This window comes from Lewinella sp. JB7 (genome assembly GCF_024297185.1).
Taxonomy (GTDB): domain Bacteria; phylum Bacteroidota; class Bacteroidia; order Chitinophagales; family Saprospiraceae; genus Neolewinella.
The window spans coordinates 511,236-568,906 of sequence record NZ_JANCTD010000001.1; the positions used below are offsets into that span (position 1 = coordinate 511,236).

The following is a 57,671-nucleotide window of genomic DNA, read 5'->3' on the forward strand; positions in this document are numbered from 1 at the left end:
CGCGTCCGTCCGGGGCGCGAATTTTTTCTCCCCCCACCGGTACTCCACATGGAGGTGGTAGCGCTCGTATTCCGCGTCCGTCACCAGGGCGGCGAAGGGTTGCCGCGATCCATCGGGCGCGTGAGCCATCACGTGGAGGGAGCCGCCCTCGTAGGCGAACAAGTCCTGCTCCGCTACGGGCACGGCACCCCGCTCCTGCACGATCACCTGCCAGCCGGTCAGACCGCTATCCGTCAGCAGGTAAGTAGTATCCTGGGCGGATGCGGAAGCGGTGATCGTGGCGGTCAGGAACAGAATGGTGGATAGGCGCATACGTATATAGGTCTGGCGAAAAGTATCTTCCACACAAGTTAAGCCCCTACTACCTATGCGCCTTCTGATCCTTCTTTGTTGTTGTTCCATCCTGCACGGGCAGTCGGATTCCGTACGCCTCGTCCGGGTACTGGAGGACTACGCCGGCTACGGACGATCCGACTCCACTAATCTCTGGGGCTTAGCGACCGACGCTACGGTTGCCGCCGACATTGCTTTTCTGGACGATCTCCGCTCCCGCGTCCCCGCCCCGGAAAGCCTCTCCTCCGCCCAGCGAATCGACCGGGCGCTGCTCGCCTTCGTCCTGGACGACCGCCTCTACCGCCTGCGCTTCGGGCATCACCTATTTCCGCTGGACGCCGAGGGGGGATTTCTCGCCTCCGTGATCTACCGGGTCAGCGGGCGCCGAATCCGGACGGAGGAAGACTACGCCGATTACCTGACCCGCCTGCGCGCGCTGCCGCAATTTTTCGCCGGACAGCAGGTCAATATGGAGCGGGGGCTGGCCGCGGGGAAGACCAACCCCCGCCTCGTGGTCGAGCGCAATATCGAACTCATCGACCGCACGCTGGCGACCGGGGCTGAGCAGAGCATGTTCGTAAATCCGGTGGCCGACCACGAAGCCCGCACGGCCGAAGTGCATAAGCTGGTGCGCGACACGCTCTACCCCGCCTACGCCCGGCTGGGTAACTTTTTGCGCGACGATTACCTCCCCGCCCTGCCCGCGGGCATCGGCATTTCCGGAATTACCGACGGAAAGGAGTTTTACCGCCAGCGCGTCCGCTTCTACACCACGACCGAACTGACGCCCGAGGAAGTCTTCGCTACGGGGGAGGCGGAGGTGGCCCGCATCCGGACGGAGATGGACGAAATTATTGCGCGCACGGGGTTTTCCGGCACCTACGCCGAGTTCCTTGAATTCTTGCGTACGGATCCGCAGTTTTATGCCGATACCCCGCAGGCGCTGTTGGACCGGGCCGCCTGGATCACGAACCGTATTCAGACCGAGATGCCGCGGTACTTCACGAAACTCCCGCGCATGCCGCTGGTGGTTGCTCCGGTACCCGCGGCGCTGGCTCCTAACTATACGGGCGGGCGGTACAGTCCGGGCTCCTCCGACAACCGCCGCGCCGGACAATTCTGGGTGAATACCTACGACCTGCCTAGTCGACCGCTCTATACGCTGCCCGCCCTGGCGCTGCACGAGGGGGTACCCGGCCACCATACGCAGATGATGCTGGCCGCGGAACTGGAAGCCGTATCGGATTTTCGCCGCGACCTCTACCTCTCCGCCTTCGGGGAGGGGTGGGCGCTGTACGGCGAGTATCTGGGGGAGGAGATGGGCGTTTACGCGACGGACTACGAGAAGTTCGGCCGTCTGACCTACGAGATGTGGCGGGCGTGCCGCCTGGTGGTCGATCCGGGGATGCACTACTTCGGCTGGTCGCGGGAACGGGCGGTGGCCTACATGGCCGACCATACGGCCCTGTCGCTGCGGGAAGTGAATTCCGAGATCGACCGCTACATCGGTTGGCCCGGGCAGGCCGTATCCTACAAGATGGGGGAGCTTACGATCCGGCGCCTACGCAAAGAGGCCGAAGCCGCCCTGGGGGACAACTTCGACCTCGCTGAATTTCATAACCTTATCCTGGCCGACGGCGCCGTCACTATGTCCCTACTGGAACGAAGGGTGCGGGCGTACATCGACCGGGGCGGGCGGAATTAGTCTTCCATTACTTCGCCGGTAGCGGTGTACTCGACTTCCATTTCTTCGCCGTTCATTTCGAATTCGACTTCGTAGTGGTCGTCGTCCTGTGACCATTCTACATCGGTGGCTCCGGGGTAAGCGGCCTGAAAAGCGCTCTGAACGGCGGCGGGTACTTCGACGGCTTCGGCGGTTTCGGCACAACCGAGGAAGGCGAAAGCAAGCAGGGCGGTAGTGGTAAGTTTGATCATAATGCGGGTAGTTGGTTGATGTAATGCGATACGGCAGCGGGGCCATAGGGGCGGGTCCGCGGGTGCCGTGTTCTCTGGTTCAACAGCTAAGGTATGGGAATGTGCGCGGTTTACCGCCGGTGGAAGACCGGGCTGGTGTATCATCCGCCGCAAAGGAGTGTAACACTTTTACGGGCGGCCGCATAAAGGCGTACTATGCGACACACTTACCTTCCACTTCTCCTCCTTTTCATTCTTTGTTCCACCCTCGCGCACGCCCAGATCAGGCGCAAGGGCCAGCTGATTCGTCTGGAATCTACCCACACGGTGATCTCCCCCCAGGATATCGCTCCGCCGGCGTCGGTGAGTTCCATCTACCGCAACCTGCCCGGGGACGGGACCGTCATTCGATTGCGCGGGAACTACGGGGTAGCCGTCCGCGACCGACTGGTGGTCGGCGGGACGGGAGCCTTCAATACTAGTCTGGGCAACGGCGGCGGCGGATCGGACGTTCGCGTGGCGCCTTACGTGCGGTATTACCCCGTAGAATCCGACCAACTGCAGGGGTTCGGCCAAGTCAGTACTGACATAGCGTACGATGCGGCGCAATTCACCGCACTGGAAACCGTCACCGCGACGGTGGGCATTCAGTACGATCTGGGAAACAATCAGTTGCTGACGCCCACGCTGAATTATCGGGTGGGGGAGGGGCCGAACACTTTTGGCTTTGGCGTAGGCATCGAGACCTACCTCACTCCCCCGGGCATCGTTGTTTCCCCCATCGATACGCTGGAGCCGGGTGATTGGATGCTCGGCGGACAGGTTGCCAGCTTCCGCTCTTCGGAATTTCGCAATGACGTCAATGTCCAGTTGGGCGGTCACTATTTCACCAGCTCCCGCTTTGCCGTAGCGGGCCAGGCGGGCATCGCCCGGCAGTCCTACGACCTGGGCGGGGGGAACTACGTCTGGCGGGACCTCAATCTGGCTGTCGGAGGGCGGTACTACCTGAACGAGGGCCAGCAGCGCCTTTGGTTCGTCGATGCCGGCGTCGGTAGGGTGTGGACCGGCGACGGCAGTAGCGGAGATGGGGGCGACGACCGCAACTTTTCCTACCTCACGGGGGGTGCCGGCGTGCAGTGCTTCGCGGCCGGTAATCTGGCGGTCGAGGCCGGTCCGCAGCTGCGCTTCCGACTTGACGACAACACCTTGGTGCCCGGTCTCAATTTCGGCGTCCGGGGCATACGGTGACGAACGCACTACGTGTAGCGACGACTTTAGTCGTGCGGCTGTACGTGCCGACCATTATTATTTCCTATTCGTACGTGTAGGGACGACTTTGGTCGTCCGGCTGTGCCGCGCACCTACCCCATAGTCGTCCATACGAGCGTGTAGCGACGACTTTAGTCGTGCGGCTGTACGTACCGACATAATTATATCCCAAATGAACATGTAGCGACGACTTCGGTCATCCGGCTGTACCGAGCACCTACCCTACAGTCGTCACGTGTAGCGACGACTTTAGTCGTCCGGCTGTACGTGCCGTACCATTATTCTTTCCTATTCGCACATGTAGGGACGACTTCGGTCGCCCAGCTGTGCCGCGCACAAATCACATCCATCTTCCTGGTCAAAAATCTCCCTGTTTAGTCTTCGTACGGCCAGGTAGGTCAGACAGCATGACGGCTCAAGCCGTCGCTACACGTAGAACTGTATGGGTGGAAAGCAGCGTGACGGCTCAAGCCGTCGCTACACGCAGAACCGCATGGGTGGAAAGCAGCATGACGGCTCAAGCCGTCGCTACACGTAGAACTGTATGGGTGGAAAGCAGCGTGACGGCTCAAGCCGTCGCTACACGTAGAACTGCACGGGTGGAAAGCAGCGTGACGGCTCAAGCCGTCGCTACGCGTAAAACCGCATGGATGGAAAGCAGCGTGACGGCTCAAGCCGTCGCTACACGTAGAACTTGCGGTAGTCCGTACCTCTTGATACCTTTTCCCCCTGATCCTATCCCATGAACGATTCTCTCGACCTACTCGCTCGCCTCATCGAAACTCCATCCCTCAGCCGACAGGAAGACCGGACGGCCGACCTGATCGAGCACTACCTAGGTGATCTGGGCCTCATCCCCCACCGCCACGGCAACAACGTATGGATCAGGAGCCGGCAGTGGCGCGACGATCGTCCGACCATCCTGCTCAATAGTCACCACGATACGGTGAAACCGGCGGCCGGCTATACCCGCGACCCCCACCGGGCGGAGGTGGTCGACGGCAAACTCTACGGGCTGGGCAGCAACGATGCCGGCGGTGCCCTGGTCAGCCTCATCGCTGCCTTCGTAGCCTTGGAAAACGACACGACCCTGAACGGCAACCTCATACTCGCCGCCACCGCGGAAGAAGAGATCAGTGGACCCAACGGTATTGCGGCCCTGCTGCCCCTGCTGCCGCCCATCGACGCCGGCATCGTGGGTGAGCCGACCCTACTGGACCTGGCCGTCGCCGAGCGCGGCCTCGTCGTCATCGACGGAGAGACCCGGGGAAAGAGCGGTCACGCCGCCCGGAAGGAAGGAATAAATGCCCTGTACTTGGCCCTTGACGACATCGCCGCCATCCGCGATTACGCCTTCGTGCGCCCGGGCGAGCAACTGGGCCCGACCGGCGCTGCCGTCACCGTCATCGCTTCCGGCACCCAGCACAACGTAGTCCCCGATCGCTGCACTTTCGTCGTAGACTTGCGTGTCAATGAAGCCTACACCAACGAGGAGGCGGTGGCCGAATTACAATCGGTATGCAAGAGCGCGAAATTGACCCCGCGGAGCCTACGGCTGCAGTCGAGCTACATCCGCCCGGACCACCCCCTGCTGCGGGCGGCCATGCGCGCGCGTCCGGAAGCCAGAACGTACGGATCACCCACGCTCAGCGACCAGGCCCTAATGCCCTTCACGACGCTGAAGGTCGGCCCCGGCGATAGTGCTCGCAGCCATACGGCGGATGAGTTCATCTACGTCCGCGAGATCGAGGAAGCCACGGACTTCTACGTGGCCCTGTTACGAAACCTTTAAAATAAATTTACCGGGCAGGCAGCGCATCACCACGGACCGCCGTTCTAGGGTCAGTTTTGATGATGGTAACAGCAGCCTCACTTTATTCTCACTAGATCAACATTGGCTGTAACGTAAAGAGGGGAAAACGGACGTACCGTTTTCCCCTCTCGTTTTTTATGCCCGGTCGCGCTTAGTCGCGGTTCATCACCGACAGCAGGCGCAGCACCTCGATGTAAAGCCAGACCAGGGTCACTATCAGACCCATGGCGCAAAACCACTCCATATACTTGGGCGACCGCATGGCCGCTCCCCGCTCGATGTTGTCGAAGTCGAGCAGCAGGTTCAGGGTAGCGATCAGAATGATGAAGAGACTGATGCCGATGCCGATCAGACCACCCTCGTGCAAAAAGGGTACGCTCATGCCGAAGAAACTTAACCCAATGCTGATCAGGTAGACCAGGGCAATACCGCCCGTAGCCATCACGATGCCGGTGCGGAACTTATCCGTCACCTTGATCAGACCCGCCTTGTAGGTAAAGAGCATGGCAAAGAGCAGCGCTATGGTGATCATAACCGCGTTGAAGGCAATACCCACCCCGAAGCCGGCCACGTAGATGGACGTTACCGAACCCACGAAGAGACCCTCCAGGAGGGCGTAGATGGGTGCCAGGGTGCCGGACAGTTTCGGCTTAGCGGCCATAATGAACACGAGTACGAGTCCGCCGATGGCACCGCCCCACATGAAGAGGCTGCTGGGGTAAAAGAAGGAATACAGCGCCGTGGCCAGTACGAGCAGGCCGAGGAGCAGAGTCTTGTTGACGGCACCGGAGACGGTCATGACGTTGTCTTCCGCGCGCGTAATGAAACCGCCGTCGAGCGGTCGCTGGGCCGATTTAGCCAGTCGCTCCTCACTCAGGATGGGGTTACTGGATTGTTTGAAACGATCGGATAAGGACATGTAGATAAGATTAGTTAATCAATAAAACGCCTGACGGCAAAAGTCGTTCTACCTCACACGAAATACTGCACCGCCAACTCGTACCCCCGCAGGCCGAATCCCACGATCACGCCCTCGCATACCGGCGACAAAAAGGAATGGTGGCGAAAGGCCTCCCGCTTGTGGACGTTACTGATGTGCACCTCGATCACCGGGGTCTCGATGGCCGCCACGGCATCCGCCAGGGCAACGCTGGTGTGAGTATAAGCGCCCGCGTTCAGTACGATACCGTCGTAACTCCAGCCAATCTCGTGCAGCTTGTCCAGCAGTTCACCTTCGTGGTTGCTCTGGAAGTAGCTGAGTTCCACGTCCGAGTCCACGAACTTACCCTTCAGGTGGATCATAAAGTCGTCGAAGGTATCTTCTCCGTAGATCTCCGGCTGGCGCCGTCCGAGCAGGTTGAGGTTGGGACCGTTGATGATCATGACTTGGAGCATGGGGTAGGAGTTTGGTGGTTTGGTAGTTTGGTACGGTGGTACGGTGGTACGGTGGGGATTAGTAAGTGGCAGTGACGATGATGGGAAGGTAGAAAACTTTAAGGTTGCCGTTATGGGGGATAACACGGTTCACTAACCCACCACCATAGTACTATTGTACCACGCTACCACCTTACCACCCTCCTAAAAATGCTCGCCACCTTCTTCCGCAACGCCGTCCTCGTCCTCCTGCTGAACCTCACGGTCAAGGGCGTCTACCTGTTCGCGATCGAACGTACGGTGCAGAATCGGCTGCCGGAGGCGGACTACGGGCTCTACTTTTCCCTGCTCGGACTCGGTATGCTGCTACAGGTCATCGCCGATTTCGGATTGCAACTGTACAACAGCCGGACCATCAGTGGGCACCGGCAATTACTGGCGAAGTACTTTCCGCACTTCATTTTGCTGAAAACCCTCCTGGGCGGGGTGTTCTTCGCGGCACTCCTGCTGGCCGGCTGGGGACTCGGCTACCGGGGCGCGGAGATCGGACTTCTACTGCTCATCGGTACCGGTCAGCTCCTCAATAGCCTGGTACTTTATCTGCGTTCGAGCCTGGCGGGTTTGGGGCGCTACGCGTTGGACAGCTGGTTCAGCATTCTGGATAAAGTGTGCATGATCGCGCTGATCGGCACGGTACTGCTGTTCTTTCCGGCGCGACTGAGCATCCACTTTTTTGCGGGGGCGCAGGTGCTGTGTTGGCTAATCACGGCTGCGTCACTTGGCATACTGCTCCGGGGAAAACTGGTGCGCCGCTGGCCCCAGTTCAGACCGGCCACCTTATGGATGCTACTGCGGGGCGGAGCTCCTTTTGCGATTGCCATACTGTTGCAGACCGCCTACAGCAGAGCCGACGCGATCATGATCGAGCGACTGCTCGTCGGCGGAGCCGAAGCGGCCGGCCACTACGCCGCGGGCTACCGACTGCTGGACGCGGTGAATACGGTCGGCTGGTTGCTCGCCGGGCTGCTGCTACCCATGTACGCCCGGCTCCACGCGCGGCGGGAAGGAGTCACGGAGTTGTTGCGCTTCAGCGTCCACCTGCTGGTCGGGGGCGCTTTGGTGGTCAGTATCGCGGTGGCCGCCTACGCCGGGCCCATCGTCGGGGTGCTGTACGACTTCGCCGAGCCGCGAACGGCAACCATCCTGCTTTTCCTGGCACTCACCTTCGTCGCCCAGTGCCTCAATTACGCCTACGGCGCCTTACTGGGAGCCACGGGCCTGATCGGACGCATGAACTACGTATTTGCCGTGGGGATCCTGCTCAACGTAGCGGGTAACCTGTGGGTGCTGCCCCGCTACGGCGCGCCGGGGGCCGCGGCGGTCACCCTGCTGACCCAGTCCTTCGTGGCGGTGGTACAGGCGGGTCTGGCCCACCGGTGGCTGCACCTGCCCGTCGGCGTAGTGGGCTGGGGCAGGCTCGGGCTGCTGGCGGTATTGCTTACCGGGGCGGCCATCCTGCTCACTAGCTTTGGAGATCTGGGCTGGCTGACGGGTTTCGTGCTCCTGGGTGTCGGCGGGCTCGGACTGGCACTACTGTTGCGGTTGATCAGCGTACGGGAGCTTACCGGATTCCTCCGCTTCCGTTGACGTGCGCTGCTCCCGCGTCCCCGCCCCTCCGAATGCGGGAGCGGATCGCCTACCTTTACGGCAGTGGCGATCTATAACAGGCACAGGTTCGTTCTTTGGTTGCAGCTGGTCGTGATCTGGACGGCAGCCGTCTCTCTATTCGGGTACATCCGTCACTACGGCTGGACGGGCCAGCTCGGAGTGTCGCCGGAAGACCTGATCGAACCCTGGTTTGACGTCTCCGTAGGTCTGATTCTCGGGACCGGATACTTCCTCATCGAGATGCTCATGGACCGACCGTTCTTCGAGCGGTTGTCTTTTTTGCGGTGGGCCGCGGTGAAGCTGCTGCTAATCCTGGTGACGATGCTGGTCTTTTTCGCGATAGCCGTGTACCTGTATCCATTCATGAACCCGAGCGTCAACGACTTGACGCTGCGGGAGTTCCTGTTCAGTAAGCTGATGTACCTGGTGCTGGTGTACGTGAGTCTGATCAGTCTGCTGATCACCCTCTTCCAACGCATGCAGCGCAAACTGGGGCCGGGGATCCTGGGCAATATGCTGCTGGGCCGCTACCACCACCCCCGCGAGGAGGAGCGGATCTTTCTGTTCATCGATCTGCGCTCCTCGACCACTATCGCCGAACGACTGGGACACGTGGCCTTCAGCCGGCTGATTCAGGACTGCTTCGCCGACATCACCGAGGCGGTCGAGCGCCACCAGGCGGAAATCTACCAGTACGTGGGCGACGAGGTGATCCTGTGCTGGAAACCGCCACCGGGGAGGCGAAACAACAACTGCGTCGCCGCATTCTTTCAGTTCGTGGATACCCTGGCCGGGCGGGCGGATTACTACCAGGCCACCTACGGACTGCAACCCTTCTTCAAGGCCGGCGGCCACCTGGGACGCACTACCGTCGCCGAGGTGGGCATCCTGAAACGCGATCTGGCGTACCACGGCGATGTACTGAACACGACGGCCCGCATTCAGGGCAAGTGCAACGAACTCGAAGAGCAGTTACTGATCTCAGCCGTCCTGGCCGATCACCTGCAACTGGAAAAGGAGTATACCCTGCGTGAGTACCCCCCGGTGGAACTGACCGGCAAGCAGGAGAACCTGACCGTGATCGGCGTACAACGGCCGACCCCCCTCCGCTCGGGGTGAATCGACTAGGTCAGGGTGCCGAGGCGGTTAATGTCCGCGCTCTCCACGATCTTTTCTTCCCGTGGATGGAGGACGACGTTGATCATGGCCCGACCGAGCTTTTTGTCGGTGGTGGCCCAGCTGAAGCGGCGCAGCAGGGGAGCCAGGGGTTTGAATATCCGGTACATGGCGGCGACCCAGACGGTCTTCATGGGCAGGTCGCGTTCGGGCAGCAGCATGCCGAGGCGGAACATGTAGGCGTCGCGGAAGCCGACGTTGAGTAGCTTGACCTCGGTACGTCCCTTGACCCGGGCCCACATCTGCCGGCCGTTGACGTCGGTGCCCACGCCGGAGACGTAGTTCAGCACCAGATTCGGGTTGACGTCGTGAAGCGTGCGGGCGAAGGAGACCACCAGCTCGTAAGTCAGGCGGGTGTATTCCTCTTCCGACTTACCTACGACCGAAACGCCGGCACAGTAGAAGCAGGCATCGTAGCCGCGCAGTTGCTCCCGGATGGGCCCGATGTCGGAAAAATCGGCGTGGATGATCTCCGTCAGTTTGGGGTGGTGCACGTCGACCGGCCGGCGGTTGATCATGACGACGCGCTCGACGTGGGGATTGTCGAGGCACTCCAATAATACGGCGCGGCCGACCATGCCGCTGGCGCCGGTGATGATGGGGGAGAGGGGCATGGGTTCGATTTTTTGCGGGTGAGGATTTGGTTCGGTTGCTTAGTCGTCGGATCCCTCGCGCTCGTTCCACTTGGCCTGGACGCGCGGAAGCTCTTCCTTCAGAAAGAGAAAGTAGTCCTTAATGCGGTGCAGATCCCGGTTGAATTCAGGGCTGCTGGTGTCCTTGCGCAGCGTGATGACTTTATCGAGCGTCGAGACGAAAGGGCCTACCGAGGCCAGGGCTTGCTGTATATGCTCCAACCACTTGATGATACTGACGCGAAAGTATCGCTTGCGGTCGCCGGGTTTAGTGATGTACTCGACACGCCCTTCGGCCATCAGCCGTTTAAGCGCGTTGCTGATCGTGCTCTTGCTGGCCTGGAGGAAATCCTGAATGGCGTAAAAGTCCATTTCCGGCGGATCGGAGAGGAGCAGCAGGGCGAACACCCGCGCTTCCATGGGCGTAAGCTTGGTCTGCTCGAAGAAGACCCCGAGTTCCTCGACCCGTTGCTTGATGTCCGGAATTGGTTGACGGGCGGGAGGATCGGTGTTTTGATGATGCATGACTGACGGTTTGTTGGTGTGTGGGGGTGGAAGATATCAAACGAAGTCCGCGCTCGGATCGACCGACCGGCGCTCCCGGATGCGGAAAAGAAGTTTGTAGGTGACGGGCACGAACAGCAGGGTGATCACCGTGCCGAAGAACAGGCCGACCATGATGGCCACGGCCATGGGTTCCCACATGATCCCGCCGCCGAGGTAGAGGGGGATGAGGCCGAGGGCCGTCGTGAAGGTGGTCAGCAGTATGGGCCGGAAGCGCTGCTTGCAGGCATCGACGATGGCCCGGAACTCGGTCTTACCCTCCCGCTCTTCGATCTCGATGCGGTCGATGAGTACGATGGCATTGTTGATCAGAATACCCGCCAGGGAGATCATACCCATGAAGGCCATGAAGCCGAAGTAACTGCGGAAGAGCAACAACCCCAGAATCACTCCGATGAGTCCCAGCGGGATGGTCAGCAGTACGATGGTCGTCTTACGGAAACTGTTGAACTGTAGCATCAGTAGGATCAGGATGATGAAGCCGGCCAGGGGCAGCTTATCGCCGACGGCACCCATGGCCTCGCGGCTGCGCTCGGATTCCCCGCCGAGGTCGTAGCTGTACCCCACCGGCCAGCTGCGGGCCAGCTCGTCGAGTTGGGGCGTGAGGGCGGAAGTGATGTCGGTAGCTGTTTTGCCGCTCGTAGCGTCGGCCTGTACGGTGAGGGTACGGAACAAGTCGCGGCGCTTGATCTTGGCGTACTGCCATTCCACGCTTACGTCGGCTACCTGGGCCAGGGGGACGTTGTTACCGGTACCCTGGGCGTACACGTTGAGGCCCGCCAGGTCCTGTACCTCGTAGGATTCGGCTCCCGTGCCGCGCATCACGATGGGTAGCGACTCGTCGTCCTCCCGGAAACTGCCGGCGGTATAGCCGCTTACGTTGGTGCGGAGGGATACGGCAATGTCCTGGTTGGTGACGCCGGCGAGGTTGGCCTTGTCCTGGTCGATGTCGATTACGACCTTCTTACTCTTCGGTCCCCAGTCGTCGCTGATGTTGGTGGCGATTGGCATACCGGCAAGCAGGGCCTTCACCCCGTCGGAGATGCGGTAAAGCTGGTCGGCGTCCGGACCACTAATCCGTACGGCCACGTCGGCACCGCCCCCGCCCCCGCCGGAGAGGGAACTGACCGTGATGTCGGCGTCGGGAAAGTTGGCGTCTCCGAAGGCTTCCAGCCGCTGAATGATGGCGGGGTTGGCCTCGAAGCGGCTGGTGTTCAGCAAGAGGTGAGCGTAACCGCTGTTCGCCTCTCCGGGCTGGTAGCCGAGATCGTAGCTCTTGGGACCCTCCCCGACGAAGCTGGTAAAGTCCGTAATACCGTAATCCTCGGCGTTGTCGACGAGCAGTTCCTCGTTGATGAAAGCCTCGATGCGGGCGACCACCTCCGCGGTGCGGTCGATGTCGGTGCCCTGGGGCAGTTCCACGTCAACGGTGAGGAGGTTGCGGTCGCTGTCCGGAAAGAAGATGAAGGGCAGGCGACCGAAGAGGGACAGGCTGAAGATAAAGAGCACCACCACCGCCCCGACCGTGAGCCAGGGCCGTTTGAGGGCCCGGTAGATTAGATTGCCGTAGTGATCGTTGAGCCGCTCGAAGCCCCCGCGTCTGGCTGCTTCCGGTTGGTCCTCCGCTCCCGCGTCCCCGCCGTCCTTGTTCTTCACCCGGATCAACGCGACGCCGAGCATCGTGACGACGGTCATGGCCATGATCCAGCTGCTGAGCAGGGCGAAGGAAATGACGACGAAGAGTGGGCCCATGATCTCGCCCATCGTGTTCTCGGCCAGGAAGAAGGCGAGGAAGGCCGCCGAGGTAGTGAGAGAGGAGATCAGGAGCGGCAGGGCGAGTTCGCGCGTCGCGCGGTAGGCGGCCTTGTGGGGCGAGAGGCCGGATTCGATGCCGACCATCATCGCCTCGGAGATTACGATGGCGTTGTCGACCAGCATGCCGAGCGCCATGATCAGGGCGGCCAGCGAAACTTTGTTGAGGCCCACGTCAAAGATGTTCATAAGCAAGAGCGTCATGACGATAGCCAGGGGGATAAGGCTGGCAACCACCAGCCCGGTCCGCCAACCGAGAAAGAGAAACATGACGGCCAGCACGATGGCGATCGACTGCAGGACGTTGGACAGAAAGCCGTCGACGCTCGCCTGTACGTAATCGTCCTGGCTCGCGATGCGGCGGACCTCCATGCCGAGGGGGAGAGATTGATTGAAGTAGGAGAGGCGGGCGTCAATTTCTTCCCCGAGTTGAACCAGGTTGGCGCCCTCCTTCACTGCGACGCCCACTACGATGCCCGGTTGTCCGCCCAGGCGGACCAGTCGTTCGGCCGGCGAGGCGTACCCCCGGCTGATGGTCGCGATCTCTCCGAGTTTGGCCGTCTGGTTACCGGTGAGGCGTACAACGGTGCTGGCCAAATCGTCGAGATTTTCGAAGTTGCCCGTAGGCTCGAGCACGACGCGCTGGTCGCCGAGGCCGACGTCGCCGCCCGCGAAGACGATGTTGGTGGCGGAAATGGTCTGCTGGAGTTCATTGGCCGAGAGTCCGTAACGGGCCAGGCGGGCGTTGTCGAACTCCACGAAGATCTGTTCCTGGCGCGTACCGCTGATCTCTACTTCGGCGGCATCGGCGAGCTTGACGAGGTCGTCGCGGATGTCTTCGGCGGCATCTTCCAGTTCGCTCAGGCTGTAGCCGGGGCCGGTGAGCCCTACCTGGATGCCATACACTACGCCGATGTCATCGTCCTTTACCTCGATGCTGCGCAGGCCGTCGGGCAGGTCGGGGCGGAGCTGGTCGATCTTGCGGCGCAGGCGGTCCCAGACGGGCTGCATGTCTTCGGCGCGTACGCCGGGGTCCAGCTCGACGCTCACGATGCTCAGGCCGGTGCGGCTTTCGCTGGTGATCTCGTCGACTTCGGCGAGTTCCTGGGCTACCTGTTCGATGCGCTCGGTGATGAGCTCCTCGACGCGTTCGGCGCTGGCCCCGGGAAAGCTGGACACCACCGTGGCCACGCGGATGGTGAAGGGCGGCATGGCGTCGCGGCTCAGCTGATTGTAGCCGAGCACGCCCATTAGGGCGATCACCAGCACGAAGAGGATGGTGACCCGGTTGTTTTCAATAGCGACTTTGGCAATATTCATGGGGCGGCGGTTGGGGGCGCGGGGAAAGGAGGGGGGTGTTACTGGGGAAGGAGGCGGACGCGCATGCCGTCGAGCAGCTGCTTCAGGCCGGCGGTAGCGACCAGGTCATCGGGATCCAAGCCCTCGCGTACGACGAATCCGCGGGCGTAGTATTTCCCAATGGTGACGGGGGTGCGGCGGGCGATGTACTGGTCGGCACTGTCGGTGGGTTCCAGGCGAAAGACGAATTTGCCATCGGGACCTTCGGCCACCGACGCGATGGGGGCGAGTAGAAGGCTGTCGCCAGCCGAGCCCTCCGTCGTGAACGAGAACCGGACGTTGGCGGCCATACCGGGCCGGATCGCCTCGTCCTCGTCCGCTACGGTAATGGTGATGGGGTAGCTGGGCGAGCCGGCGGCGGCGTAGGCGACTTCGGAAACCGTGCCCGGGAAGTGGCGGTCGGGAATGGAAGAGAAGCTGACTTCGACGGACTGGCCGGCGGAAAGGCGACCGATCACGTCCTCCGGCACGTTCACCTTCACTTCGGGGTCGTGATCGGTGCTCAGGGTAACGATCGCCGTCCCCGAAGGGGCGAATTCATTGGCTTCGACGTGCTTTTCGGTGATTACCCCGGCAAAGGGGGCCGTCAGGCGGGTATAGGCCACCTGGTTGCTGGCCGCGTTCACCTGGGCGCCGCTGGCCTCCAGTTGGCTGCGGGCGGCTTCGACCTGGGCACGGGACGTCTGGTACTGACTGCGCGCCTGCTCGAACTGGCTCAGGGACACGCTGTTGCTTTCGTACAATTTGGCGGTCCGCTCGTAGGCGGCCTGGGCGGCGATGAGCTGGGTTTCCGCGCTTTCCAACTGCGCCTGGCTGGCCTGCCGCTGGGCGGTGGCCTGGGAGCGCTGCACCACCAGGTCGGCGGGATCGAGGGTGGCGATCAACTGGCCCCGGCTCACCCGCTGGCCGAGCGCTACGGGTAACTGACGGACGGTGCCCCCGACCCGGAAGGACAGGGGCGTGCGTCCCGCTGCTTCGGCCACCCCGCTGAAGACGAGGCTGCTACTGCCGTCGTCGAACACCACGGGCGCGGCGCGGATCGCGCGGACCGGCGCTTCGGTGACGGTTTCGTCCGTCCCGCCGCCGCAGGCGGTCAGTACGAGGAGAAGGGCAAAGAGGGGTAACAATTTCATGGAAAAGCGATTATGGGGAGGGGGTTACCGGGAACGGAAGGAGAGGAAGCGCTGAAGAAAGGCCGTCTGCTCACTGGGGGCATCGAGGAAGTGGTAGCTGCCGGTAGCGCGCTGCACGGTCAGGAAGTCGGCGACGAACTGGTAGCCCAGATTGGTGGCGTTAACGCGCGATTGAAGGACGACGTTCTGGGCGTCGATCAGGGAGGTGACATTGGCCGCACCGCTGCGGTAGAGGTCCTCGATGAGGGCGAAGTTGCGCTCGGAGGTGGCGGCGGCCGTCCGGGCGAGGTTGAGGTTGCGGTAGCTGGCCACCAGGGTTTCCACGCTGGAGTATAGCCGCTGAACGAGCTGGTTCTCGGTGTTCTCGCGCTGGGCGGCGGTTTGGAGGGTGGTAACCCGGGCCTGCTGTAGCTGCGCCTTGCGCAGGCCGCCCTGAAAGATGGGAAGGCTTACGCCCACCGCGGCGGAGTAGCTGCCCCGGGGGCGGTCGGCGGCCGCGAAGTCAAAGTTGAATTCCGGCGGCAGGCCTACGGTCTGGTAGTTCCCGATGCGGTAGCCGAACTGCCCGTTCACGGCAATTTCGGGCAGGTAAAAAGACCGTTGCCGGGATAGTTGCTGCCGCTCCTGCGCCGCGATGGCCAGGTCGAGTTGTCGGAGGGTGGGTAGATTATTGCGGGCCTCCTCGGCGAGGAAATCGGCCAGGCGGTCGATGTCTTGGGGAGTATTGAGGAGGGGCAGAAAGGTTTTTCCGATGAGGCCGATGAGGGAATCCTGTCCGGTAAAGACCGGCAGCTGAAATTCAGCGTCAATGTCGTGGTCAAGCAGCTGGTTCAGCTGGTAGCGGGCCTGGGCGAACCGCGCCTCGGCGTCGTTGACGTTGATCGCGCCGAGGGAGAGCTCACTCTCCCAGCGGTACACGTCGGTAGCGGCCGCGGCCCCCTCCTCCCGCTGGTCCACCGCCAGATTATAGTTGGTGCGGGTCACGTTGAGGTTCTCGTTCTGGAGGCGCAGGAATTCCCGGGCCTGCAGGACGTTGAGGTAAGCCGTGCCCACGTCCAGGATGACGTCGAGCTGACTGGATTCCAGGGCGGCGGTTTGTCCTTCGGCCAGCAACCGCCGGATGGCTACGTTGGCGAAGGCGGGTTCCGACAGGATCACCTGACTGAGGGTGGCCGCGGCCGTCCAGTTGTACCGCCCCTGGAGTCCGAAGCTCGAGGCGACGGACTGGGGGTCGAGAAAATTCAGCGTCGTACTGGCACTCAGCTGGGGGAGTAGGTTCGCGCGGGCCACATCCACATCCGTGCCCGCTAGCGCCAGCTCGTATTCGTCGATCCGGTACCCGAGGTTGCGGGCGAGGCCCTCCAGGACGGCACCCTCGAGGGTAAGTACGGGACCGGTTTCGATCGCGATGGGATTGAGCAGCACCGCCCGTCGCATCAGGTCGAAGTCCGGATACACTCCGGAGGCCCGGGCCGCCGCCATGTTAATGATGAGGCTGGGTCGCGAGCCGTCGATCTCGGTCGAAAATTCGGCCGGGTCGAGTCCGTCGGTAATGCGCAGGACGTCCAGGGCGATCCGGCGGGGCAGTCGGCGCAGTACGTCGGCGGAGCTGAAGGCCAGTAGAGCTCCGAGATCAAGCAGGGGGTCGTCCATGAGGGCCATGGTGGGGATGCCCCGTCCGTGCAGTTCGCTCAGCACCGTACGGGCATCCGCCGGGGAAAGCTCCGGTTCGATGGGCGTGAAGTATACCGCATCGGTAGCGGCGGGTAGCCGGGACAGGGTCGATGCGGCCGTGGGACCGACGGTGATCACGGTCACTTCGGCGTCGGTATATGCGGGCACCGTGCGGGTGAGCAAGTCCCGGAATTTTTCGGTCGTCACGACCGTCAGCCGCTCGTAGGGTTGCAGACGCGCCAGGGTATCCAGGTCGCGTTGTATGTCAAATGGGGAGCGGACGAAGGTGAAGTTCGGTATCCCCGTGCCGTCAGGTCCACCCGCCACCTTCGGCTCGATGGCCACGGCGGCGATGGTTGGCTTGGGATAAACCTCCCGGTCCATCAGCAACTGGGTGCTGGCGAGCCCAACCCCAATCACGACGTCGGTAGTGGGGTAGAGGGTATCCAGGTCCAGTTCCTCGATCGGACGGGTATCCAGCTCCAGGGCGAAGCGGGTGCCGAGCAGCGCCCGGAGTTCGGTGCGGATCAGACTGTCCAGGGTAGGTTCCGTGACCGCGGTGCTGTCGGTGAGGAGGGAAACCCGCAGCGATTCCTGTCCCCGGGCGAGCACGCTCACCAATAGACACGCGGTGACGAGAAGGGCTACGCGCAGGGAACGAAGTGTAGTGGAAAGCGGGGTGATCCCCCGGAAGTCAGCAGCTTGCATAGGTTGGCAGTGAGCAAACCAAACGAAGCAACAGTATTTTTAGTTCTGTAAGTTGCGAACCAATTAGTTTTCGTTACACCCGCGTGACAAACTACGCTTCAAAACTTTCGTACCTCCACTCCTCCAGCTCCCAGCCCGCCCGCCGCGCCCCGGCCGTGTAGGTACTCTCCAGGAAATCGAGCAGGTCCTGTCGGGGGTTCGGTGCGCCGACCAGCACGGCCCAGGGTAGGAAAGCTAGCGGACTGCCGTTGCTGTCTACCCAGTCCGCCCCGGCGGGCAGCAGGGGTTCGTCGGCGATGCCCTCCGGTAGGGGGTAGGTATAGCTATAAAAGGCGGCTTCCCGCACCTTATCGTCGCCGGGCCAGAAGCCGAAGCTGATCACCTCGTGGCTGTAAGCATCCCGTTCCACCGCGCTCGCCGAGGGCGGCATGGGAGGAGCCAGCTTGCCGGAGAAGCGGGTGATGACCAGGTCGAAGTGGTGCCAGTAGAGGTGGGCCGGACAGGTCTTCCCGTAAAACCTGCCGGCGAATTCCTTCAGTACGCCATCCACCCACAGCAGGGCACGCCAGAATTTACTGACGGCTTCGGGCTCGTAGTCGGCCACGTCGGTCAGTTCCGCGAAGGGCCGGTCGGTTTCCAGATCATAGGGTCTGGCGAGGATCGGGGTAGCGGCGTCGATCTTTGCGAGCAGGCCGTTGACCTGGCGATAAAAGTCCGCCACGCTCAGTCCGCGCGCGAGTGGAAACCCGACTTCTTCCCCCCGGCTCGTCACGACTTCGCAGCGGTGGCCGATCAGGTCGAGCCGGATCTCGAACTGGTTGCCGATATCATCGAGGGGCATGCCGCGGGTACTCACGCCACGGGGGTCGACGTACAGCGTCAAATTCCACCAGTGGTTGCGCACGGGCATGCGGGCTTTGCGCACCTTCCCGATAATTTGGAGAAAATGATGGAGGGTCCGCTTCGCGGGTTCCCAGGGCGGCAGGGGCAGGGGGGATATCTTCATAGGGCGGGTGCGCGGGTCCTACGTAAATTAGGGGAAAGCGGGCTAAATTGGTCGAGGCGTTTTATGCCGAGACATTACCCGCGAGCGGAACACCAAAATTTCAAGCATCCGGCACCGTTATAACGTCAACCGGTCGTCATTAATAAGCGATATTCCAAATAGCATTAAGCGAAGGAGGGGAGGGTGAATCAAAAAAGCTTTCTAAGGACATGATCAGACTACTGCCGTTATTGCTGATACTTGGTTGCGGGCTTAGTCGAAATCGGGATGTGGATAATGATATCGAGTATCCATTATTGATGGGTGAAGATGCTGATGTTACGGTAATGATTGATGTCTATAGCCCCAAATCATATAATCTGTATTTTGATAACTCAGGAAGACTTCGTTCAGTGATTTTCGTCACTCATCGCTATGGTCGCCGGCGCCCGTCAGTTACCAGCAAGGTTTCTTTTGAAGAAACGAATATAACTTTTGCTCTCCCGGAGCTCGGGGAATGTTCCGTATATGTCGATTATAACAGTGATGGACTCGACGGAAGTTCTTTGTGGATCCAATACGGTGATTCAGATTTACGCAAGTATTGGAATCCGGCATCCCAGAAGAATACCGCCGTAGGGTCTTTCTATTTTCAATTATCTAACTCCCTTAGTGAAACAATCGGCATTGATAGTTTAAAAGAGGAATTTTTGATAAGTCTACCACCAGGTCGTTACTGGAACTTTGGCGAAGGCGTAATCAAATTATAAGGATATCCGATCACGGTGCTTTGCTGTCGACTGCAACTAAGCGCTCCCTCGTTCTAATTTTGCAAGGTTGCGGGCCTATGAGCCGATCCTGCACTGCTCGGCTATCACGGTCACCCTAGAAGGGTTCACCTCAGGCTACTCCAAGGTTAAAGCTTTTTAAGCCGACCCAGCGCTGCCCGCTTTATAGGGTCGCCCTGGAAGGACTCATCCTTTCCCTACTCTGAGGTTGAGGCTTTTTAAGCCGACCCTGTATTGCACGTCTTTCAGGGTCGCCCTAGAAGGGCTCAACCTTGGGCTACTCTGAGGTTGAGGCTTTTTAAGCCGACCCAGGGTTGCCCGTCTTTCAGGGTCGCCCTGGAAGGGCTCATCCTTAGACTACTCTTAGGTTGAGGCTTTTCAAGCCGACCCTGCACTGCTCGGCTTTCACGGTCACCCTAGAAGGGTTCAACCTCAGGCTACTCCAAGGTTGAGACTTTGTAAGCCGGTCCTGCGCTGCCCGCTTTACAGGGTCGCCCTAGAAGGGCTCAACCTTAGGTTACTGTGAGGTTGAGGCTTTTTAAGCCGGTCCTGCGCTGCCCGCTTTACAGGGTCGCTCTGGAAGGGCTCAACCTTAGGTTAGTGTGAGGTTGAGGCTTTTTAAGCCGACCCCGTGCTGCCCGTCTTTCAGGGTCGCCCTAGAAGGGCTCATCCTCAGGCTACTTCAAGGTTGAGGCTTTTTAAGCCGACCCTGCACTGCTCGGTTTTCGGGGTCGCCCTAGAAGGGCTCATCCTCAGGCTACTCTTAAGTTGAGGCTTTTCAGGCCGACCCTGCACTACCCGCCGTTCAGGGTCGCCCTGGAAGGGCTCATCCTTAGGCTACTCTTAGGTTGAGGTTTTTCAAGCCGGTCCTGCACTGCCCGCTTTTCGGAGTCGCCCTAGACCCGACTCCGCACCGCCGGTATGCAAGCATACACATTCAACATCTCCCCTTTTATATATTCAAGTCTAAATTCAGTCATTCTGCCCCGTCGAAAACCCATCGCTCATTTCCCAATTGGTCGGTCTCCAGTCCACATCAATTATCGACTGCACGGAAGTATACCAGTTGCCGAACGAAACCGCATTTTTCAGGAGCGTACAGCAGCGGTAAGGGAGGTGAAGGCGACGCTAAGTGATTTGCCTGATCCGCTATACGAAGCAAGCCTTGCCATGGAGATGGATCGCATAAATCAACAGTTTGAATCCGCCGTTGAACAAGCGTTGCATTGCGCACGCACCGGTCCGATGCACTTACAACAACCAGAAATCCGTGAGACGGTAATCGACTCTTGGAAGTATCTACATGCCCGAAAGGAGATTGAACTGCATGCCGTTTGCGCGATGTCAAACCACGTTCACCTCATCGTCAGCAGTACTTCTGCGGAAGAGTCACTCGATATCGGGTGGCTGATGAATCGCCATAAAACATATACCGGCAAGCGGTGCAATCAACTGTTGAGTCGCACGGGGCAGGCCTTCTGGGCGCCCAAGTACTTCGATCGGACGATCCGTGACGGAAAATTCCTGATCGCGATGTGGTATGTTTTAAACAATCCGGTCAAAGCGGGTTTGGTGGGCGAATGGCGGGAGTGGCCGGGTACATTCGTGAATCCGGAGTATCTCTCGCACTTTATCTAAGACTATTTAAGGTTGAGGCTTTCCAGGCCGACCCTGTGCTGCCCGGTTTTCGGGGTCGCCCTAGAAGGGCTCAACCTTGGGCTACTGTAAGGTTGAGGCTTTGTAAGCCGACCCTGCACTGCTCGGTTTTCGGGGTCGACCTAGAAGGGCTCATCCTCAGGCTACTCTTAGGTTGAGGCTTTTCAAGCCGACCCTGTGCTGCCCGTCTTTCAGGGTCGCCCTGGAAGGGCTCAACCTTAGACTACTCTGAGCCGACCCTGCATTGCCCGCTGTACAGGGTCGCCCCGGAAGGGCTCATCATCAGCCGTACCCGCCCCGCTCCCGTAACTTTGTCTGCTCCCGCGCCCCGCCGCCCGAACCTTCCGTGTTATATTGCTTCCATGTCCACCTTCCTTCCGTGTTATCTTATTATTCTTCTGCTGTTTGGTTGCCAGTCCGGTGACGGGGCTTCCGGCGGACCGCCCACCACGGCGAGTGAAGTGCTGGACCGCGCCATCGCCCACCACGATCCCGGAGGCAACTGGACGACCTTCGACGCGGCCTTCTTACTCAATAGCGATACCATCGTAATCGACCTGCCGGAAAGCTACTTCGCCCAGATCGGGGGCGGGAAGTACTTCGTGGCCGACCGCGACGTGTGCCGCTCTACCGATCTGGGGGACGATTCGCCGCCCCTGGCCTCCGATAGCTGCGCCAATGTGATCCGCAAACGCGACTACCATACCTACCTCAACGGGCTGCCCATGAAGCTGCGCGATCCCGGCACCCCGCTGGAAGACGACTTCGTCACGACCGAATTTCACGGAAAGGAATACCTGCGCCTGCGGGTCAACTACCCCAAGTCCGGCGGCACCGTGGAGACCTGGGAGTTCTTCTTCGATCCCGCTACCTATGCCCTCGGTGCCTACCAGTTTTACCGCTCCGACAACCCCCAGGGGGGCGAATACCTCCTGCTCGACGGTGAGATTGAGATCGGGGGCGTGCGCATGGTGGAAACGAAGGAGTGGTACCTGCGCGAAAATGATGAGTTATTGGGTAGCGATATTGTTGGGGGGGAGGTGGTGGGAGTGCGGTTTTGAGCCATTACTTCATAGCTCCCGTGCTACCTTCTCTGATCTAAACCGCTATGGAGCGATCACCCAAACCGCTAGTAGCGTCACGAATAGGCTGCTGACCGAACAGCACTACTATCTCTTCGGGCTGGGAATGCAGGAGCCGTGGGTGAGTGATTGTGGGGATGGCGACAATTACCGGTACGTTTCCTTTGGAACTTTTGACCAAACACCATATCGTCTATTCTCTGCCGGTTGAGACCCTCCGAGCCGACCCCACATTGCCTGCTCTACAGGGTCGCCCTGGAAGGGCTCAGCCTCAGGCTACTCCAAGGTTGAGGCTTTTTAAGCCGACCGTGCGCTGCCCGTCTTACAGAGTCTCCCTAAAAGGGTTCATCCTTTTGCTACTCCAAGGTTGAGGCTTTTTAAGCCGACCTTGTACCGCCCGCTGTACAGGGTCGCCGTGAAGGAGCTCATACTTGAGGGATCCCCACCCCATAACCCACAAAAATTTCCGTTCTTCCGGTTCAAATACGCCAACACCGTGAACCGAACGTCGCTACCGATTTACCTGATCCTCTGCATTTTCCTGGGGGGCATGCTGCACGCCCAGACCCGCCAGCCCGTCGACTACGTCAATCCACTGATCGATACCCACAAGTCGCGGTGGTTCTACTTCTCTTCGGCGAGCCGGCCCTTCGGTATGGTGAACCTGAGTCCCGACACCAACGTAAAGGGCAGCTGGGAATCGGGCTACCTGTACGACAGCACGACGGTACGCTGCTTCAGCCACGTCCACGCCTGGCAGATGTCTGGCGTACCGGTGATGCCCACGACCGGCGAGATGCGCGGCCACCTCGGGATGGACGCGACCCAGAGCCCCTTCTCCCACGATACGGAGGAGGTCGCCCCCGGCTACCATAAGTTGCACCTGGATCGCTACGACGTCGACGTAGAGCTCACCTCCACCACCCGTGTCGGTCTACACAAGTATCGCTTCAACGACGACCGGGACCGCCACCTCATTTTCGATACCGGGGCCTTCCTGGCGCACGATTCGACGGACTACTCCATGGTCCGCCGCGTATCGCCCACCGAACTGGAGGGCTACGTGATCATGGGTCGGACCCACCGCCGCCCGAAGCCCGTTAAGCTATATTTCTACGCCCAGACCAGCGCGGCGGCCACCGACTTCGGGGGCTGGCGCAAGGGAGCGGTGGAAGCATTAACGACGGACAGTATCGCCGGAAAGGACGTCGGCGTCTACCTCACCTTCGATCCAGGACTGCGCGACCTCCAGCTTAAAGTGGCCCTCTCTTATACCTCCCCGGCCAACGCCCGCGCCAACATGGCCGCCGAGCTGGATCACTGGGATTTCGCAAGGGTTCGGCGGGAATCGCGGGAGCAGTGGAACGACATGCTGAGCCGGATCGAAGTGTCAGGCGGCACGGAGGAACGGCACGTCAAATTCTACACCGACCTCTGGCACGCACTGCTGGGTCGCCGGATCATCAGCGATGTTGACGGGTCGTACATCGACAATACGGGTGCATCCCCCGTTGTACGCACCACTACCAATAATTATCCCCACTACAACTTCGATGCCTGGTGGGGCAGTCACTGGTCGCTCAACCAACTCTGGTCGCTGGCCTACCCGGAGATCATGGACGGCTTCTGCAATACCATGGTCGATATGTACAAGAATGGCGGACTGATCCCTCGCGGTCCCTCCGGTGGCAATTACACCTACGTGATGATCGGCGACCCGGCGGTGTCCTTCTTCGCCGCTGCCCTGAATAAGGGGATCGACAACTACGACGTGGAGGCCGCCTACGAGGGCCTGCGCAAGAACGCCTTCGTCGGGGGCATCCGCGATCACGCCGGTTACGAACACCGCACGCCGGCCTTCGGGGGCGGGATGCAGTACTACGAGGAACGCGGTTACGTGCCGGAGGGCATCCCGGGCCCCGGCGGCCACCGGGACGGCGCGAGCATGACCCTCGAATATGCCTATCAGGACTGGTGCCTCGCCCAGATCGCCCAACTGCTGGGTAAGGACGACGACTACGCCTTCTTCATGAAGCGCTCCCAAAACTATCGCAACATCTGGAACCCCGCCACCGGCTTCATGCACCCCCGCGAGATGGACGGCAGCTGGATCGAAGACTTCGCCCCGGTGGTGGAGGAGTTCAACGCCCGCGGCTTCTGCGAGGCCAACTCGGCGATCTACACCCACTATGTCCCCCACGACATTCCCGGACTGATGGACCTCTTCGGCGGCCGCGAAAACTACCTCGACTCCCTCAATGGCTCCTTCGAAAAGGCCCAGGCCGACTGGCTGAAGGCGGCGGATAAGGTCCACGCCGCCAACTGGGTCGACTACGGCAACCAACCCGGCACCGGCATGGCCCACCTGTTCAATCTCGCCGGTGCGCCCCACCTCAGCCAGAAGTGGGTCCGCGAAATCAAGAACGCCTACGGAGAAACCACCCCCCACGGCGGCTACCACGGCGACGAGGATCAGGGACAAATGGGGGCCCTCGGCGTTCTCATGGCCATTGGCCTCTTCAGTGTCGACGGCAGCGCGGCGGCGGAACCCACCTACGAGATCACCACCCCAGTATTTAAGGAGGTGACCGTACACCTCGACTCGACCTACTATCCCGCCGGGCGCTTCACCATCCGCGTGGAGGGGGAGCCGGAGACGCAACTATACATTCAGTCTACCGAGCTCGACGGCGCGGAATGGGAGAGTGTCCACTTACCCTTCGACCGGGTTATACGCGGTGGAGACCTGCTGATCCGGGTGGGGGAGGAGCCGGATTTTGACTGGGGACATTAGAATTTACCATTTACAATAGCTGAATTTACAATTTCAAATTTGCGGGGATGCTCCCTGCGGTCGTCCAGTACGATGCGGTCTCCGACCGCGCTAGTTAGTGGTGCACTGTAGAAGCAAAATGAGTGATTTGGCGATTGACTAAGCGTATCTGTTTACTTTAACTAATACTATGCTAATTAATGAGTAAGAGGCTATTCGGAGCTATACCAGGAATTGCTGAAGGTCAAACATTTGAAAACAGAATTGAACTTTCACTATCACTTGTTCATCGACCGAGGCAGGCCGGGATTTCAGGATCACAAGCTGAAGGAGCGGATTCGATTGTCTTAAGTGGAGGGTACGAGGATGATCTTGACTTTGGGGATGTAATTGTTTACACCGGTCACGGGGGGCGAGATATCCCATCAGGCAAACAGGTTGTTGATCAAGAACTGACCAGGAGTAATTTAGCCTTGGCAGTTAGTTGTCAACAAGGATTACCTGTCCGTGTAATAAGAGGGCAAAACCATAGGTCAGAATATTCTCCACAAAAAGGATACCGATATGATGGTTTATTTAGGGTAGAAGATTATTGGAAAGAAAAAGGAAAAAGTGGGTTTGAAGTCTGGCGATTTAGGATGAGGCAGTTGAAATTTTTATCCAATCAAATCTATGAAATTCAAAGTAGGCAAGTCAACGAGGATGAATTTGAATATGGAGCGCCTAAGAGAGTAGAGACACGTATCACTAGAATAATTCGGGATACCAGGCTGTCAAAGCAAGTAAAAGAAATGTATGATTTCAAATGTCAGGTTTGCAAAACGCGAATTGAGACAAATGCTGGACCGTACGCAGAAGCCGCGCATATAAAGCCTTTAGGAGCTCCCCATAATGGACCCGATGATTTATCAAATCTACTTTGTTTATGTCCAAATCACCACGTCAGATTTGACTATGGAGGATTTTCGGTTTCAGATACATTTGACCTAATTGGGGAGCCGGGAAAGTTACATGTACATTCAGCACACCAGATAAACAAAACATTTTTGGGATATCACCGCGAACATCGATACGAAGAGGATTGGTAGCCGTAACGATCATCACAGGATAGCAACGGTTGTTGATAGAGGAGGAGATTATATAGCGAGTCAGGTTCATTTATATAACAAGGATCTTCGAATTCTCCCCCTGCAACAACCGGATTGCTCATTCAACCCCCCCCCACCCTTACCCCATGACCCCACCCCCCACCGAATACGACTTCGACCCCACCGACTGGCCCACCGCCACCGCCCTCGGCCAACGCATGCTCGCCGATATGATGACCTACCTCGAAGGGGTAAGCGACGAGGCGAGCTGGCAGCAAATCCCCGAAACGGTGAAGGAAAGAATGCGCGCGCCCCTCCCCCAAACCGGGCAGCCGCTCGAGGAGATTTACGCGGAGTTTCTCCGCGACGTCGTGCCGTACAACAAGAAGAATATCCACCCCGCCTTCTACGCCTGGGTGCAGGGGACGGGCACGGTGACCGGCCTGCTGGCCGATATGCTGGCCTCGGCCCTCAACCCCAACGTCACCATCGGCGAACACATGCCGATGTACGTGGACGCCCAGGCGGTCGACTGGTGTAAGGAGCTGATGGGCTTTCCGGCTAAGGCCTCCGGTATGCTCGTCAGCGGCGGCTCGATGGCCAACATCACCGCCCTTACGGTGGCGCGTAACAGCCAGCTCGGAACCGATTTTCGGGAGGAGGGCTTCGGAGCGGATATGCCCCGCACGACGGTCTACTGCTCCACCGAAACCCACAGCTGCGTACAGAAGGCCGTGGAAATACTGGGTATCGGCAACCGCTACCTGCGCCGCGTACCCGTAAACGACCGTTACGAGATGGACCACGAGGCTCTCATCCGCGCCATCGAGGAAGATATCGCCGCCGGCCACCGGCCCATCTGCGTGGTGGCTACCGCCGGGACGGTAAATACCGGGGCCATCGATCCCATGGAGGCGATCTTCAACATCTGCCGGCGCTACGGACTGTGGTTTCACGTCGACGGAGCCTACGGTGCGCTCTGCCGCCTCGATCCGGTGTACGCCGATCGGCTAGCGTATATGGAGCGCGCCGACAGCATCGCCTTCGACCTCCATAAGTGGATGTACCTACCCTACGAAGTGGGCTGCGTGCTCATCCGCGACCGCGAACTGCACCGCCGGAGTTTCGCCCTGACGCCGGCCTACCTGCAATCGAGCGACCGCGGACTGGCCGGCGGCCCCGAACCGCTCAACAACTACGGCTTCGAGCTCTCCCGCGGCTTCAAGGCCCTCAAGGTGTGGATGTCGCTGAAGGAAAACGGGGTGGAGGGCTACGCCCGGCTCATCGCCCAGAACAACCGGCAGGCGGAATACGTGGGCGGGCTCGCAGGAGCTACGGAGGGCCTTGTAGTGGTGGCCCCGGTCTCTATGTCCATCGTATGTCTGCGGTACTTTCGGTCCGGTATGACGCAACTGGAAAGCAATGCCCTTAACCAGGAACTGTTGCTGCGGCTGCACGAGCGGGGCATCGCCAGTCCGAGCTCTACGGTGCTTGGGGGAATCTTCTGCATCCGGATCTGCATCGTAAACCACAAGACGAAGAACCGCGATCTGGTACGACTGGTGGAAGCGCTGGTGGAGATCGGGAATGAACTGTATCGATCGGTGTAGTACGATGCGGTTTGCAACCGCGATGCAGGATGCGGTCTCCGACCGCGGAAGTACGATGCAGCCTATGGCTGCGCACTGCCCGATCGCTACCGGAGGGAGCTTTTTACTCCCGCGGTCTGAGACCGCGTGTTACCCTAGCCGCATCAGTTCTCCGATCTCCCGGTTCGTCATCTTGCCCAGGCTCTTTTCGCCCTCCACCACGCTCAGATCGGCCACCTCCTGTTTAGATTGGATGAGTTGATCGATCTTCTCCTCGAAGGTACGCTCGGTGACCAGGCGGTGTACGAAGACGGTCCGCTGCTGGCCGATGCGGTAGGCGCGGTCGGTAGCCTGTGCTTCGACGGCGGGATTCCACCAGAGGTCGTAGTGAATGACGTGGTTGGCGGCGGTGAGATTGAGGCCCGTCCCGCCGGCTTTAATGCTGATGAGGAGCAGCGGACAGTCGGTGTCCGTCTGAAACCGTTCGACCATTCCGTCGCGGTCCCTGGTCGCAGTACCGCCGTGAAGGAAGGGGGTATCGAGTCCGAAGCTGTCGCGGATCATCCGCTGTAGCAGCTCGCCCATTTCCCGGTACTGGGTGAAGATAATGGCCTTGTCACCGTTCTCGAGGATTGAGGTGAGCCGCTCGTGTAGCAGCAGACCCTTACCACTGCGGGTGAAATCGGCGGCGCCCTGCTTCAGGAACTGGGCCGGGTGGTTGCAACACTGCTTGAGGGCGGTGATGAGTTTCAGGATAAGCCCCTGACGACCGATGCCGTCCTCCGATTCCCTGACCAGTCGCATGTTTTCGTCCAAGATGCTCTGGTACAGGGCCGTTTGCTCGGCGGTGAGGGTGCAGTATTCGGTCTGGACTACCTTGTCGGGCAGGTCGCTGATGATGCTTTTATCGGTTTTGAGGCGCCGCAGGACGAAGGGGGCCGTCAACTTCTGAAAGCGGGCCGCGGCCCTTTGGTCGTGCTCTCCCTGAATGGGGCGGCCGTAGTGCTCGTTAAAGTGTTTGCGGGAACCGAGAAATTTCGGGAGCGTAAAATCGAGCAAGCTCCAGTAATCGAGCAAGCGGTTTTCCACCGGGGTGCCACTCAGGGCAATGCGTACGGGAGCCTTTATCTTCTTTACGGCCCGAGTTTGTTTGGCCACGGGATTCTTGATGTTCTGGGCCTCGTCGATGACCACTACCCGCCAGGCGAGTTTTCCCAGGGTCGTTTCCTCGGTGCGGGCGATGCCGTAGGTCGTGAGCAACACCTCGTACTCGTCCGTCTCCGGCAGCTTGCGCTGACCGCCGTGGTAGACGTGGGCGCGGAGCGCGGGAGCAAAGCGTACCATCTCCCGGTGCCAGTTCCCGAGCAGACTGGTAGGTACTATAATGATCCCTTTCTCCCGATCGAGCAGCCCCTCTTCGGTGTACTTCAGCAGTAGGGTGATGACCTGCAGGGTTTTGCCCAGTCCCATATCGTCGGCGAGGACGGAGCCAAAGCCAAGTCTGGCATTGGTGTGCAACCAAGCGTAGCCGCGCGACTGGTATGGGCGTAGGGTCGCCTGCAGCCCGGCGGGCGGGGCGGGAGCCGGACCGTGCCGCAGACCGTCGATCAACTTCCGTAGCTCCGGACCGATACTTACGGGTGCCCCATCGTACTCCTCGGTGAATAGGGCTTCCAGCCGCTCGTGGGGTTTGAGGGTGGGTTCTCCCGCATCGAGGGCTGTGAGCAGGCGGGCGACTTCGGCTTCGTCGAGCAGGACGTAGCTGTCCTTAAACTTCACGAGTCCGTTCGCCGTACTTACAAGCTCCCGGAATTCGGCCTCCGATATGAGTTCGTCGCCCAGGGCGGCCTGCCAACTGAAGGATAAGATGTTATCCAGGGAAATGATGCCCGACAGTTCGAAGACTTCGGTGCCCGGCTTGGTCTGCGCGGTGAGTCCCAGGGCCGGACGCAGCAGCTTGCGTAGTGCCGCCGGCAGCAATACCCGCACGCCCAGGGCTTCCATACTTGGCAGCACGGCGGTAAGCACGGGGGCGAATTCGGCCACCGTAAAGCGCATGGGCGAGTACCCGTTGCCGGCCAGATAGACGTGCAGTTCCGGGAAGTGGCCGGAGAGGAACGAAAGGGTTTTGATGATCATCAGCCGATCGTGAGGTTCGGCTTCCGGAAGCCAGTCGGCCAGCGGGACCGGGGGTTGCTTTCCGGCCGCTTCCCGGTCGTCGATCAGCACTTCTACGGTCAGGCCGTCCGTGTTCTCTTCTACCTTCACGATGGGGCGAAAGCGCCGATCCGCCAGGTACAACTGTCCCAGCCAGCGATGAATGGCCGCGCCGAAGCCCTCCGTGCCGACCAGGGTGAATTGCTCTTGCGGCCCCAGAAGGAAGAGGCGCCGTGCCGGGGTGTCGCCCGTCAACTTATCCGTTCCCCGTCGGATGATGCAGCCCATCAGGGTAGCGAGCAGCTGTTCTCCCGCGCGGTCGGTACGAAACTCGAGAAAGGCCCCGTCCGCATCTACGTAGTACAGCAGGGTAGGGGCGGTGAGCTGGTAAAACTTATCTAGTATTTCCCGTGAGGTGTCGTCGGCGGTAGCCGGCACGTACTGCACCAGGTAAGCACCTGCGGAGCCCACCAATAGGCGCGGCACGAACGACTTACGTTGCACCAGCGTCCGCGCCAGTTGAAAACCGAGCAGCAGGCTGCGGGCCTCCTTACTGAGTTGGTGGCGCTCCAGTTGTTCGACTTGCAGTAGCCAGTCGAGCAGGCCCGCTTCGGTACGGATTTCCAGGAGGGGCTCGTCCTCGTCGTTGTAGGCGGCGAAGGTCGTCGGCCGTAGGTCGGCGTTGAGGTGCAGTTCGAACTGACCGCCGGGGGGAAGCAGTTCACCGGCCTCGCCACTTTCGCTATCGTCCCGGAGCCAGAGCCGGTCGGCGAACCGCGCGGAGGTCGTGTAGATTTTCTCGATGAAGGAAGGGAAGTCGCCGGCAGAATCAAAGGCCGGATCGGTCGGTAGTCTGCGCACCGCCTGCCAGCCCCCGTCGGTAATGCCTCCGAAGTCGATGCCCGTTGCGAGCTCCTCGTCCCACCGAAAGGGCGGAAGGCCGGCCACCGGCTGCAGCAAATCCGCGAGTAGCGGGGGGGCGTCGGATGCGGCGATATCTTCATCCTGGCTGCCGACCAGTTCCGCGCGGAGGTCCAGGCCGCGCATCCGGAACAAGTCGAAGGGGTCGTTGTCGATGGCTCCGACCATGACGTAAATGACGGCGGCCATGTGTTTGCAGGGGACGGCCCAGTCAGGACAGCTGCATTCGGGTCGCAGTTCCGCGAAGGTGTCCGGAAAGATGGTCATTCCCCGGTCCTTCAGCAGCTGCAGGAGCTCCTCGGGCAACGTGCCGGTCAGCAACTGGCCGAGGAGGGCGGGGTTTTTACGGATCTCGTCCACGATGCTCTTCCCCTCCCGGGGCTCCCAGGGGCGCCAGTCGAAGGTGACTTCGTACGGTTCGGGCATACTGCCCTGGACGGCCGCGGTGATGCGACCCGGAGACGGCTGCTTTATCTCTTCGACGAGGCCCTTGTTCGCGTAGGTTTGCCCACGGCTCAGGCGACCGGAGTAGTCGAGGCGCTGCAGGGCGGAGAGAAATTCCTTACCCCACCAGCTGGTGCCGTACTTGCGCCGGTAGCTGCCGGTTTTGGCCTGGGGGGCGGGTCGGCGCGACCATCCCCAGTAGTCGTTGCGTGGCATGGTATAAAGGTATGGATACGGTGGCGCAGCTGGAAGCTGGATCGTGCTTGCGCTGCCGGAGGCAGCGTTGTACTCTCGCCGCCGGAGGCAGCATCGTGCTTTCGCTGCTGGAAGCAGCATTGTACTGCGCTGCCGGAGGCAGCATTGTACTGCGCCGCCGGAGGCAGCGTTGTACTGCGCGGTCGGGAGACCGCATCGTACTAGTTGCGGCAGGCCGCGATGCTCGCCCGGAGGGTTTCGGCCGCCTTACGCGCATCGGACAGGTTGCCGAAGTTCCAGCGCATTTCCTCGGTGAAGGCCGGTTCGTCGTCTTCGTAGACGTTGATGATCTTTTCGCGGGATAGGGTGGGGATCCGGAGGCTGAGGTCATCCCCCCTGACGGCTACGTCGATCTGGGCGGCGTCGAGGTCGTAGAGATTAAATTCGTAGAGGATCTCCTTTGTCTTTCGGCCGGATTCCGAGCGGGTGAAGCTCCACTGGCATTCGCCCTCCGCGTCCGACTGCAGGCTCAGTTCCTGAGTGTAGCTTGCCTCCGCCGGCGTGGTGAGCGCGGTGGACAGCCACGCAAGATCGCCGGCTTCGGTGGGCAGTTCCCGGGCGCGCTCGACGATCACGGGCAGTAGTTCGCGGACCTTCCGGGAGTCCTCGATGGAGGAGACCGGAAATTCTACCGCGTCGTCGTATCCCTTCGCCTCACCATCCTGCCAGTACTGCACGTAATCGGCGTCCCTGACCGTCGGTACCACCACGGCGAGTTCCCCGCTCCGGGTATTCAGTGCGATCTTGCCGGGATCCAGATCGGCGAAGTGGAAGCTATAGCGGGACGTCTGCTCCGACTCCTTGTCCCGTTCGGTCCGGATCACTTCCAGCGTGGACAGGGCTTCCGGAGTAAGGACGGCGCTGGTACGGGCATCCGGAGTTTCCGAACCGGTGACCAGTCCGGCGAGCGATTCCAGTGCTTCGTTCATTTCGGTGGGGCGGGGCATGCGGGCATCGCGGATTTCCCGGGCCAGCGGCAGGGCGGCGGTCAGGGTCTGGATGAGTCGGCGGGCCTCGTCAATCCCCGCGATGGGGATTTCCACTTCGTCGGTGTACTTCACGGATCCCTCGCCATCCGTTTCCAGGATCAGGTCTTCCCCACCCACGGTGCCCGCTTCTACGGAGACGGATCCGCGGTTGACCCGTACTTCCACGGTGTTCGTCGCTACGTCCGCCAGGCTGAAGTGGTAACGGGTGGTGGTCCCCTTGTCGGGGTCCGTGATCTCGAAGGTGACTTGGTCGGCGAGTGGATCGCCGGGGCTCCAGCGCACCTCCCGGGTAGTGCCGTCTTCGGCGAAGGGTTGCACGGCATCCGCCAGCCACCGTTGCAGTTTGGGTAGGGTAGTGCCGGGGGTGAAGTCACGCTCCCAGGCGGACTCGGCCAGGGGAATAGCTTCCCGCAGCAGGTCGCGGAGGGTTTTGGCGCGGTCGATCTCCGGGGACCACAGGCTGACCTCAGATTCGTAGTCCACCGAGCCGTCTTCCTCCGTTACGCGAATGAAGTTCTGACGGTTACGGGTCTTGAGTACGACGAGTTGGCGGTCGCGCTCGTCCTGGTAGTTGATGAGGCGGGGGTCGAGGTCGGAAAGATTGAGTGCGTAGGTGAGGGTTTCGGACTTATCGTTCTTGCGGTTCACGGAGGTGATCGTGACCGTTGCTTCCCAGGGGCGGTCCGCCGCGAAGGACAGTTCCTGGTCGTAGCGGTAGCGATCGGTTTCGACGGTTTCGAGCGCCTCCTGGACCCGGCCGAGCACGGCGGGGAGGGCGGCATCCTGGGCGGCGAGTGAAGTGAATAGCAGGCATGGCAACAGGAGGCCGGTCAAGTGGCGGGTAAGCATAGGGTGAATGGTGTTAAGCGTGTTGTTCAGGGGTACTAAAGTGGGCATAAGGATCGGTCGACGCAAATATTTCCCGCATCCCCAAAACTGGTGATATTCCCTACATCCCCGCGGACTTACCTTAGTCCGTCGCACCAATCCGGCCCCCCGTGCCCGTCACCTTCTCCCTGCTGGTCGGTAAATACCAATGGTCGCCGGAGCTCATTGCCGAGATACTGCGGGCCAGCGGTTATGCGCCGGAAGAAGGGGCCGACCCCCGCTGGCCCGACGAGGCCGTCGCCTACCTGAAGACCTTCCTGAACGGCCAGTGTCGGTTGCCCCATAAGCTGGAGTTACTCCGGTCGGGTCAACTGAGCGGTCTGGACCCGGGGGCACTCACCGAGAAACTGAAGTCAACCAGACGTCGACTACTCCGGGACCGCGAAGACATCTGGAAGGCGTGGAGCATCGGGCGGGCGGTGTCCTGGGATCCCCTGCGGGAGGAATTGCACATCGATGACGTCCGCTACCACGACCGGTTGGTCGGCTTCGCCGCGGGGGCGGCGGCGCGGGCCACGGCGGGGACCCCGGTAGCCTACCGCCGCAACCCGGGCGGGGAGGCCGTGGGCATTACGCTGTTGACGGAGTTGCGTCACGGCCCCCGCTTCCTGGAACAGCAGTACGCGGCCATCGACGACCTCAACCTGCGCTCCGCGCTCAAACAACTGATCGACCGCACCGAACCCCACCTTCCGCCCGTGCCCCCGCCCCCCGCACCCGCGCTTCCCGATCCACCCGACGACCCGCTCGCTAAAATGGCACGCAAGACGCACACGACACGGGCGGTCATCGAAGAGATTCTGCGGGTCGGCGGGTTTGCGCTACCCGAGGGTCCCCCCTTTGAGCTGGAGCCAGGGGCGGTCACCTTCGTAAACAAATTTTTGCACGGGCCGGGTAAGCGAAAGGAGAACCTCAACCGCCTGCGCCACGGTCGGTTCGCGGGGCTGTCGCCACCGGAAATCCTGAAGGCGCTCGGCACCAGGGAGGTGGTGAAGACCGTCAACCTCACGTGGTGCCTGGGAACCTTCACGCCCCACCCCCGCCGTAATGATCGGGCCGTGATTACGGACTGCGTAGACCGGCGAACGTTTTCGTACAACTGCGCCCCCGGGGAATTTCATACGAGTCTGCAGTTGCTGGCCTACCAGCGTCCGGTGAACAACCCGCCGCCGCCCGACTGGACGTTGAAGTCGGTACACCGGATCGGCGAAATCGCCCTGCCGTTGCGGATCCTGCTGCGCTGGTACCGTCAGTTGCCGCGGGAGGAATGGCGCATCGAACTGTTGTCCTCCCTATCCCGGGGGGAACGGACCCACCTGTTCCGCCAGGTACTAAACCTGAACGTGCGACCCCTTTCCCCGGAGCAACTCGCAGAGGCTACCGCCGCCCGCCGCAGCTGGATGACCGTTTGTGATGGCCTGTCGCAGGAGCACGACATCGACGTGGTCTTTTCCAACTGGCTCGTTCATGCCGGCAATTTGCACCAGTTGGTGGATTGGGCCCTCACCGGCAACGCCGTATACCCCCTCACCCGCCGGCAGTTGCGCACCTACTTTCTGGCGACCGGCAACGAGCAGCGGCTGCGGCTGCTGCAGTGTACGACCGAGGAAATTCACCTGCCCCTCCTGCGGGCTCTCGCGACGGAAGTCGATCACGGCGAACTGGTCAACCTCATCATCGAGTACGTCCGTGACCGGGACCAACTCGAGGAACTGGCCCGGCCCGGCGGGCCGGTCAGCGCCCTCCTCGGCTGGTGTCGGGCACAACTGGGATGAGTCCCCACGGCCGTCCGTGGGGGGTATAAAGGAAGCCCACCCGAAACGTCCGGCCGGCTTATTTTGCACCGCTCCCGCGCACCCGCCCGCCAACGCACAAATCTGCCTACCTTCCGTTCTCTAACCCGCACCCAGTAACCGCTATCCCACTTTTATGACGACTACCTACCGCCGCGAACCCCTTTGGTACAAGGATGCCATCATTTACGAACTGAACATCAAGGGCTTTTTTGACGCCAACGGCGACGGAATCGGCGACTTCGCCGGCCTCGAGCAAAAGCTGGATTACCTCGAAGAACTCGGTGTTACGGCCATCTGGACCCTGCCCTTCTACCCGAGCCCGCTGCGGGACGACGGTTACGATATTTCGGACTACTACAACGTGAGCCCGCCCTACGGTAATCTGGAAGACTTCAAACGCTTCCTCGACGCGGCCCACGCCCGCGGCCTGCAGGTGATCACGGAGCTCGTCATCAACCACACCTCCGACCAGCACGAATGGTTCCAGCGTGCCCGGCGGGCCCCGAAGGGGAGCCCCGAACGCGACTACTACGTGTGGAGCGATACCGACGAGAAGTACCCCGACGTGCGCATCATCTTCACCGACACGGAGGTGAGCAACTGGACCTGGGACCCCGTCGCCAAGCAGTACTACTGGCACCGCTTCTTCCACCACCAGCCGGACCTGAACTACGACAGCCCCGACGTGCAGCGGGAGATCTTCAAGGTCCTCGACTACTGGATGAGCATGGGCATCGACGGTTTCCGCCTCGACGCCATTCCCTACCTCTTCGAACGCGAAGGCACTAACGGCGAGAACCTGCCCGAAACTCACGCTTTCCTGAAGAAACTGCGCAAGCACGTCGACGACAACTACGACAACGTCCTCTTCCTCGCCGAGGCCAATATGTGGCCCGAGGAGAGCGCCAGCTACTTCGGCGACGGCGACGAGTGCCACATGAACTATCACTTCCCGCTCATGCCCCGCATGTACATGAGCATCAAGATGGAGGACCGCCACCCGATCACCGACATCTTCGACCAGACGCCCGAAATTCCCGAAAATTGCCAGTGGGCCACCTTCCTGCGTAACCACGACGAGCTCACGCTGGAGATGGTGACCGACGAGGAGCGCGACTTCATGTACAACGTCTACGCCAGCGACCGCACCGCCCGCATCAACCTGGGCATCCGCCGCCGACTGGCCCCCCTCATGGACAACGACCGCGGCAAGATCGAACTGCTCAACGTGCTACTAATGTCGCTGCCCGGCACCCCCGTCCTTTACTACGGCGACGAGATCGGCATGGGCGACAACTACTACCTGGGCGACCGCGACGGCGTACGCACTCCCATGCAGTGGAACAACAACGAAAACGCCGGCTTCTCGGAGGCCAACCCCCACAGCCTCTACCTGCCCGTGATCCGGGATACGGAGTACAGCTACCGCTGGGTCAACGTGCGCCGCCAGCAGCAGAACCCCAACAGCCTGCTCAATTGGACCAAGAAACTGCTCGCCAAGCGTAAGAGCTTCAAGGTCTTCGGGCGGGGCAAGATCCGCTGGCTCAAGCCCGACAACGGTCGTATCCTGGCCTTCGTGCGGGAGTTCGAGGATGAGCGCGTGGTGGTAATCGTCAACCTGAGCCGTCACCCCCAGGCCGTGAAGCTCGACCTGAGCGACTACGAAGGCAGTAAGGTGCGGGAGGCCTTCGGTCGGACCTACTTCAACGAGGTGGGCCGCGACCCCTACCAGGTCACTCTATCCGGCCACGGCTACTACTGGCTGGAGGTGGAGTCGTCCGGTGCCGCCATTGTAGACCAGCGCGAACTTGGCCGGCCCACCCTGCGCATCGCCCAGCTCCGCGATTTCTTCAGCAAGAGCAACCTCCGCGCCCTCGAGCAAACGGTGCTGCCCAACTACCTCCGCTCGGTACAGTGGATGGGCGCCCGCGCCGCCCAGCTCGACCAGGTGAAGATCTACGACTACCGCATGCAGGCTACCCCCGAGCGCCACTTCGGCTGGATGCTGCTGGAGGTAACCTTCCTGGAGGGACTGCCGGAACTGCTGCAGCTGCCCCTGGCCTTCCACAACTATCACGACGACGTCGACTACACCACCCGGGAGGAGGTGATCGCCGTGGTCGATAACGGGAATCGCCAGGCGGTGCTCATCGACGCTCTGTACGACGAGGACTACCGCCGCGGCCTGATCAGCGGTCTTCAGGAATACGGTACGCTGAAGGATTTCCGCTTCCTGGCCCGCGAAAGCATGGTGGCCGCCCCCCGCCAGGACGCGAATCTGGTTCACTCCGGCACTGAGTACATGCTCCTGCAGAGCCGTGATTACACGATCAAGTTTTACCGCCGCGTCGACGCCAACGACGTGCCTGACCTGGAGGTGAAGCAGATGCTGAACCGCCGGGGCTACGGCTCGGCCCCCAACGTGCTCGGCACCCTGCACTTCACGCCCACCCAGCGGCTCAACGCTACGCTGGCCATCTTCGAGGAGCGCCGCCAGAACGAAGGCAACGCCTGGGAGTACGTGCTCAACAACCTGCGCCGCTTCTCGGAGGAGATCACCAATCGCCTCCAGTTCGATAAGCAGACCGAGGAGGCCCACCCGGAGGACGTCCAGGTCACGGACACCATCGTATATAAGGATATGCCGGAGATCATCCAGGATATCCTGGGTCCGAGTTTCGTGATCAAACTCGCCGAGCTGGGCCGGGCCACGGCCGCCTACCACACGGTGCTGGCCGACGTCAGCGAGAGCGGCTTCACCCCCGAGGCCCTTTCCCTGCACTACCAGCGAAGCGTCTACGCCGGTCTGAAGGGCGACGTGCGGGCCACGATCGACCTGATCCGTCGCGTCAACGGCGATCTGGAGGGCGACACCCGCGAACTGGCCGAGCAGCTCATTGCCGCCGAAAGCCGGCTGCACAAGAAGCTCAAGCGCATCTACGACCATAAGATCGAATCGGACAAAATCCGGATCCACGGCGACTTCACTCTGGAGCAACTCATCATCAGCGAGGATAAATTCCTGATCCAGAACTTCGACGGCGACCCCGACCGCAGCTACAGTCAGCGCCGCCTGCGCCGTAGCCCGGCCAAGGATATCGCCAATATGATGCGCAGCATCAGCTACGCCGCCGGACTCGTGTACGAAGAGGAATACGCGGGCCTGAACCGAAACGCGAGGACCCAACTGGCCGACTGGCTCCGTACCGCCAACAGCTATCTGGCCGCCGAATACCTGACGGCTTACCGTAAGGCTACCACCGGCACGCGTCTGCTGCCCGCCAGCGAGCACGATCTGGAGGTCCTGCTGGACACTTTCCGCATCGAAAAGGCGCTGCAGGAACTGCGTTACGACCTCAACTACCGTCCGCAACAGGCCGCCGTTCCCCTGCGGGGCTTACTGGAGCTAATCAAGTAGGCGAGCGTAAATTCTGGCAAGTTTGTCCTGGCCCGTTCCCAGCCGGTGGAGGGCGTACAGCAGCACGTACACCAGCTGGGTACGCACGAAGCCGTGGCGCAGGTACTTGCGGGGCGAGGTGGTCACGTGTGCGTCCAGTACGCGAAAGCCGCGGTGGCTCCGCAATTTGCGTACCATGCCGTTGTCTTCCAGCAGCCGCCAGTCGGAGAATCCGCCGACGGCCACGAAGTCGGTACGGCTCACGCCCAGGGACTGATCGCCGAAGCGAAAGGCATCGATGTCGAAGCGCGTGAAGTAGGCGTAGAGGCGCAGCCAGGGGAGCTTTTCTTGTCCTTCAAAGCGGAGCCGGAAGCAACAGGGCACGGCCGGGCGCTGCCGTAAATGCTCGAGCCAGTCGGGTGGGGGAAGGGTATCGGCGTGCAGGAAGTACAGGTATTCCCCCCGGGCGACCCGGGCGCCGGCGTTCATTTGGCGGGCGCGTCCGCGGGAGCCGGAGACGATGCGGGCGCCGTAGCGGCGCGCGATGTCCCGGGTAGCATCCGTACTGCCCCCGTCCGCTACGATTACTTCATACGAATCCTCCGGTGCCGTCTGGTTCAGCCGGTGGAGCGTACTCCCGAGATTTTCGGCCTCGTTCAGGGTCGGGATGATCACGGAGCACCAGGGTGTCGGATGCCGCCTCATCGGCCGTGGGTTCTTTCTGGTGCTGGTCATTCTGGCGCTCGCTCTTTTCGGTCACGGGCAAATAGTGCACGACGGCGGCCGCCAGACCGATCAGGAGGAGCCACCAATCGATGATGCCGGTATCGGAGCGGGTGAGCAGCACCTCCACGATTTTGGCGCCGAGCAACAAGCCGAAGGCCCCGTAAACGATCACGTGTTTATGCTCGCGGGTCATGCCGTGGTACAATTAACTACTCAAAGCGGTAAACGGTGGTAGAGTTGAAGGTTTCGCCGACTTTCAGTAGGGGGGTGACGAAATTTTCCTGGTTGGGGGCGTCCGGGAAGTGTTGGGTTTCCAGACAGATGCCGCCGTGGGTGGGGGTTGGCGTGTCGCCGCGCATGTGGTACTTCCCGGTGGGAAAATTGGTGGTGAAGAGCTGCACGCCGGGCTCGGTGGTCAGGCAGCGCAGGCGACGGCCGGTGGCGGGGTCGGTGACCACGGCGCATTCCCGGAGGCTGCCGTCGTAGGCGGAGATCACGAAGTTATGGTCAAAGCCGTTGGCAGCCCGTACCTGGGGGTGGTCCGCGGCGATGTCGCGACCCACCGGTTTGGCCGTCCGAAAGTCGAAGGGGGTGCCGGCTACCGGGCGGAGTTCGCCCGTGGGAATTTGGCGCTCATCTACCGGGGTGTAGCGGTCGGCGTGCAGTTGCAGAAGTTGGTCGAGGATGGTGTCCGCGGTACCGATGTTGAAGTAGGTATGGTTGGTGAGGTTGACGACCGTGTCCTTATCGGTGGTGGCGGTGTAGTCGATCCGGAGTTCATTAGCGTCGTTCCAGGAGTAAGTGACCGTCACGTCGAGCTTTCCGGGGTAGCCCATTTCACCGTTGGGACTGCGGTAGTGCAGCCTAACCCCAACGGCGGATTCCGCGGTGAAGGGCTCGCCCGTCCACAGTTTTTTGTTGAATCCTTCCGGTCCGCCGTGTAGCTGATTGCCGTTCTCGTTGGCGACCAGGGTATAGGTGGTGCCGTTAAGGGAGAAGCGGGCGTTAGCGATCCGGTTGGCGTAGCGGCCCACGATGGCGCCGTAGCTGGGGTTTGTGTCGAGATAACCCGCCAGCGCATCGCAGCCCAGGACCATTTCCGCTCCGTCTACGCGGATCGACTGGACGATGCCTCCGTAGTTCAGGATGCGCACGGAATTTCCCGCACGGTTGGTAAGGGTATAGCGGGTGACGCGTCCGGCGGGGGCAACGCCCCAGAATTCCTGTTCGAGGGTGGGCATGGAAGTAGTGGAGATAGCGAATGGTTACGGGCCGGTAAATTTAGCGTACGGGGAGGGATCGCCGGTCGGGAGGATGAAATTATGGTCCGAGGGCGCGGGGGACGTCCCGGTTCGCCTGTCCAGCCGTGTATCATACACGGTGCGGGACGCCTAAATCGTTGCGGTTGCTCACTACAAGCATTGTACGGCACGCCGCCGATTTTTAGCCCTAGCCGTAGCTAATCCGCCCGGTAAGAGGGGTAATTGTGAATCAAGCAGGTGCACTTACGTATGTATTGTGATAATATTTGATAAATTCATCCCCGTAATTTTGTTTTACGAAGTGGAATAATGTATGTTTAGAGTCCCATTAAATGAGTTCGTTTTAAGAGACACCTTTTTACACACTATCAATAACACAAATTTCTCCTACCACAATTTTGTTGTAATTCGTCGTATCCCGGCGTAGCTCGTTGCGTCCCGACGTAACCCGCCATACCCTGGCGTAACTCGTCGTGTCCCGTCGTATACTCCGATATGCTGCGTAATTCAGCGTGTACTCCCGTATGCGTCGTAATTCGTCATGTCCCGTCGTAATTCGTCGGATACCGTCGTATGTCCTCTATATGCGTAATAATTCGTCGTGTCGTCCATACACGTCGTAAGCCGTCGTGCCCAGTGCTGACGTGTTATAGGGGATCGATGCCGCGCCTGCGGTTGAGGTAGGAATTGAGTAACACAGCAACCTATGAACACACTATTACGCTCCCTCAAAGACCACAACTGTAGACCGCTTACCCCAATAATCGTCAGAAGCTTTTTATTCGGTTTACTGTGCTTGTTCGCCGGTACCGCGTGGGGACAAAGTTTTGGCGAAAGCAGCCTAAATTTCGACGGTAAGGGGGGGGTCGCCTCGGCCACCTCGCTGATGTACGGACCGGACGGTCGACTCTACGTACTCAGTTCAAACGGAACGGTCGATATTTTTTCCGTGCAGCGGAATGGGGACAACGATTACGTCGTCACCGATGCGGAGGAACTACTGGACGTTAAAAATATTCCCAACCACAACGACGACGGAAGCGCGGGCTCCGCTACCACCCGCCAGGCTACCGGACTGACGGTCGCGGGTACCGCCGCGGAACCGGTGATTTACGTTACGTCGAGCGATAATCGAGTAGGCGGGCCGAGCGGCGATAAGGACCTCGACACCAACTCCGGGGTCATCACCCGACTGACCTGGAAGAACGGTTCCTGGGAGGTGGTCGATATCGTGCGGGGCCTCTCGCGCTCGGAGGAAAATCACGCGACGAACGGTCTGGAATTCGTGACGATCAACGGCAGCGACTACCTCATCGTCTGCTCGGGCGGTCACACCAATGCCGGATCGCCGTCCGACAATTTTGCCTGGACGACCGAATACGCCCTGTCCGCAGCGGTCCTGTCGATCAACCTCACCCAGTTGGAGGCCATGCCCGTGCAGACGGACGCCGTTTCCGGAAGACAGTTCATATATAATCTGCCCACGCTGGACGACCCCACTCGGCCGAATGCTAACGCGATTACTGATCCCGACTCCCCGAACTACAACGGTGTGGATATCGGTGATCCCTGGGGGGGCAATGACGGGCTGAATCAGGCAATGATCGTGGCCGGGGGACCCGTGCAGATTTTTTCGGCCGGCTACCGGAATTCCTACGACCTGGCCGTTACCGCGGACGGTAAGGTGTACGTTACCGACAACGGGGCTAACGGGGGATGGGGCGGACTGCCCGTTAATGAGGGCAACGACGGTACGGTCACCAACGACTACGTCTCCTCCGAACCCGGCAGCTCCAGCTCGATCGGCGGCGAACAGGTAAACAATGCCGATCACCTGACGATGGTCACGGCGGATATCCAGAACTATACCTTCGGGAGCTTCTACGGCGGACATCCCGCCCCCATTCGGGCGAATCCCGCCGGTGCCGGACTGTTCACCAACCCGACGGCCAACGCCAACAGCAATTCCGTTTTCCGTACCCTTATTTACGACCCCGACGGCTCCCGCGGTGCCGGTTACACTACCAACCCCAACATCGCGCTGCCCGCTAACTGGCCTCCGGTGCCCCTCGCTCAGGCCGATCCCCGCGAAGGCGACTGGCGCGGCCCCGGGATCTCTAATCCCGACGGCGACGACGACATACTGGTAACCACCTGGGGTACGAACACCAACGGGATCGACGAGTACACGGCCTCCAACTTCGGCGGGGCCATGCAGGGCGATCTGATCGCGGGTAAAAACGGTGGGGTACTGCGCCGGGTGCAACTGAATACCGACGGAAGCCTGCAACAACTGACCAATTCGTTTATCTCCAACCTGGGGGGCAATGCACTGGGAGTAACCTGCAATAGCGACAACGACCCATTTCCGGGTACCATCTGGGTGGCTACCTACAATAGTGATATTAAGGTGCTGGAGCCCCAGGACTTCGTAAACTGCATCCTGCCCGGTGAAGCCGGTTATTCCGCTACGGCAGACAACGACAGTGACGGCTACACCAATCAGGATGAGATCGATAACAAGTCAGCCGCCCAGACCACGGAAGACGTGATCTGTAATGGCGGTAACCAACCAGATGATTTCGATAAGTCGGCGGGGGGTGCCCTCGTCTCCGACCTGAACGATCCGGACGACGACAACGACAATATTCCCGACGCCAACGATCCCTTCCAGTTGGGCGATCCGACCGACGGCGGCAGCGATGCCTTCGATCTGCCGGTCAGCAACGACTTGCTTTCCGATAATCCGGAATTGAAGGGCTACCTGGGGCTGGGTTTTACCGGACTGATGAATAACGGCGCCGCCAACCCCAACTGGCTGAACTGGCTCGACCGCCGCGATGATCCCAATGATCCCCACCCAAATGACATTCTCGGAGGTGCCGTCGGTGCCATGACCATGCAGATGACCTCCGGCACGGCCCTGGGCAGCACCAACACCCAGGAAAAGGCCTTCCAGTACGGCGTGAACGTCGACGAAAACGCCGGTTCCTTCACCGTCGAAGGTCGCCTGTTCAACTTTACTGCCGCCCGGCAACTCTACGACTCTTCGACTCCCGGTAACAGTGAGTTGGGCCTGTTCATCGGAGACGGAACCCAGAGCAACTATCTCAAGCTCGTCCTGACGGCGGGCGGGCAGCTACAGGCCCTCCAGGAGATCAACGACGTACCGCAGACGCCCGTAAGCGCCAACGTCACGGCTAACGATGACGTCGTCCTGTATTTCCAGGTCAATACCTCGACCGGAGTCGTCACCCTGCAGTACGCGGTTGACGGCGGGGGTATCCAGACGTTAGGTACCATTACGGCCGCGGGGAGTATCCTGACCGCCATCAAGAACAGCGGAACGCCACTGGCCGTAGGCCTGATCGGTACCTCCAATGAGGTGGGCAAGGAAGTGGAAGGCACCTGGGATTATCTGCACGTACAGGGCGCCCAACCCTACGTCGAGCAGAGCCTTTCGGACATTGATGTACAGATCGGCGCTACCACTCAGACCATCGCGCTGGGAGACTACTTCGGTGACGACGGGGGTGACGGCAGTCTGACCTACACCGTTCAGAACAATACCAACACGGCCGTTGGGGCGAGTATCAACAGCGGTACGCTATCCATCGCCTTCCCGGCCTCGGCCGCCGTAGCGCAGATCACCATTCGGGCAACCGATGCCGGCGGGCTCTTCGTAGAGCAGACCTTTACCGTCACCGTATCCGACGAGCCGGAACCCATCCTGCGCATTCGGGCCAACGGGGCTACCATTACCGCTACCGATGCCCCCTATCCCGATTGGCAGGGCATCACGGCCGCCGGTGCCCAGAGTGGTAGTTATAACGGGATAACCTACGCCGTTAACACCGGAACGTTTTCTACCCAGAATACCTCGGGCCGCCACGCCTCCCTACCCGACTACGTACCGCAAGCCCTCTTTACCCACGAACGCTACGACCCGGGATCCGCTCCGGAGATGGAGTGGACCTTCGGTCTGCCCAACGGCCAGTATGTCGTGCGCTTGTATATGGGCAACGGATACGGCGGAACATCGGCCGTAGGCGAACGAGTATTCGACATTTCCATCGAAAATCAACTGGTACAGGACGACCTCGACCTCGTCGCCACCTTCGGTCACCAGAACGGGGGCATGCTGGAGTATTCCGTTACCCTGGAGGACGGTACCCTGAATATCCTGTTCGAGCACAACATAGAAAACCCCCTGATCAACGGTATCGAGATACTGGGCGTACCCGGGCAGTCCAATGTGCCCATTACGGTCACCCCGATCCCGAATCAGACCAACCAGGAAGGCGACCTGATCAACCTAACGGTAGCGGCTTCCGGCGGGGACGCCAACGAAAACTTCGTATACAGTGCCACGGGTTTACCCGCGGGGCTCCAGATCGAACCCACGACGGGATTGATCTTCGGCAACATTGCCACCGGAGCAGCGGCCGGAAGCGTATACAGTTCCGTAGTCACGGTGGATAAGGCCGGCAGCACCGCCGTCAATGCTTCCTTTACGTGGACGGTCACCGGTCCGGTCAGCAACGCAAGCTGGAACGACCAGAGCGACGACGAGAACTATACCGCCCGCCACGAATGCTCCTTCGTACAGGCCGGAGACAAATTCTACCTCTTCGGCGGTCGGGAAAATTCCTCCACCCTCGACGTTTACAATTACCAATCCAAGACCTGGAGCCAAATCTCCGACTCCGCACCCGCTGAATTCAATCACTTCCAGGCGGTGGAGTACCAGGGACTGATCTGGGTGATCGGGGCGTTCAAAAACAACTCGTACCCCAACGAAGCGCCCGCCGATTACGTCTGGGCCTATAATCCCGCCACCGATGAGTGGATCCAGGGACCGGCGATTCCGGATGGCCGCAAACGGGGCTCGGCCGGATTGGTAGTACACAACGACAAGTTCTACGTCATTGCCGGCAACACTATTGGGCACAATGGAGGTTATGTGTCCTGGTTCGACGAGTTCGACCCGGCCACCGGACAGTGGACAGTTCTGAACGACTCGCCACGCCCCCGCGACCACTACCACGCGGCCGTGATCGGTGACAAGCTATACCTGGCGGGCGGCCGCCTGTCGGGTGGCCCGGGTGGCACCTTCGCTCCCCTGATCGCGGAAGTCGACGTCTACGATTTCACTACCCAGTCCTGGTCCTCCGCACCCGCCTTGCCTACACCCCGGGCGGCCGCTTCCGTGGGGGTCTTTCAGAACGAACTGTACGTTATCGGCGGTGAGATCGACGTGGACCTTCAGGGCAACACCATTAGCGACGCCGTGAAGACCACGGAAGCCTACAACCCGGTTACTGAGAACTGGTCGACGAAGGCAAACCTGGTGACCGAACGGCACGGCACCCAGGCCATCGTTTCCGGCGGTGGTATCCACGTAGCGGCCGGCTCCAGCAGCAAGGGCGGCGGCGGAACGATGAAGAATATGGAGTACTTCGGTACCGACAATCCGACCGGCTCCTCCCTCACCGCCAGCCAATTGCAGGTGCCGTCCAGCGTCAGCGTCAGCACGAGTGGATCTACGAACGTCACGCTAACCAGTAGCGGTGGCAACACCGGCCTCATCATTACCAGCGTCGCGATCACCGGTCCGGAGGCCGCCTCCTTCTCCCTGGGTACCCCCGTGGAGTTCGCCCTGGTGGAGCCGGGCGCCAGCCTGGACCTCGCCGTAAGTTTCGGGGGCACCGAAGGCGGTAAAACGGCAGTGCTCGAAATCGAGTACGGCAATGCCGGTATTGCCGTCGTCGCGCTGAATAGTACCGCGCAGACACCCGGCACGGTCCTGTACCGGGTCAACGCGGGTGGAACGCTCACTGCCAGTAACGATTCCGACCCGACCGACTGGTCCGCGGATCAGGCTACCTCGACGGCCAACGGTTCCGCCACTACGGGCACCCCTTCGCCCTACTACAATACGACGTCGCCGGCCCAGGACATCACCTACGGGGTTGCGTTCACGGGAACGAACAACACGGGCTATCCCGATGCACTGTTCTCCACGGAACGGTACAGCGCGGCACCAAATCCCAATAATATGCAGTGGGATTTCCCGGTGGGCAACGGAGACTACACCGTAAACCTCCTCTTCGCGGAGGTCTGGACCGGGGCGAAGACGGCCGGTACCAGAGTATTCGACGTAACGATTGAAGGGAATCCGGTACTGCAAAACTTCGACCAAACCGTCGCGTACGGCTGGAATACGGCCGGGGTGGAATCGTTTCCGGTAACCGTCTCGGACGGAAATCTGGATATCGACTTCTTGTTAATAACGCAGAACCCTAACATCAAGGGCATCGAAATCGTCAGTAGTGGAACGATCTCCGATAACGACCCCCCGGTTGTCACTAGTCCCGGGTCGCAATTCGGCACGGAGGGCGACAACGTATCCCTACAGATTGCCGCTACCGACACCGACCCCTGTAGTGGACTGACCTACGCGGCCACGGGGCTCCCGCCCAGCCTTTCCATCGACCCCACCTCGGGTCTGATCTCCGGTACCCTCGACGTAGGCAGCGGAAGCAGTGAACCGGCGGGCGCGTTTATCGAGGACGGTGGGATCGTAGTCATCGAAATGGAGTCGGCCGAAACCCTGCCGGGCTCCTGGAAGGATGCTTCGAACTACAGTACTACATTCTCTCCAAGTGTCAATAGTCCGGCCGGGGCCAGCGACAGCGATTTCATCATCTGGCAGGGACCTCAGTACACGGGCTCGCCCGGCAACGGATTGATTGCTTACCCGGTAGTTATCTCCACGCCCGGCGTGTACAAATTCCAGTGGCGCAACCAAGTCGGCAACGGCACCAATGCTACGGAGCACAACGATACCTGGGTGAAGATCGAGTCCGACGCCTTTTACGGGCAGAAGACCGGAAGCACCGTCTGCCCCAAGGGGTCGAACCCGGCGGAGAACGATTGTACCGGCAGTGCACCCAACGGTTCCGGCTCGGGTGGTTGGTTCAAGGTCTACTCGAGCGGCGCGACCAACTGGAGCTGGAGTACGAGAACCAGCGACAACGACGCTCACGATATCTACGCCCGCTTCGACGCCCCCGGGGTATACAACATTATGATCTCGGCCCGCTCCTCGTCGCACGTGATCGACCGGATGGTGCTGGCACACTCCAGCTACTCCGGCAACCCGCAGAGCCTCAGCTTGCCGGAATCCGCCCGCACTACGGGCGGCACCGTCGGCGCCGCGGAAAACAGCCCTTACAACGTCGTAGTAACCGTTACCGACGGTTGCTCCCCCGCATCCAGTTCGGCCACGGCCTTTACCTGGAATGTCGTGGATCAGCAGTCGGGCGGCAGTCTGGCGCTGACGGCTACCAGCCAGGGCCGCAGTGATCACGGTGGCGAGCACACCGTCGAGCTGTACACATTAGGTAACCTGACCACTCCCGCCTACACCTACACGCCTACCGCTAACGCGGCGGGGCAGATGACGGTATCGGGCTTTGCCCCCGGCACCTACAAGGTCCTGGTAAAACGCAGCGGGTTCTTGCAGAGGGTGCAGCAACTGTCGCTGAGCAGCGGAAACTCGACCGCCAACTTCGCCGAACTCAGGGCGGGAAATCTGAATGCGGACAACAGCGTCAACATCCTGGACTTCTCGCTGCTGGCCAATACGTTCGGCCAGTCCGGACAGACCTCCGACTTCAACGGAGACGGCGTGACCAATATCCTGGACTTCTCCCTCCTGGCTTCCAATTTCGGCCAGAGCGGAGACCCCTTAATCAGTAATAATTAGACCGTAAACGACCGGGATGAGGTTGAAGCCAACCTCATCCCGGCCCTATTCACGTATCCCGCCCCCGGCGATAATATATCTACCTATGAATACTCCATTACCTACCTCCGTTCGCGCGGTGAATATTTTGGACAAGGGCTTGCGCACCTGGTTGATGGTGCTCCTTTTACTCCCGGGCTGGCTGATGCAGGCCCAGGCCGATTTAGTCATGTCTCCCGCCGCGTCGACGATAAACGTCGGCGACAACCTTACGCTCACGCTACAGGTAGTCGCGGGCAGTCAGGAACTCGACGGGGTGGCCGCCCACTTGGACTTTGATCCTGCCTTCATAACCGTCAACTCGGTCGTATATAACGCAAGTTCCGAATTACCCACGGTCATTGTAGATCCCACCAACTTCGATCCGTCGGGAACGATCGACGCGGCTACCGGCCTGCTGGGCGGCCCCTTCGTTAGCGGAACCTTCGATTACCTGACCATTAACCTGACGGCCATCGCCGAAGGAACGACGTCCATCGACTTCTCGTTTGACTCCGGACCTCCCGACCGCAAAACCCAGATCTCCAGAATCGGTGTCCCGGTTTTCGGCACCGCCACGGGCACCAGCCTTACGATCACCAGCCCCAATGCCCCACCTACGGTAAGCATCACCTCACCCACCGATGGCGCGGTGTTCAGCCAGGGTGACGACGTGGTCATTACGGCCTCGGCAAATGACTCCGATGGTACGGTGAGCAGCGTCGCCTTTTTTGACGGGAGCACTCCGCTTGGCGTAGACAACGATGCGCCGTATTTCGTGACGCTGCCGAATATATCGTCGGGCGCCCATACCCTGACCGCTGTAGCGACGGATGACAATGGAGCTACAACTACCTCTTCGGCGATAAATGTCACTGCCAACGATCCTGCGCCTTTTCAACTCTGTATCGCTTCCGGTTCTGCAGGCCTCGAAGCTTTCGGCCGGGTTTTCGAAGCTGATAACAGTTCTACGGGTGGACATCCCACACGCACCAACGGTAAGAAGTATGCGGGATATAATGGTGCTATTGCAGGAACAAATAATTCGGCAGAGCTACTTTTATTTCAGGAAGAAATATACGGTGGAAAAACAGGTCTAGGAGGTAATGACCCCGCCTTCACTTATGACGTTCCCGTAGCAAACGGCTTTTATGCGGTTGACCTTTATTTCGCTGAGGTTTATCACCCATCCTCCGGCGGGCGTGTTTTTGACGTTTTCCTCGAAGGAAATCTAATTCTCGATGAATACGATCTGGTTGACCCGGTTAAGGATGGAATAAGCTCGAACCAAACAGCTATTACCCGTACCTACTTTGTACAGGTCGCCGATGGTGAACTCAGTGTGCAAATCGGACCGGCCACGGTTGATAACGGCAAACTTTCCGGTCTCTGTATTACCCGAGTACCGAGTGCTAATTTAATGCCATCCACATCCTTTGCCGCTTTGGAAGCCGAAGCGCTCATGCCGGCAGATATTGATCTCGGTATCTCCGACCCGGAAAGCGATAATCTTACTATTTCACTGAGCCCATCTCTTCCCGCAGGTCTTACGCTTGACCTGGCAAATTTGAAAATTACAGGTACCCCCGAAATTGCCACGGTTGGGACCTACACCATCAACGCGATTATTTCGGATGGAACCAGCGCCCCGATTACTCGGGAATACACTTTAGAAATTTCCGAACCGGGGCCTAATGATCCTCCAACTATCGGCGCAATTGCGGATGTTGCCGTAAACGAAGGCGATGCAATCTCAGTGAATGTAATCGTAACGGATGATAATTTACCAGCCGCAACCCTCCAGATCTTTGATAAGAGCGATGGGGGAACCAACCCCTTTATGCCGGCTACCGCGATATCTGGATACACTTTCACGGACAATGGTAATGGAAACTACACCCTTAACTGGACCCCTTCGGCCGGTGAAGGTCGATCGTATTATGCGGTCGTTGTCGCCGACGATGGTATTAATCCAGAGGTCAAGCAGTCATTTACCATCGATGTGGCCCAGCAAATTCCGGGTACGATCTTGTCCCGGACATTTAACAATCCTTTTCCATGGTACGGCAGTTCAACACCGGGAGCAGGGTTTTCCGTCGCAATAGAAACCAATGCCGCCAAAAATATTGGCTATATCGACAATGGTGATTTTGTTGAGTATTGGGTAAATATTCCTGCCGCCGGTGACTACGAATGGCGATTTAGCGGAGCTAAGGGCAATAACGGAATCACGACGGTAACTTTGTCCGAAGACGATGGTGGTTTTAGCGCAATCGGCACCGTCGCTGTTCCGAATACCGGATGGCAGACGTACAATGATTACTTAGCGGACGTCACTTTTTCCAATCCGGGATTACAGAAGATCAGGCTCGATTTCAACGGTGGATGCAACACCAATGAATTTGAATTTACCCTGATTACAGCTGCCGACAACACCCCGCCCGTGATTGCCCTTCTCGGCGACAATCCTTTGGAATTAACAGTAGGTGATGCCTACACCGAATTAGGCGCTACAGCTTCTGACGAAACGGATGGCGACATCTCGGCAAACATTATTATCGATGCCTCCGCGGTTGATGTGAATACGATTGGTTCTTACAACGTAACCTATAATGTAAGCGATGCTGCCAACAATGCAGCCACTGAAGTGATTCGCGTGGTGAACGTTAATCCACCGACCAACACAGCACCAATCCTTACGATTGGCAACCCCATTGACGGGGCCACCGTCACCCGGGGCGCCAACCTTACCCTGACGGCTACGGTGACCGACGCGGAAGAACCCGGCCTGGGAACCAGTACGGCCTGGGCCGCCACCGATCCCCAATTCTCTACCAATCCGTTGAGCGGCGTGGGAGCGAGTATTACCGGCCAACTGGTAACCCCCGGATCCCAGACCATCATCGCCTCCGTTACGGATGGCGGAGGCCTCACTAATTCCGATGCCGTCACCGTCACGGTCTCCGCTCCCGGGGTCGCGATCACGGCACCTGCGGCCAATGCCACGCTTACGAGTACCGGAGTACAATTGCAGTGGACCGCAACGGATATGCTCTACGGCCTGCAGGAGCATTTCCACCTTTACGTCAACCCGCCGGACCCTAACAATATCGATACCGACACCCGGATATCGACCGCCTCCGCGAACGGACAGACATCCTGGAATCTGACGGAGCTGGACGGCATCACCAGCGGCACCAATACGGTTATCATTCGGGCGGCCAACCAGTTTCACGAGGAGTTCTTGTCCGACCCGAACGACGCGACCAGTTTCGTGCAGGACATGGTCTCCTTCACGGTAGACCTGTCCGGTCCGGTGGAGTTGCCCGATCCTTGCGAAAATACCCTCTACCGCATCAACGTCGGCGGTCCGGCGGTTGCCTCCGCCGACGCCACCCCGCTAGGCTGGAGCCCGGATACGGGCATCTACGGTGATGCCGGTAACTCTCCGTACCTGGTCGCTAACTCTACGGGGAACAGCACCTTCAGCGGGAATTCCGGCGCTGCCCATTCCGGCCCGATCATTATGACCGACCCAACCGTGCCCACCTCCGCCTCCGCCGAGGTTTTTAATACGGAGCGCTATGATGCCCCGGGTACCCCGGAAATGAAGTGGGAATTCCCCGTGGTCCCGAATACCGAAGTGCAGGTGACGCTGCTCTTCGCGGAACTCTACAATGGGATTACCGCTGCCGGGGACCGGGTATTCGACGTGGCCATCGAAGGAAACGTGCTTCCCGCATTCGACAACCTTGATCCCTTCGCCATTGCGGGTCCGAAGGGGGCCTTCACCCGCTCCGCTACTCTCGTAGTGACGGACGATGTGCTGACCATTGAATTCCTCCACGTCATGGAGAACCCCGCCCTGAAGGGCATTCAGATCTGTAACCTTTCCGGTACGGTAGACAATACGCCGCCCGTTATTGCCCTGATCGGCGATAACCCGCTTAATCTGACGGTCGGCGGCACCTATTCCGATCCCGGAGCTACTGCTTCCGATAACGTAGACGGCGACCTGACCACCGCAATCGTGGTGGGTGGTGACCCCGTCAATACCAGCGTGGCCGGTACGTACGAGGTTACCTACAACGTATCCGACGCGGCCGGTAACGCGGCACAGGAAGTTACCCGGACGGTAAACGTCAATCTTCCCGACGAAGCCTGTGCATACGTGGCTATCAATCCGACCGGCACCAATATTCTGACGGCGAGTACGTACTCGAACGGATTTATCATCAGCAACAACTCCCAGGGCAGTCTTCAGATCGCCTCGGTGAGCTTCGATCTCAGTACCGCCATCTATCCCAATATGGTCTTTGACCCGGTCGGAACGGCGGGTGACGCCACGGCTAAGTGCCTGACCATAGTAAGCCAGTCGGGCGGCGACGGCAGCGTCGGACTGACCATTCCGGGCAACGGCGGGTCGGGCAGTGACCCCGATTGTACCACGCCCTTCCTTGGGGAGGCGGTCGTAGGAAACGGCGGCTATTCGGTCCTGAACGTCGCGTTCAGCGATTTCGAACCGGGTGAGTCCATCAATTTCGCCATCGACATCGACCCCACCAGCATCGAAGGCTTCAATGGTGCGGGGAACGCGGGTGCCATCAGCGGCCTGGAATTAGCCGGCACTACGGTGACCGTGGAGTTCACTAACGGGCAAACCGTCACTACCTCCACCGGCGAACTGTACCGCATCCAGCCGAGCAGTGTGGTGGGCGCAGAGAATTACTTCTACCCGGGGAGCGAATCCACCGCTCCGGGCCTCACGGTGCTGGGAGTAAGTGGTGTCAGCACCGAACCGGGCTTCCTCGATGCCACCGTCGGCGGTGAAAGCCAGACCGTACAAATCAGTGGCAACCCGAATGAGGCGGTATCTCTGCTCATCCTGGAGAGTACGATCGAGGACATCGGTCCCGGTATCACCCCCGGTTCGTACGAAGCCAATAAGGTTCAGGTCATCCAGGAGCTGGACGCCGTGATCGGCGGCGGCGGTACGGTAGATATTCCCATTACCCTGGCTGATAACGCCAGCGGGGACATCTTCCACCTGGTCGCCGTCAAGACCCGGACGGACGACGGCATCTGCGGCATCGGTACGACCAATACCTCCGAGGTGTGGCGCCTGAAGGTCGATCCCGTCTTCGGCGAACCCAGCGTGCTGTTTGAGATAAACCCTGGTATGGGTCTTAATGCGTCCACCTTCGGAGGCAACAGCAACTTCCAGATCACCAATCAATCCACGGGTACGCTCCAGGTTACGGGAGTGTCACTCGATCTCTCTACGGGTATCCTGCCCGATATGGTCTTCGATCCCACGGGTGCCGGCGGTGATGCTACGGCACAGTGTTTCACGCCCGGCGGTAGTGCTGCAACGGTGGGTCTGGTCGCTCCGACCGCCCCCTGCGCTAGTCCTTTCTCCGGAGTTCGTAACGGCGGATTTGACGTGCTGTCAACCACCTACACCGACTTCGATCCGGGAGAGACCTTCACCTTCTCGGTAGACATTGATCCCAACAGCATCCAGGGAGTAGACGGTGCCGGTAATGCGGGTGCCGTGTCGGGCTACGAGCTCGTGGGCGCTACCCTGACCGTAACCTTCAATGATGGTTCGACCCTGGTCAGCAGCCTCTACGAAGACGGTAGCCTCGGCGGTAGCCAGGCGGTCATCGCGGCAAGCGCACCACTAGCTCCTTCCATTGCGGTGGCGGGTCTTCCCTCCACCCCGGCAACCGTAAGCGATCCTAACCAAACCATCACGGTAACGGGAACGCCCGGGGATCACGTATCCCTCCTGCTGATGGATTCGCGGCTGTTCATTGCCTCCGGCGATCCCCCCTTCGGAGTTGCGGACGAGACCTACTACGCTAACGAAGCCATGGCCGGCAAGTCCCTGTACACGGGTGTAATCGGCGGCGGCGGAACGGTCGACATCCCCGTGACCTTACTCCGGACGCTGAGTGGAAATACTACTCCGGACGGTGGCCTGAACCAGCTGGTGGCCGTGACGTCCGCTGCCCCCTATGCGGTGGACCAGCCCGTCAGCCAAACCTCCAACGTAGTTACGCTACTGTACGATCCCTCCGCCGGTATTCCCGACCTGACCGTTTCGGTCACCCGTCAGGGGATGACGGACCACAGCGGAGACTATACCGTGAAGTTGTATGCCGTCAACGGATCAACGCCGGTTTACGACCTGGTTGCGACGGCGGATCCTACCGGCGAAATGACCGTAGACGGCATTGCTCCGGGTACCTATGAGTTGGCCGTAAAGTTTCCTAATTGCTTGCAGCGGGTCGACGTCATCACCATTACCGGAAACGGCGATAATCATGACATAGGTGAACTGCGGACCGGGGATACCAACAATAATAACCACGTCAATATCCTGGACTTTTCTACCCTGGTAACTTCTTTCAATCTAGATGTAGGCGATGCTGGATACAATCCCAACGCCAATCTGAACGGGGAGAGTAAAGTGACCATCCTGGACTTTTCGCTGCTGGTAACCAACTTCAACGTACTCGGGGAAGTGCCCAGCGGACTCAATCCGTAAGGAATCCACCTACCTGCACACCGGGGCCGTATCCACCAGGAGCTTCGGATTTAAATGCCTATAAATTATTTACGAATGAACCATCATATATCTATCCCTCGATGGACTTCTTCCGTCAAGCACGCAGCTTCCATTATGAGCAGTCTGATGATAGGATTAATCCTATTACTCAGCTCTCAGTCAGTTGTGGGGCAGGATCTAGTGCTTACGCCGGCTACTTCGTCGGTCACGGGGGCACTGCCAACTAATTTCACGCTGACGGTCCAGGTATCGGGAAGCACCGTTCCTATTGACGGTGCAACCGTAGGAATAGCCTTCAATGCTAACTTGGTACAGGCAATAAGCGCGACGCCTCAATCCGGATTTATTGATATAATCCAACCCGCCATCGACAACGCTTCCGGTACGATTATCATCAACGTCGGAACTTTTTCAGGAGGCATAGACAACACCTTCCCGTTGGCCAACATAACATTCCAGGCCATTGCACCCGGCGTCGCAAATTTTAGTTTTATTTCCTCCGAGGTACCCCCCCCTATACTTACCAGCGCTGGCTCCGATGTAACGAAAAGTACGACGGGTGCTACGGTAAATATCGTTCCACCCCCCGTCGAATGTACGGTCGACGCGAATGCCGACGGCCTGCCGAAACAGCTAGACTGTGCTTCCGGCAGCGTAAGCCTGAGCGGACAGACCTCTACCGGCTCCTACAGCTGGAGCGGCCCCGGCGCGTTCACCTCCAGCCAGCAGAACCCGACCGTGACCGTAGCGGGAAAGTACACGCTGTCCACTACTACGGACGGTTGCGAACTTACCAGCGAAGTGACGGTCCAGCCAGCCGACCCGCCGGTGACGTACTACGCGGACGTGGATGGAGATACTTACGGAGACAACGCTAATACTATTACCGCCTGTGACCCTCAGGCCGGCTACGTGACCCGGGGCGGCGACTGCGACGACAGCAATCCATTTGCCTATCCCGGTGGCCCCATTCCCTGTAATGGCGAACCGCTGACCGCGGATTTGGTCATTACGCCGGCGACCTCTTCGATGACGGATCCACTACCCGGAAATTTCACGCTGACTGTTGAAGTGTCGGAGAGTACCGTACCCATCGATGCGGCTACAATACACCTGGAATTTGACCCCGCGCTGGTGCAGGTGACGAGTGCGAGTGCCTTGAATAATTTCATTGGGATTGTACCGCCGGCTATCGACAATAATGCCGGCACCATAGCTTACGACGTGGGACGATTTTCGGACTTCCCCAGCGGTAGCTTCCCTCTTGCGAGTATAACCTTTCAGGCAACCGCTCCGGGGATCGCCAGCATTGACTTCGTAACCTCCGGGACCGCCCCCTCCGCGCTCACCAGCGCCGGGACAGACGTTCTGGAGAACACCACGGGCGCCACGGTAACCATCGGCCCACCCGATATCGAGTGCACGGTCGACGCGAACGCTGACGGGCTCCCCAAGCAACTGGACTGCAATACCGGCAGTGTCATGCTGAGCGGCCAAACCTCCACCGGCACCTACAGCTGGAGCGGGCCGAACGCGTTCACTTCCAACCAGCAAAACCCGACCGTGACCGCAGCTGGTCTCTACACGCTCACAACGACCACGTATGGTTGTGCACTTACCAGCCAGGTAAATGTCCTGGCAGCCGAGCCCCTGCAAACATTTTACGCGGATCGGGACGGGGATGGCTACGGAGACGTAAATACGACCACCCTAACGTGTGAACAGATGCCCGGCTACGTATCCCAGGCCGGCGACTGCGACGACGGCAACAACACCGTCTACCCCGGTGCGCCGGAACTCTGCGACGAAATCGATAATGATTGCGATGGTGAAGTAGACGAAGACTCGCCCACCGTGACCTTTTACGCGGACACCGACGGCGACGGTTTCGGAGACCCCAACAACACGACCGAAGACTGCTCCGTACCCACGGGCTACGTTAACAACGACTCGGACTGCGACGATACCGACGCGACCATCGGAGAGGCCATGACTTTCTACCTCGACCTCGACGGCGACAACTTCGGCGACGAAACCTTCACGACGGTGGGATGTACGATGCCACCAGGCTTTGCGGCCCAGAGTGGTGACTGTGACAATTTCAATGCCGATATCTACCCCGGTGCCCCGGATATCATCTGCGACGGACTCGATAACGACTGCGACGGCGAAGTGGATGAAGACGCGCCCACCGCAACCTTTTACGCCGACGCCGACGGCGATGGATTCGGAGATCCGAACAACACAACCCAGGACTGCTTGCCGCCTCCGGGCTATGTCGACAACGCCCTGGACTGCGACGACGCCGACCCAACCATTGGGGAGGCCACCACCTTCTACGCTGACGCGGATGGCGACACCTACGGTGATGAGACGGCCACCATCACGGCCTGCGCGGCCCCGGCTGGCTACGTAGACCAGGCCGGCGACTGCAACGACGGCAACGACACCGTCTACCCCGGCGCTCCGGATGTCTGCGACGGAATAGATAACGACTGCGACGGCGAGGTCGACGAAGATGCTCCCACCGTAACCTTCTACGCCGACGCCGACGGCGACGGACTGGGGGATCCGAACAACTCGATGGAAAGCTGTTCCCCAGTCCCGGGTTACGTCACCAACACCTCGGACTGCGACGATACCGACGCGACCATCGGGGAGGCCACCATCTTCTACGCTGATATCGACGGTGACAACTACGGCGATGAGACGGCCACGATCACGGCCTGCATGGCCCCGATTGGCTATGTAGACCGGGCCGGTGACTGCAACGACGGCGACAACACCGTCTACCCCGGTGCACCGGAACTCTGCGACCAAATCGACAACGATTGCGATGGCAGAATCGACGAGGATATCACTGCGACTACCTTCTACGCCGATACCGATGGCGACGGATTCGGAGATCCGAATAACACGACCCAGGGCTGCTCTCCACCCCCAAGCTATGTTATCAACGCCCTGGATTGCGACGACACCGACGCGACCATCGGCCAGGCTACTACCTTCTACGCTGACGCGGACGGCGACACCTACGGCGATGAGTCGGCCACCATCACGGCCTGCGCGGCCCCGGCCGGCTA

At 60.0% G+C, this 57,671-nt stretch carries 31 protein-coding genes (2 of these 31 cut by a window edge); 16 read left to right on the plus strand and 15 right to left on the minus strand.

Translation table 11 applies throughout. The features are described from left to right. Positions 1 to 312, minus strand: partial view of a DUF1080 domain-containing protein gene (locus NMA52_RS01935; protein WP_254825944.1) — the beginning only. The gene continues 447 nt to the left of window position 1, outside the view; only the first 312 of its 759 coding nucleotides appear in the window; it begins with the start codon at positions 310 to 312; the stop codon falls past the left edge of the window. 55 nt (positions 313 to 367) lie between these two features. Between NMA52_RS01935 and NMA52_RS01940 the strand changes: the two genes are divergently transcribed. Further along, positions 368 to 2,038 carry a DUF885 family protein gene (locus NMA52_RS01940; RefSeq protein WP_254825945.1) on the plus strand — a complete coding sequence of 557 codons (1,671 nt, stop codon included), beginning with the start codon at positions 368 to 370 and terminating at the stop codon, positions 2,036 to 2,038. On the opposite strand, the gene NMA52_RS01945 is transcribed toward NMA52_RS01940, so the two are convergent. After that, positions 2,035 to 2,268 carry a PepSY domain-containing protein gene (locus NMA52_RS01945; RefSeq protein WP_254825946.1) on the minus strand — a complete coding sequence of 78 codons (234 nt, stop codon included), beginning with the start codon at positions 2,266 to 2,268 and terminating at the stop codon, positions 2,035 to 2,037. The genes NMA52_RS01940 and NMA52_RS01945 overlap by 4 nt on opposite strands. A 195-nt stretch (positions 2,269 to 2,463) precedes the next feature. Between NMA52_RS01945 and NMA52_RS01950 the strand changes: the two genes are divergently transcribed. Together NMA52_RS01950 and NMA52_RS01955 are read left to right on the plus strand one after the other, a co-directional pair. Next, entirely contained in the window at positions 2,464 to 3,495 is a 1,032-nt protein-coding gene (locus NMA52_RS01950) for a hypothetical protein (protein WP_254825947.1), read from the plus strand. Positions 3,496 to 4,258: 763 nt separating this feature from the next. Continuing rightward, positions 4,259 to 5,308: a M20 family metallo-hydrolase gene (locus NMA52_RS01955; RefSeq protein ID WP_254825948.1), complete on the plus strand. Its 1,050-nt coding sequence runs from the start codon at positions 4,259 to 4,261 to the stop codon at positions 5,306 to 5,308. A 172-nt stretch (positions 5,309 to 5,480) separates the two neighbouring features. Here NMA52_RS01955 and NMA52_RS01960 read toward each other — a convergent pair whose 3' ends face one another. Further along, on the minus strand, positions 5,481 to 6,248 hold the full coding sequence (locus NMA52_RS01960; protein WP_254825949.1) for a Bax inhibitor-1/YccA family protein: 768 nt from the start codon (positions 6,246 to 6,248) through the stop codon (positions 5,481 to 5,483). Positions 6,249 to 6,301: 53 nt separating this feature from the next. Beyond that, positions 6,302 to 6,724, minus strand: coding sequence for a type II 3-dehydroquinate dehydratase (aroQ, locus tag NMA52_RS01965; protein WP_254825950.1), 423 nt, complete (start codon positions 6,722 to 6,724; stop codon positions 6,302 to 6,304). Between the two features lie 189 nt (positions 6,725 to 6,913). Here aroQ and NMA52_RS01970 point away from each other — a divergent pair, with 189 nt between their 5' ends. Both NMA52_RS01970 and NMA52_RS19040 read left to right on the plus strand, forming a co-directional pair. After that, a complete protein-coding gene (locus NMA52_RS01970; protein ID WP_254825951.1) occupies positions 6,914 to 8,350 on the plus strand; it encodes a polysaccharide biosynthesis C-terminal domain-containing protein in 1,437 nt (478 codons plus the stop codon). A 63-nt stretch (positions 8,351 to 8,413) separates the two neighbouring features. Further along, complete coding sequence (locus NMA52_RS19040; RefSeq protein WP_254825952.1) at positions 8,414 to 9,490, plus strand: adenylate/guanylate cyclase domain-containing protein; 1,077 nt, start codon at positions 8,414 to 8,416, stop codon at positions 9,488 to 9,490. Between the two features lie 5 nt (positions 9,491 to 9,495). Here NMA52_RS19040 and NMA52_RS01980 read toward each other — a convergent pair whose 3' ends face one another. The 6 genes from NMA52_RS01980 to NMA52_RS02005 all read right to left on the minus strand — a co-directional run bounded on the left by NMA52_RS01980 (position 9,496) and on the right by NMA52_RS02005 (position 18,435). Further along, positions 9,496 to 10,161, minus strand: coding sequence for an NAD-dependent epimerase/dehydratase family protein (locus tag NMA52_RS01980; protein ID WP_254825953.1), 666 nt, complete (start codon positions 10,159 to 10,161; stop codon positions 9,496 to 9,498). Between the two features lie 39 nt (positions 10,162 to 10,200). Then, entirely contained in the window at positions 10,201 to 10,704 is a 504-nt protein-coding gene (locus NMA52_RS01985; protein WP_254825954.1) for a GbsR/MarR family transcriptional regulator, read from the minus strand. A 36-nt stretch (positions 10,705 to 10,740) separates the two neighbouring features. After that, entirely contained in the window at positions 10,741 to 13,875 is a 3,135-nt protein-coding gene (locus NMA52_RS01990; RefSeq protein ID WP_254825955.1) for an efflux RND transporter permease subunit, read from the minus strand. 38 nt (positions 13,876 to 13,913) lie between these two features. After that, entirely contained in the window at positions 13,914 to 15,047 is a 1,134-nt protein-coding gene (locus NMA52_RS01995) for an efflux RND transporter periplasmic adaptor subunit (RefSeq protein WP_254825956.1), read from the minus strand. A gap of 24 nt (positions 15,048 to 15,071) precedes the next feature. Further along, positions 15,072 to 17,429, minus strand: coding sequence for a TolC family protein (locus NMA52_RS02000; protein ID WP_254825957.1), 2,358 nt, complete (start codon positions 17,427 to 17,429; stop codon positions 15,072 to 15,074). Between the two features lie 91 nt (positions 17,430 to 17,520). Beyond that, the gene (locus NMA52_RS02005; protein WP_254825958.1) at positions 17,521 to 18,435 is read right to left on the minus strand and encodes a DUF5996 family protein; all 915 of its coding nucleotides are present in this window, start codon (positions 18,433 to 18,435) and stop codon (positions 17,521 to 17,523) included. Between the two features lie 209 nt (positions 18,436 to 18,644). Here NMA52_RS02005 and NMA52_RS02010 point away from each other — a divergent pair, with 209 nt between their 5' ends. The 6 genes from NMA52_RS02010 (at position 18,645) to NMA52_RS02035 (ending at position 27,411) form a co-directional block, all read left to right on the plus strand. Continuing rightward, positions 18,645 to 19,184, plus strand: a complete 540-nt coding sequence (locus NMA52_RS02010; RefSeq protein WP_254825959.1) for a hypothetical protein — start codon at positions 18,645 to 18,647, stop codon at positions 19,182 to 19,184. Between the two features lie 939 nt (positions 19,185 to 20,123). Beyond that, the gene (locus NMA52_RS02015; protein ID WP_254825960.1) at positions 20,124 to 20,840 is read left to right on the plus strand and encodes a transposase; all 717 of its coding nucleotides are present in this window, start codon (positions 20,124 to 20,126) and stop codon (positions 20,838 to 20,840) included. Between the two features lie 380 nt (positions 20,841 to 21,220). Continuing rightward, the gene (locus NMA52_RS02020) at positions 21,221 to 21,919 is read left to right on the plus strand and encodes a DUF6503 family protein (RefSeq protein WP_254825961.1); all 699 of its coding nucleotides are present in this window, start codon (positions 21,221 to 21,223) and stop codon (positions 21,917 to 21,919) included. A gap of 517 nt (positions 21,920 to 22,436) precedes the next feature. After that, complete coding sequence (locus tag NMA52_RS02025; RefSeq protein ID WP_254825962.1) at positions 22,437 to 24,734, plus strand: GH92 family glycosyl hydrolase; 2,298 nt, start codon at positions 22,437 to 22,439, stop codon at positions 24,732 to 24,734. Positions 24,735 to 24,913: 179 nt separating this feature from the next. Further along, positions 24,914 to 25,801 carry a YDG/SRA domain-containing protein gene (locus tag NMA52_RS02030; RefSeq protein ID WP_254825963.1) on the plus strand — a complete coding sequence of 296 codons (888 nt, stop codon included), beginning with the start codon at positions 24,914 to 24,916 and terminating at the stop codon, positions 25,799 to 25,801. Between the two features lie 146 nt (positions 25,802 to 25,947). Continuing rightward, positions 25,948 to 27,411 carry an aminotransferase class V-fold PLP-dependent enzyme gene (locus tag NMA52_RS02035; RefSeq protein ID WP_254825964.1) on the plus strand — a complete coding sequence of 488 codons (1,464 nt, stop codon included), beginning with the start codon at positions 25,948 to 25,950 and terminating at the stop codon, positions 27,409 to 27,411. A 129-nt stretch (positions 27,412 to 27,540) separates the two neighbouring features. Here NMA52_RS02035 and NMA52_RS02040 read toward each other — a convergent pair whose 3' ends face one another. Next, entirely contained in the window at positions 27,541 to 31,128 is a 3,588-nt protein-coding gene (locus tag NMA52_RS02040) for an SNF2-related protein (protein WP_254825965.1), read from the minus strand. Positions 31,129 to 31,328: 200 nt separating this feature from the next. Next, on the minus strand, positions 31,329 to 33,053 hold the full coding sequence (locus tag NMA52_RS02045; RefSeq protein WP_254825966.1) for a hypothetical protein: 1,725 nt from the start codon (positions 33,051 to 33,053) through the stop codon (positions 31,329 to 31,331). A gap of 101 nt (positions 33,054 to 33,154) precedes the next feature. On the opposite strand from NMA52_RS02045, the gene NMA52_RS02050 reads away from it, so the two are divergent. Both NMA52_RS02050 and treS read left to right on the plus strand, forming a co-directional pair. Next, positions 33,155 to 34,819, plus strand: coding sequence for a hypothetical protein (locus NMA52_RS02050; RefSeq protein WP_254825967.1), 1,665 nt, complete (start codon positions 33,155 to 33,157; stop codon positions 34,817 to 34,819). Between the two features lie 154 nt (positions 34,820 to 34,973). Then, positions 34,974 to 38,258 (plus strand): maltose alpha-D-glucosyltransferase, encoded by a 3,285-nt coding sequence (gene treS / locus NMA52_RS02055; RefSeq protein ID WP_254825968.1) that lies wholly within the window; start codon positions 34,974 to 34,976, stop codon positions 38,256 to 38,258. Here treS and NMA52_RS02060 read toward each other — a convergent pair. Genes NMA52_RS02060 through NMA52_RS02070 form a run of 3 tightly spaced genes read right to left on the minus strand, consistent with a single transcriptional unit; the run spans position 38,247 to position 40,204 of the window. Next, positions 38,247 to 38,912 carry a TIGR04283 family arsenosugar biosynthesis glycosyltransferase gene (locus NMA52_RS02060; RefSeq protein ID WP_254825969.1) on the minus strand — a complete coding sequence of 222 codons (666 nt, stop codon included), beginning with the start codon at positions 38,910 to 38,912 and terminating at the stop codon, positions 38,247 to 38,249. The genes treS and NMA52_RS02060 overlap by 12 nt on opposite strands. Next, complete coding sequence (locus tag NMA52_RS02065) at positions 38,827 to 39,156, minus strand: hypothetical protein (RefSeq protein ID WP_254825970.1); 330 nt, start codon at positions 39,154 to 39,156, stop codon at positions 38,827 to 38,829. The genes NMA52_RS02060 and NMA52_RS02065 overlap by 86 nt, the downstream gene beginning before the upstream one ends. A 16-nt stretch (positions 39,157 to 39,172) precedes the next feature. Continuing rightward, positions 39,173 to 40,204 carry an aldose epimerase family protein gene (locus NMA52_RS02070; protein ID WP_254825971.1) on the minus strand — a complete coding sequence of 344 codons (1,032 nt, stop codon included), beginning with the start codon at positions 40,202 to 40,204 and terminating at the stop codon, positions 39,173 to 39,175. A 727-nt stretch (positions 40,205 to 40,931) separates the two neighbouring features. On the opposite strand from NMA52_RS02070, the gene NMA52_RS02075 reads away from it, so the two are divergent. The 3 genes from NMA52_RS02075 to NMA52_RS02085 form a co-directional block, all read left to right on the plus strand. Further along, on the plus strand, positions 40,932 to 47,996 hold the full coding sequence (locus NMA52_RS02075; RefSeq protein ID WP_254825972.1) for a malectin domain-containing carbohydrate-binding protein: 7,065 nt from the start codon (positions 40,932 to 40,934) through the stop codon (positions 47,994 to 47,996). An 85-nt stretch (positions 47,997 to 48,081) separates the two neighbouring features. Then, positions 48,082 to 54,567: a malectin domain-containing carbohydrate-binding protein gene (locus NMA52_RS02080; protein ID WP_254825973.1), complete on the plus strand. Its 6,486-nt coding sequence runs from the start codon at positions 48,082 to 48,084 to the stop codon at positions 54,565 to 54,567. A 459-nt stretch (positions 54,568 to 55,026) separates the two neighbouring features. After that, on the plus strand, positions 55,027 to 57,671 hold part of the coding region annotated (locus NMA52_RS02085) for a MopE-related protein (protein ID WP_254825974.1) (this coding region is incomplete at its 3' end). 391 nt of the annotated region lie beyond the right edge of the window; 2,645 of 3,036 annotated nt are visible.

Excerpts from the sequence above, each read along its gene's own strand:
- NMA52_RS01940 (WP_254825945.1), top strand. The coding sequence starts at position 368 with ATGCGCCTTCTGATCCTTCTTTGTTGTTGTTCCATCCTGCACGGGCAG.
- NMA52_RS01945 (WP_254825946.1), bottom strand. The coding sequence starts at position 2,268 with ATGATCAAACTTACCACTACCGCCCTGCTTGCTTTCGCCTTCCTCGGT.
- NMA52_RS01950 (WP_254825947.1), top strand. The coding sequence starts at position 2,464 with ATGCGACACACTTACCTTCCACTTCTCCTCCTTTTCATTCTTTGTTCC.
- NMA52_RS01955 (WP_254825948.1), top strand. The coding sequence starts at position 4,259 with ATGAACGATTCTCTCGACCTACTCGCTCGCCTCATCGAAACTCCATCC.
- NMA52_RS01960 (WP_254825949.1), bottom strand. The coding sequence starts at position 6,248 with ATGTCCTTATCCGATCGTTTCAAACAATCCAGTAACCCCATCCTGAGT.
- aroQ (WP_254825950.1), bottom strand. The coding sequence starts at position 6,724 with ATGCTCCAAGTCATGATCATCAACGGTCCCAACCTCAACCTGCTCGGA.
- NMA52_RS01970 (WP_254825951.1), top strand. The coding sequence starts at position 6,914 with ATGCTCGCCACCTTCTTCCGCAACGCCGTCCTCGTCCTCCTGCTGAAC.
- NMA52_RS01980 (WP_254825953.1), bottom strand. The coding sequence starts at position 10,161 with ATGCCCCTCTCCCCCATCATCACCGGCGCCAGCGGCATGGTCGGCCGC.
- NMA52_RS01985 (WP_254825954.1), bottom strand. The coding sequence starts at position 10,704 with ATGCATCATCAAAACACCGATCCTCCCGCCCGTCAACCAATTCCGGAC.
- NMA52_RS01990 (WP_254825955.1), bottom strand. The coding sequence starts at position 13,875 with ATGAATATTGCCAAAGTCGCTATTGAAAACAACCGGGTCACCATCCTC.
- NMA52_RS01995 (WP_254825956.1), bottom strand. The coding sequence starts at position 15,047 with ATGAAATTGTTACCCCTCTTTGCCCTTCTCCTCGTACTGACCGCCTGC.
- NMA52_RS02000 (WP_254825957.1), bottom strand. The coding sequence starts at position 17,429 with ATGCAAGCTGCTGACTTCCGGGGGATCACCCCGCTTTCCACTACACTT.
- NMA52_RS02005 (WP_254825958.1), bottom strand. The coding sequence starts at position 18,435 with ATGAAGATATCCCCCCTGCCCCTGCCGCCCTGGGAACCCGCGAAGCGG.
- NMA52_RS02010 (WP_254825959.1), top strand. The coding sequence starts at position 18,645 with ATGATCAGACTACTGCCGTTATTGCTGATACTTGGTTGCGGGCTTAGT.
- NMA52_RS02015 (WP_254825960.1), top strand. The coding sequence starts at position 20,124 with ATGCAAGCATACACATTCAACATCTCCCCTTTTATATATTCAAGTCTA.
- NMA52_RS02020 (WP_254825961.1), top strand. The coding sequence starts at position 21,221 with ATGTCCACCTTCCTTCCGTGTTATCTTATTATTCTTCTGCTGTTTGGT.
- NMA52_RS02030 (WP_254825963.1), top strand. The coding sequence starts at position 24,914 with ATGAGTAAGAGGCTATTCGGAGCTATACCAGGAATTGCTGAAGGTCAA.
- NMA52_RS02035 (WP_254825964.1), top strand. The coding sequence starts at position 25,948 with ATGACCCCACCCCCCACCGAATACGACTTCGACCCCACCGACTGGCCC.
- NMA52_RS02040 (WP_254825965.1), bottom strand. The coding sequence starts at position 31,128 with ATGCCACGCAACGACTACTGGGGATGGTCGCGCCGACCCGCCCCCCAG.
- NMA52_RS02045 (WP_254825966.1), bottom strand. The coding sequence starts at position 33,053 with ATGCCCACTTTAGTACCCCTGAACAACACGCTTAACACCATTCACCCT.
- treS (WP_254825968.1), top strand. The coding sequence starts at position 34,974 with ATGACGACTACCTACCGCCGCGAACCCCTTTGGTACAAGGATGCCATC.
- NMA52_RS02065 (WP_254825970.1), bottom strand. The coding sequence starts at position 39,156 with ATGACCCGCGAGCATAAACACGTGATCGTTTACGGGGCCTTCGGCTTG.
- NMA52_RS02070 (WP_254825971.1), bottom strand. The coding sequence starts at position 40,204 with ATGCCCACCCTCGAACAGGAATTCTGGGGCGTTGCCCCCGCCGGACGC.
- NMA52_RS02075 (WP_254825972.1), top strand. The coding sequence starts at position 40,932 with ATGAACACACTATTACGCTCCCTCAAAGACCACAACTGTAGACCGCTT.
- NMA52_RS02080 (WP_254825973.1), top strand. The coding sequence starts at position 48,082 with ATGAATACTCCATTACCTACCTCCGTTCGCGCGGTGAATATTTTGGAC.